General features: G+C 64.2%; 54 protein-coding genes (1 of these 54 running past the window's edge). 20 read left to right on the forward strand and 34 right to left on the reverse strand.

Translation table 11 applies throughout. The annotated features are described in order from the left end of the window. Positions 1–207, forward strand: a 207-nt coding sequence (locus tag LWE61_RS17335) for a transposase (RefSeq protein WP_234151681.1), incomplete at its 5' end; no start/stop codon positions are given. 231 nt (positions 208–438) lie between these two features. On the opposite strand, the gene LWE61_RS17340 is transcribed toward LWE61_RS17335, so the two are convergent. Then, positions 439–2403, reverse strand: a complete 1965-nt coding sequence (locus tag LWE61_RS17340) for a calcium-binding protein (protein ID WP_234151910.1) — start codon at positions 2401–2403, stop codon at positions 439–441. A 769-nt stretch (positions 2404–3172) separates the two neighbouring features. Here LWE61_RS17340 and LWE61_RS17345 point away from each other — a divergent pair. From LWE61_RS17345 to LWE61_RS17355, 3 genes are read left to right on the forward strand one after another with little or no spacing between them, the layout of a single operon-like run. Then, positions 3173–4684, forward strand: a complete 1512-nt coding sequence (locus LWE61_RS17345; RefSeq protein WP_234151911.1) for a B12-binding domain-containing radical SAM protein — start codon at positions 3173–3175, stop codon at positions 4682–4684. Positions 4685–4686: 2 nt separating this feature from the next. Then, entirely contained in the window at positions 4687–5961 is a 1275-nt protein-coding gene (locus LWE61_RS17350; RefSeq protein ID WP_234151912.1) for a nitric oxide synthase oxygenase, read from the forward strand. After that, positions 5958–6875: a glycosyltransferase family 2 protein gene (locus tag LWE61_RS17355; protein ID WP_234151913.1), complete on the forward strand. Its 918-nt coding sequence runs from the start codon at positions 5958–5960 to the stop codon at positions 6873–6875. The genes LWE61_RS17350 and LWE61_RS17355 overlap by 4 nt, the downstream gene beginning before the upstream one ends. Before the next feature lies 1 nt (position 6876). Here LWE61_RS17355 and LWE61_RS17360 read toward each other — a convergent pair whose 3' ends face one another. Beyond that, positions 6877–7386 carry a hypothetical protein gene (locus LWE61_RS17360; protein ID WP_234151914.1) on the reverse strand — a complete coding sequence of 170 codons (510 nt, stop codon included), beginning with the start codon at positions 7384–7386 and terminating at the stop codon, positions 6877–6879. Positions 7387–7641: 255 nt separating this feature from the next. Between LWE61_RS17360 and LWE61_RS17365 the strand changes: the two genes are divergently transcribed. Then, complete coding sequence (locus LWE61_RS17365) at positions 7642–8316, forward strand: PEPxxWA-CTERM sorting domain-containing protein (RefSeq protein WP_234151915.1); 675 nt, start codon at positions 7642–7644, stop codon at positions 8314–8316. A 48-nt stretch (positions 8317–8364) separates the two neighbouring features. Here LWE61_RS17365 and LWE61_RS17370 read toward each other — a convergent pair whose 3' ends face one another. From LWE61_RS17370 to LWE61_RS17395, 6 genes are all read right to left on the reverse strand, one after another. Further along, a complete protein-coding gene (locus LWE61_RS17370) occupies positions 8365–8895 on the reverse strand; it encodes a retropepsin-like aspartic protease family protein (protein ID WP_234151916.1) in 531 nt (176 codons plus the stop codon). Between the two features lie 753 nt (positions 8896–9648). Continuing rightward, complete coding sequence (locus LWE61_RS17375; RefSeq protein ID WP_234151917.1) at positions 9649–10575, reverse strand: hypothetical protein; 927 nt, start codon at positions 10573–10575, stop codon at positions 9649–9651. Positions 10576–11073: 498 nt separating this feature from the next. Then, a complete protein-coding gene (gene epsC, locus LWE61_RS17380; protein WP_267961885.1) occupies positions 11074–12045 on the reverse strand; it encodes a serine O-acetyltransferase EpsC in 972 nt (323 codons plus the stop codon). A 180-nt stretch (positions 12046–12225) separates the two neighbouring features. Then, the gene (locus tag LWE61_RS17385) at positions 12226–12618 is read right to left on the reverse strand and encodes an EthD domain-containing protein (protein ID WP_234151918.1); all 393 of its coding nucleotides are present in this window, start codon (positions 12616–12618) and stop codon (positions 12226–12228) included. Further along, positions 12615–13040 carry a nuclear transport factor 2 family protein gene (locus LWE61_RS17390; RefSeq protein WP_234151919.1) on the reverse strand — a complete coding sequence of 142 codons (426 nt, stop codon included), beginning with the start codon at positions 13038–13040 and terminating at the stop codon, positions 12615–12617. Before LWE61_RS17390 ends, LWE61_RS17385 begins: the two co-directional genes overlap by 4 nt. Positions 13041–13112: 72 nt before the next feature. After that, positions 13113–14111: a zinc-dependent alcohol dehydrogenase family protein gene (locus LWE61_RS17395; RefSeq protein ID WP_326490665.1), complete on the reverse strand. Its 999-nt coding sequence runs from the start codon at positions 14109–14111 to the stop codon at positions 13113–13115. A 382-nt stretch (positions 14112–14493) separates the two neighbouring features. Between LWE61_RS17395 and LWE61_RS17400 the strand changes: the two genes are divergently transcribed. The 6 genes from LWE61_RS17400 to LWE61_RS17425 all read left to right on the forward strand — a co-directional run bounded on the left by LWE61_RS17400 (position 14494) and on the right by LWE61_RS17425 (position 20430). Then, a complete protein-coding gene (locus LWE61_RS17400; RefSeq protein ID WP_234151921.1) occupies positions 14494–14772 on the forward strand; it encodes a hypothetical protein in 279 nt (92 codons plus the stop codon). A gap of 289 nt (positions 14773–15061) precedes the next feature. After that, positions 15062–15772, forward strand: a complete 711-nt coding sequence (locus LWE61_RS17405; RefSeq protein WP_234151922.1) for a response regulator — start codon at positions 15062–15064, stop codon at positions 15770–15772. A 30-nt stretch (positions 15773–15802) separates the two neighbouring features. Then, positions 15803–17116, forward strand: coding sequence for an ATP-binding protein (locus LWE61_RS17410; RefSeq protein ID WP_234151923.1), 1314 nt, complete (start codon positions 15803–15805; stop codon positions 17114–17116). 113 nt (positions 17117–17229) lie between these two features. Then, positions 17230–17925: a carbonic anhydrase gene (locus LWE61_RS17415; protein WP_234151924.1), complete on the forward strand. Its 696-nt coding sequence runs from the start codon at positions 17230–17232 to the stop codon at positions 17923–17925. Further along, positions 17922–19436 (forward strand): SulP family inorganic anion transporter, encoded by a 1515-nt coding sequence (locus LWE61_RS17420; protein WP_234151925.1) that lies wholly within the window; start codon positions 17922–17924, stop codon positions 19434–19436. Before LWE61_RS17415 ends, LWE61_RS17420 begins: the two co-directional genes overlap by 4 nt. Before the next feature lie 178 nt (positions 19437–19614). Continuing rightward, positions 19615–20430, forward strand: a complete 816-nt coding sequence (locus LWE61_RS17425) for a TorF family putative porin (protein ID WP_234151926.1) — start codon at positions 19615–19617, stop codon at positions 20428–20430. A 51-nt stretch (positions 20431–20481) separates the two neighbouring features. On the opposite strand, the gene LWE61_RS17430 is transcribed toward LWE61_RS17425, so the two are convergent. Further along, complete coding sequence (locus LWE61_RS17430) at positions 20482–21945, reverse strand: aminotransferase-like domain-containing protein (protein WP_234151927.1); 1464 nt, start codon at positions 21943–21945, stop codon at positions 20482–20484. A gap of 174 nt (positions 21946–22119) precedes the next feature. Here LWE61_RS17430 and LWE61_RS17435 point away from each other — a divergent pair, with 174 nt between their 5' ends. Together LWE61_RS17435 and LWE61_RS17440 are read left to right on the forward strand one after the other, a co-directional pair. Beyond that, entirely contained in the window at positions 22120–22572 is a 453-nt protein-coding gene (locus tag LWE61_RS17435; RefSeq protein ID WP_234151928.1) for a DUF983 domain-containing protein, read from the forward strand. Positions 22573–22653: 81 nt separating this feature from the next. After that, positions 22654–23163, forward strand: a complete 510-nt coding sequence (locus tag LWE61_RS17440; protein WP_234151929.1) for a hypothetical protein — start codon at positions 22654–22656, stop codon at positions 23161–23163. A 287-nt stretch (positions 23164–23450) separates the two neighbouring features. On the opposite strand, the gene rpmE is transcribed toward LWE61_RS17440, so the two are convergent. The 12 genes from rpmE to rpsB all read right to left on the reverse strand — a co-directional run bounded on the left by rpmE (position 23451) and on the right by rpsB (position 34879). Beyond that, complete coding sequence (gene rpmE / locus LWE61_RS17445) at positions 23451–23681, reverse strand: 50S ribosomal protein L31 (protein WP_234151930.1); 231 nt, start codon at positions 23679–23681, stop codon at positions 23451–23453. Positions 23682–23823: 142 nt separating this feature from the next. After that, a complete protein-coding gene (gene fabZ, locus LWE61_RS17450) occupies positions 23824–24330 on the reverse strand; it encodes a 3-hydroxyacyl-ACP dehydratase FabZ (protein WP_234151931.1) in 507 nt (168 codons plus the stop codon). Between the two features lie 5 nt (positions 24331–24335). After that, on the reverse strand, positions 24336–25001 hold the full coding sequence (locus tag LWE61_RS17455; RefSeq protein WP_234151932.1) for an OmpH family outer membrane protein: 666 nt from the start codon (positions 24999–25001) through the stop codon (positions 24336–24338). Beyond that, entirely contained in the window at positions 25001–27685 is a 2685-nt protein-coding gene (bamA, locus tag LWE61_RS17460; protein ID WP_326490666.1) for an outer membrane protein assembly factor BamA, read from the reverse strand. Before bamA ends, LWE61_RS17455 begins: the two co-directional genes overlap by 1 nt. Positions 27686–27813: 128 nt before the next feature. After that, positions 27814–28947 (reverse strand): RIP metalloprotease RseP, encoded by a 1134-nt coding sequence (gene rseP / locus LWE61_RS17465; RefSeq protein WP_234151934.1) that lies wholly within the window; start codon positions 28945–28947, stop codon positions 27814–27816. Beyond that, positions 28940–30109 carry a 1-deoxy-D-xylulose-5-phosphate reductoisomerase gene (locus LWE61_RS17470; protein ID WP_234151935.1) on the reverse strand — a complete coding sequence of 390 codons (1170 nt, stop codon included), beginning with the start codon at positions 30107–30109 and terminating at the stop codon, positions 28940–28942. The genes rseP and LWE61_RS17470 overlap by 8 nt, the downstream gene beginning before the upstream one ends. Next, the gene (locus LWE61_RS17475) at positions 30106–30834 is read right to left on the reverse strand and encodes a phosphatidate cytidylyltransferase (RefSeq protein ID WP_234151936.1); all 729 of its coding nucleotides are present in this window, start codon (positions 30832–30834) and stop codon (positions 30106–30108) included. Before LWE61_RS17475 ends, LWE61_RS17470 begins: the two co-directional genes overlap by 4 nt. Continuing rightward, positions 30831–31571 carry an isoprenyl transferase gene (locus LWE61_RS17480; protein WP_407696259.1) on the reverse strand — a complete coding sequence of 247 codons (741 nt, stop codon included), beginning with the start codon at positions 31569–31571 and terminating at the stop codon, positions 30831–30833. The genes LWE61_RS17475 and LWE61_RS17480 overlap by 4 nt, the downstream gene beginning before the upstream one ends. Positions 31572–31690: 119 nt before the next feature. After that, positions 31691–32248, reverse strand: coding sequence for a ribosome recycling factor (gene frr / locus LWE61_RS17485; protein ID WP_234151937.1), 558 nt, complete (start codon positions 32246–32248; stop codon positions 31691–31693). A gap of 24 nt (positions 32249–32272) precedes the next feature. Beyond that, positions 32273–32992 carry a UMP kinase gene (pyrH, locus tag LWE61_RS17490; protein ID WP_234151938.1) on the reverse strand — a complete coding sequence of 240 codons (720 nt, stop codon included), beginning with the start codon at positions 32990–32992 and terminating at the stop codon, positions 32273–32275. A gap of 108 nt (positions 32993–33100) precedes the next feature. Then, on the reverse strand, positions 33101–34027 hold the full coding sequence (tsf, locus tag LWE61_RS17495) for a translation elongation factor Ts (RefSeq protein ID WP_234151939.1): 927 nt from the start codon (positions 34025–34027) through the stop codon (positions 33101–33103). A 96-nt stretch (positions 34028–34123) separates the two neighbouring features. Then, complete coding sequence (rpsB, locus tag LWE61_RS17500) at positions 34124–34879, reverse strand: 30S ribosomal protein S2 (protein ID WP_234151940.1); 756 nt, start codon at positions 34877–34879, stop codon at positions 34124–34126. A gap of 225 nt (positions 34880–35104) precedes the next feature. On the opposite strand from rpsB, the gene LWE61_RS17505 reads away from it, so the two are divergent. Beyond that, positions 35105–35353, forward strand: coding sequence for a hypothetical protein (locus LWE61_RS17505; protein WP_234151941.1), 249 nt, complete (start codon positions 35105–35107; stop codon positions 35351–35353). Here LWE61_RS17505 and LWE61_RS17510 read toward each other — a convergent pair. Further along, on the reverse strand, positions 35313–36101 hold the full coding sequence (locus LWE61_RS17510; protein WP_234151942.1) for a CDP-alcohol phosphatidyltransferase family protein: 789 nt from the start codon (positions 36099–36101) through the stop codon (positions 35313–35315). The two genes, LWE61_RS17505 and LWE61_RS17510, sit on opposite strands and share 41 nt — an antisense overlap. Then, positions 36092–36883: a phosphatidylserine decarboxylase gene (locus LWE61_RS17515; protein ID WP_234151943.1), complete on the reverse strand. Its 792-nt coding sequence runs from the start codon at positions 36881–36883 to the stop codon at positions 36092–36094. The genes LWE61_RS17510 and LWE61_RS17515 overlap by 10 nt, the downstream gene beginning before the upstream one ends. Positions 36884–37081: 198 nt before the next feature. Here LWE61_RS17515 and LWE61_RS17520 point away from each other — a divergent pair, with 198 nt between their 5' ends. After that, positions 37082–38302, forward strand: a complete 1221-nt coding sequence (locus LWE61_RS17520) for an NADP-dependent isocitrate dehydrogenase (RefSeq protein WP_234151944.1) — start codon at positions 37082–37084, stop codon at positions 38300–38302. A 156-nt stretch (positions 38303–38458) separates the two neighbouring features. After that, positions 38459–40075, forward strand: coding sequence for a carbon-nitrogen hydrolase family protein (locus tag LWE61_RS17525; RefSeq protein ID WP_234151945.1), 1617 nt, complete (start codon positions 38459–38461; stop codon positions 40073–40075). 15 nt (positions 40076–40090) lie between these two features. Here LWE61_RS17525 and LWE61_RS17530 read toward each other — a convergent pair whose 3' ends face one another. Beyond that, on the reverse strand, positions 40091–40291 hold the full coding sequence (locus tag LWE61_RS17530; RefSeq protein ID WP_234151946.1) for a hypothetical protein: 201 nt from the start codon (positions 40289–40291) through the stop codon (positions 40091–40093). Between the two features lie 230 nt (positions 40292–40521). Continuing rightward, the gene (gene ybaL / locus LWE61_RS17535) at positions 40522–42141 is read right to left on the reverse strand and encodes a YbaL family putative K(+) efflux transporter (protein ID WP_234151947.1); all 1620 of its coding nucleotides are present in this window, start codon (positions 42139–42141) and stop codon (positions 40522–40524) included. A gap of 127 nt (positions 42142–42268) precedes the next feature. Between ybaL and LWE61_RS17540 the strand changes: the two genes are divergently transcribed. Then, positions 42269–44053 carry a cation:proton antiporter domain-containing protein gene (locus LWE61_RS17540; protein ID WP_234151948.1) on the forward strand — a complete coding sequence of 595 codons (1785 nt, stop codon included), beginning with the start codon at positions 42269–42271 and terminating at the stop codon, positions 44051–44053. Positions 44054–44415: 362 nt separating this feature from the next. Here the strand turns inward: LWE61_RS17540 and alaS are convergent, their stop codons facing one another. From alaS to dapA, 7 genes are all read right to left on the reverse strand, one after another. Beyond that, on the reverse strand, positions 44416–47076 hold the full coding sequence (gene alaS, locus LWE61_RS17545; RefSeq protein ID WP_234151949.1) for an alanine--tRNA ligase: 2661 nt from the start codon (positions 47074–47076) through the stop codon (positions 44416–44418). 213 nt (positions 47077–47289) lie between these two features. After that, positions 47290–48366 (reverse strand): recombinase RecA, encoded by a 1077-nt coding sequence (recA, locus tag LWE61_RS17550; protein ID WP_234151950.1) that lies wholly within the window; start codon positions 48364–48366, stop codon positions 47290–47292. 121 nt (positions 48367–48487) lie between these two features. Beyond that, positions 48488–48850 carry a response regulator gene (locus tag LWE61_RS17555; protein WP_234151951.1) on the reverse strand — a complete coding sequence of 121 codons (363 nt, stop codon included), beginning with the start codon at positions 48848–48850 and terminating at the stop codon, positions 48488–48490. Beyond that, positions 48847–51279 (reverse strand): hybrid sensor histidine kinase/response regulator, encoded by a 2433-nt coding sequence (locus LWE61_RS17560; protein ID WP_234151952.1) that lies wholly within the window; start codon positions 51277–51279, stop codon positions 48847–48849. Before LWE61_RS17560 ends, LWE61_RS17555 begins: the two co-directional genes overlap by 4 nt. Positions 51280–51311: 32 nt before the next feature. Then, positions 51312–51929, reverse strand: coding sequence for a DUF2062 domain-containing protein (locus LWE61_RS17565; protein ID WP_407696260.1), 618 nt, complete (start codon positions 51927–51929; stop codon positions 51312–51314). Positions 51930–51948: 19 nt separating this feature from the next. Next, positions 51949–52431, reverse strand: coding sequence for an SsrA-binding protein SmpB (smpB, locus tag LWE61_RS17570; RefSeq protein WP_234151954.1), 483 nt, complete (start codon positions 52429–52431; stop codon positions 51949–51951). Between the two features lie 64 nt (positions 52432–52495). Next, positions 52496–53374 (reverse strand): 4-hydroxy-tetrahydrodipicolinate synthase, encoded by an 879-nt coding sequence (gene dapA / locus LWE61_RS17575; RefSeq protein ID WP_234151955.1) that lies wholly within the window; start codon positions 53372–53374, stop codon positions 52496–52498. 118 nt (positions 53375–53492) lie between these two features. Here dapA and LWE61_RS17580 point away from each other — a divergent pair, with 118 nt between their 5' ends. The 3 genes from LWE61_RS17580 to greB are packed head-to-tail and all read left to right on the forward strand — an operon-like array spanning position 53493 to position 56339. Continuing rightward, on the forward strand, positions 53493–55571 hold the full coding sequence (locus LWE61_RS17580; RefSeq protein ID WP_234151956.1) for a lytic transglycosylase domain-containing protein: 2079 nt from the start codon (positions 53493–53495) through the stop codon (positions 55569–55571). Positions 55572–55608: 37 nt separating this feature from the next. Then, positions 55609–55851 carry a hypothetical protein gene (locus LWE61_RS17585; protein WP_234151957.1) on the forward strand — a complete coding sequence of 81 codons (243 nt, stop codon included), beginning with the start codon at positions 55609–55611 and terminating at the stop codon, positions 55849–55851. Beyond that, complete coding sequence (greB, locus tag LWE61_RS17590) at positions 55851–56339, forward strand: transcription elongation factor GreB (protein WP_234151958.1); 489 nt, start codon at positions 55851–55853, stop codon at positions 56337–56339. The genes LWE61_RS17585 and greB overlap by 1 nt, the downstream gene beginning before the upstream one ends. 40 nt (positions 56340–56379) lie before the next feature. On the opposite strand, the gene LWE61_RS17595 is transcribed toward greB, so the two are convergent. Next, positions 56380–57168 carry a polyphosphate kinase 2 family protein gene (locus tag LWE61_RS17595; RefSeq protein ID WP_234151959.1) on the reverse strand — a complete coding sequence of 263 codons (789 nt, stop codon included), beginning with the start codon at positions 57166–57168 and terminating at the stop codon, positions 56380–56382. A gap of 54 nt (positions 57169–57222) precedes the next feature. Next, a protein-coding gene (gene aspS, locus LWE61_RS17600; RefSeq protein WP_234151960.1) for an aspartate--tRNA ligase crosses the window boundary here: on the reverse strand, positions 57223–57671 show its 3' portion. 1336 nt of this gene lie beyond the right edge of the window; 449 of the gene's 1785 nt are visible here — the last part of the coding sequence; its start codon lies beyond the right edge, outside the window; the stop codon is at positions 57223–57225.

The following is a 57671-nucleotide window of genomic DNA, read 5'->3' on the forward strand; positions in this document are numbered from 1 at the left end:
ATCACGATAGAGATTGTCCGCAAATTCGCCGATCAGACCGGTTTCGTCGTCCATCCCAGACGATGGGTGGTCGAACGGACCTTCGCATGGCTCAACCGCAATCGCCGCCTCGCCAAGGACTTCGAGCAAACCATCAAATCCGCAACTGCGCTACTCTATGCCGCCGCGGCTATCGTTCTCATCAGGCGCGTCGCTCGTTACGCATGAGATCCAAGACAGGCTCTGAGGATGCGGAGGATCATCGCATAGCACCTGCCCGTACAACGCAGCGGACTCGGCTCCATCCGTTCCCACAGACCGAATTCACTGATGCAACAAGCCAGCTTAGCGCAAAGCAATTCGGACCATGAAGCCAAGCCACATGGTCCGAAGAAAATTAGGTCACTTAATCGCTCGACGACGTCTTTCAGAAAGGCAAGATCCGTCAGATTCTGGAATTTAGAGTGCGAAGTCGCTCGCAGTAAGCGTCGTCACACCGCGAGCTGTGATGATGAAATCCGCCACGCCATCGCCATCAACGTCTCCCATGATCGTCGCATTACCATTGGCGACTTCATACCGCAGTTCGCCAGCAACGTTATGGAACGCATTGGTAGCGATGAAGGTAAAGGCCTCATTCGCCGTAGTGGCGATTTTGGCGTCGATCGCATTGAGATCGATCTTGTCCTGGCCGCGGGTGAAATCGGTGATGATATCGACCACCCCCTTCTCCGCGACACGGAAGCGGAAGATGTCGTTACCGGCACCGCCAGTCATAATGTCGCTACCCAGACCGCCTTCGAGCACGTCATTGCCCGCACCACCGATCAGTATGTCGTTGCCCGCACCACCGAGAAGCATGTCGTTCCCATCGCCACCGTCGAGATAGTCGTCGCCATCGTCACCGCGCAGATCGTCATTGCCGTCGCCACCGTAAATCCAGTCGTTGCCTTCACCGCCCTTGATCAGGTCGTTGCCGTCCAAGCCATACAGGATGTCATCGCCAACCGATCCGGTGAGTTTGTTATCCAATTCATTGCCGATACCCGTCAGCCCGCCCGTAGCCATGCGCAGGTTTTCGACATTCGCGGTCAGCGTATAATTGATGTAGCTGACCACAGTGTCGTTGCCGCCATTTTCGGCCTCGATCACATGATCGCCTGTACCGCGAACATAATAGCTGTCGTCGCCTGCACCACCGATCAACCTATGCTCGAACAAACCATTGCCGTTAAGCACATCATTACCGGCACCGCCTTCCAAGCGGCTCGCGCCAATGGAACTGGCATTCAGGCGGTCATCGCCCGCCGTCCCGTTGACGACGATCTCTGCAAAATTACGCCCTACAAGCTGCCCTACGGGAGCGTCATAATAGCCGATCTCGTGATTGAGTTTGCCGACCAGTTCGATGACTTCCTTGACGACTGCGCTTGACGCCGCCGCACCGCTCACCGACGGTAGGATCGACGCTGCCATGGCCTTGCCGATTCTGTCGAGCAGAATATTGCCCTCCCGCACTGCGGTATCGGAATTGATATAGACATAGTCGGTGGCCTGGTTGTTCGACACCGTTGCATTGGTCGCATTCTCAACGCGGATCGTCGACTTCTCATCGCCCAGTGCAATGACCGTATTGTCGCTGAGGGTCAGACCGTTAACACCATCCACCGAAACACCGTTGTTCATGCCACCGATGATCGTGTTCCCGGTGATCGTGACATTCTGATAGGGCAGCGTGTCGAAGGTGTCGCGCATGAAGACGCCCTGCACCTGCTCGCCCTTGCCCTGCACGAACATATTGTCCGAAATGGTGATATTACTGGCCGATGCCGTGGTATTCGTCGTCCAGAACTGGATGGCATCGGGATGATCGCCCGCTTCCGGGTAGAAATCCGTAAAGACATTCTTTGAAATCATGACGTTGGACGTACCGCCACCACGAATACCATCGGTGCGTAAGTCATGGAAGCTATTGCCCGTCAGCGTCATGCCGTCATTGTCGAGGAACGAGATGCCATGCTGAACGTTGGAAAACTCGCTGTTCGTCACAGAGACATTGGTGCTGCCGCGCAGCATGAACGGCGAGACATCACTGATCCCCTTGTCGGTGCCATGGACATTCACATGGTCGAAAGCGACATTGGCGGAGTTCAAAACCAGAAAGTTGGAACTGCCCTGCGCTTCTGACGCGGGCAGGTCCAGATTGCTGAAGACGAGGTTCGTGCTACCCTTAACCGCAATGTTCTTTACGATCGCGGGATCGGATGGGTTGGCCGAAGTGATCGTGACGGCACTGGAATAGTCTTTATTGGTGATAGTGATCTTCGCGTAAGTCCCGCTGGCAAGGAGGATCGTGTCGCCTCCCGTGGCCTTTGCGATTGCTGCGGCAAGCTGCACGTCGTTCGATACCGAGAAAGTCGTCAAGATCGCGATCCTTTGTCGATGCGAGCGGCCCGGCTATTGAGCGCTCCGCATGTTGTCCTTGACGACCTTTTTACCTACCGAGATTTACCCAACGGCGGATGAGTTAGATTAAGCCCGCGGTAGGTATAGAAATACGAAACCTCCTAAAAATGCCGTATTCACTGACGTTTTTACGGCACTGCGGTAGGCACATATCGGCCACTGCCCTAGGATTTTCTGACGAAAAATTAGGTAACCTTAGTTTTTACCAAAATGCCGCAGCCATCGGCAAATTATGGTCAATATTTGTTGTCATCTTATCAGCCAAGACAGTAACCGCATGTAGGCACCCCCATCGACGAAACCCCTGACGGAGGCCATTAACTCGCGCCCCTTTCGTGAAGGTGCCGAAATGAGCGGTACAGAACACGGCCGGAGCATCCCTCGATCAGGAATATCTCTACGTCGGAACTGATGTCCTGCGCTTCAAAAGGAAGGAATTAAAGGCTATCGGTGGGCGCTCCTGCCTAGCTGCACGGCGACACCTCATGTTGCTGGCGCCATCCGACGCATCCCACAAGCCAAATCCCGCATAACTGCACCTTGAATTTCACAAGGCCAACCTCAAACCGGCTGCCCCTCCATCTCAGGCCATCCGTCATCCACCCAACAACAGAATGCAATTCGTCTCACGCCGATACGGCTGATCCAACCTTTCGCCTTCCATTGCGGAAAGCCCATGCTATTATGATAAAGTTCAGCAATATATTGTTACTGGAGTTTTATCCGAATGCTCGTTTCGGAGAACGAAATATATTGCCTCTCCGCCAATCGCGGCCATCGAACCTTATTAGTTGACCTCAACAATTTCGCTTCATTTCCGACATTGGCGGTTGGCATATTGGTGGCCGCCCTTCGCAATGCCGGGCATCGCGTCGACCTGATGGTTCCCTTGGCCTATGATGTCCCAGCCAGCGCACGGGAGAAACCTGACCGATTGCATCACCACATGATGCGCAAGGTGCATTTGTCCACCGCCCCCGGCACCCGTATATTAAGGGACAGACTGCGCTCGCTCTACTACGCACGACAGCGGCGTCCCCATGCGACGGTTATCCGTGAGGTCACCCGTGCGCTGGATCAGAAACCGGACATTTTATTATTGTCCGCCTATCTCCAGCATCATGAAACCGTTGTGGAATTGTGTCGCCTTGCCAAACTACGCAATATCCCCGTGCTGCTGGGCGGCCCTGCGTTCAATCTGAAAGGCACGGTCGAAGCATGGCGCAGCATGCCAGGCCTCACCGCCATCTACGGCGGCGAGGCCGATCTGTCGGTCCCGGATCTGGTCAGCGCCATTGTGGAACGGAAGGACTTGCGAGACATTCCAGGCGTTGTGCTGCCGGATGGTAGTGGCAACAGCTATGCACCGCCATTACGCGAACTCGACAAGTCGCCCGTTCCCGATTTCACGGATTTCCCGTGGGATCGCTATCCGGTTCGAATCATCCCGATCATGACGGGACGAGGGTGCCAATGGGCACGGTGTCTCTTCTGTTCCGATGTCGTATCGGCAAACGGGCGCACGTTCCGTACGCGCAGCCTAGAGATAGTGCTGCATGAAATGCGGGAGCAATCGCACCGCTACGGCACATCGAATTTCCTGTTTCTCGACCTAAAGCTGAACTCCAATCCGCATCTGCTGCGCGGCTTGGTGGAGAATGTGCAGATGGTGGTCCCCGGCGCGCAGTGGATCGGCACGGTCCATGTCGATTTGCGCAAGGACAATGGCCTCACCCGGTCGGAACTGCGCGCTGCCGCCAGTGCTGGGATGCGGCGAGTCAGCTTCGGCCTGGAGTCGGGCAGTCAGCGGATGCTCGACCTGATGGACAAAGGCGCATCGGCCGAGGCCAACGAAACCTTCATCAATCATGCCAGTGAGGCCGGTATCTCCGTCCGCTGCACCATGTTCAAGGGCTTTCCCGGCGAACAGGCGGATGATCTGGAAAGAACCGCCGACTTTCTAGTCCGTAACAGCCGGCATATCGATCGCATTCGCTTCAACGATTTCTCGATCCTGGAAGACACTCCGATCTGGAACAGTATCATGAGCGGAGGGAACGGCTATCCCGACATCCGCATGCTGGGTACGGACGCTGCGCATGCCCGACTGCGCTATGCCCAATCCAGCGGGAAAGGCGCAGCCTATCGCAAGGCCATGAGCCGCGTGCTGTCTGCCGTCTATGCCATCAATCGCCGCCCGCTACGCGACGAAGCCCGCATGTTCGATGGTTTGATGTAATCATGCCCTCCGACCGTTATATTTCTTCTGATCCTGTTCGGAGGCGGCTTCGTCGCCTGTCGCAAGGCGAACGGCGGGAGGAAGCTGTCGCCTTCATCCGCCAATATGCGCGGGAGGTCGGTATGGCCGACGAGCCATTGCGCCTGCGGATAGCGGAAATTTGCGATGCCCTCCGCCGCACCAATCATTATGTCCATACACCGGAGGAACTGTCCTTTGGCGCGCGCATCGCATGGCGTAATCACGCGCGCTGCGTGGGAAGGCTGACCTGGAAGTCGCTTCGCGTTCATGATCATCGCCACATTGCGGCACCTGCAGCAGTACTCGAACAGACAATGGCGGACCTGAAGGCAGCGTTCAATGGTGGGCAGATACGCTCTTCCATCTCCATCTTTGCCCCAGCAACGGACAAAAGCCTCCCCTCCACGTTCGAGAGTTCGCAAATTTTCCGTTATGCTGGTTATGCGACTGCCGACGAAGGCGTCATGGGCGACCGGGCGAATATCGAGTTGACGCATACCGCGCGGCAACTCGGCTGGCAGCCACCGGAAACGCCCGGACCATTTGACCTGCTGCCAGTCATCCTGCGGGACCAGAATGGTGGTCGGCATGCCTTCGCCATTCCACCCAGCACCGCACGGGAAGTCCTGATCGAACATCCGACGCGCCCCGATCTAGCCGCTCTCGGCCTGCGCTGGTACGCCGTACCGATAGTCAGCAATATGGCATTGACTATCGGGGGGATCGATTATCCCTGCGCGCCCTTCAACGGCTATTATCTCGCAACGGAAATCGCGTCCCGCAACCTGGTCGATGCCAAGCGTTACGATCTTCTGGAACCTATCGCTCATGCGCTCGGCCTCGTGACGGACGCGCATGGCCCGGCATTCTGGAAGGACGAGGCTCTGACCGAGTTGAACCGGGCCGTTCTCCACAGCTTCGAAAAGGCGGGGGTACGGATCATGGATCATCATGAAGTCAGCGCCCAATATATGAACTTCATGCAACTGGAGCAGCGCGCTGGTCGCACGGCCTCTGGCGAGTGGTCGTGGATCGTCCCGCCACAGGCCAGCGCTGGCTGCCCGACCTTTCACCTGCCCATGACAAACCTGCATGCGGTCCCCAACTTCTATCATAGCCGCTACATTGATGGCGGGACGCTAAGACTGGATCGCACCCATATGCGGGACGGGAAATGGCGCAGTCGTTATGAACGGCTGAAACGGCGCTGGCGTGACTGGCGCAGGCGGCGAGACCGTATCTGGCAACGATCATGACGGCCACTGTCACCCGACCCGAATACAGCATCGTCATACCCCATCGCGACGATCTGGTCGGCCTGAACCGCACACTGGCCGCACTTACATCTCTGTCGCCCTTGTCGCCCTCTTTCGAAGTCATCGTGGCAGACAATGCCTCCCGACACGGCGGGCATGCAGCCGAACAATGTGCTGCCGCCTATTCCGTGCTGAATGTGCGTGTCATCTCCGTACCGGAGACAGGCGCGGGGCCCGCTCGCAATGGCGGCGCGAGCATCGCACAGGGGAGCCGCCTAGCCTTTCTGGACTGCGATTGCCTGCCATCCGATCAATGGCTAATCGAGGCGGACGTAGCATTGCAACATGCCGATGTTGTGGGTGGTCCCGTAACGGTAACTTTGGGGGAAATCCCTTTAGAGCAAGCGACGCCCGCTGCTCTCTTCGACCTTTTCTATGGATTTGACTCTTATCGCAGCTTCCATCGCGATGGTCTGCTGCTAAGCGGCAATCTTGTCATGCCTCGCGCCCTGTTCGATCAGGTAGGAAGCTTCCGGTCCGGTATTTCGGAAGATCGCGACTGGTGTATCCGTGCCCATGCAATGGGCGCACATCTTTCCTTCTGCCCTGCCCTGAGCATCGAGCATGTCGCCCTCAGCGACCCGGATCTGATACTGCGTCGATGGGCGCGGGTGACACGGGAAACCCGGATTTTTTATGCTGCTCATGGCTTCCACTGGACACGATGGATTGGCTACTGCCTCGCCGTTGCCCTATCGCCTGCCATCCATGGCTGGCGGATTTTTCAGGCAAATCACCTCAAGTCCGCGTCGATGATCCTCAAGATACGCGTTATGCTCCTGCTGATTCAGGTCCGTCTGTCACGTGCCTGGCTTGGAGTGCGGTTGGTTAAAATCGGCAAGCCGAGGTTCTAGCCTATTTCCCGTCGAGGCCTTCCTTAGGATTGGTGAGCAACAGCCATGACATGACCGCGACACCGCAGGCATTCGCAATCGTCAGAGACACTCCGAAGGGGGAGTGATCGAATATGAGTCCCGCAGCGCACTCGACAATCGCACCCAGAATGAATATCGCCTTGGTGGAAATGAACCAACGGGAACCTAGGAAACCATAGTGCCGATTGCGAGGCAGCCAGTCCTCCCAGCTTTCTAGTATGGATTGCCGTTCCTGAAGGGTCAGAAGATAGGATTTTATCTGGGCCTGCCGCGCGCCATGATGACACCATATCGCGGAAATCATCCCGGAGAATAATATGAAGACCAGGCCGATACTGGCAGCGTGACGCCCCAGAACGATCTGTAAGATCGTCGTTCCAAGAAAAACCAGCGCATTCATGATGAGGATCAGATTTTGCACGGCCATTCGGAACAACAGTTCCGAGCGCAGGTAGCGCATGTCTTCCACGTCAAACCATCGCGCACTCATACTGGCAATATACCGCAGACTGCATCGTGCGCCACATCCTAATCGGGACATGGCCGTCCCATTCTGGGGGCACCGTACTGGCCGCATGGAAACCAAATAATTTAGAGAGGCGAACGCAACTTTCCCATCAGTAAGCTATTATGCACTCAGGGCATTTCGTTAAGGCTTCTGGCGTAAATATGCGGGGGCGGGTAGGATCGCAAACGTCACTGGCGATCGCTAACCGGATCGCTGCCGGACATGAGGTACAGACTTTTGCAAACGGCGGGCACCGACCAGACGACTGACGCGCAAGCGCCGCCGAGCCTGAAAGCGGAAGATCGCCGCCGCAAATGGTTGATGCTCACTCTGCTGTCCGGTGTGGTGGTCAGCACCGTGCCATTTATCAACCAGCGATCCCTTTCCACTCCCCTGAAATATGCTGCTGTCAGTAGCCCGATCGCGGCTTCTCCGGCATCGGCTCCCGTGGCGGCGGCTGGCTTCGCGCCGAACGCCGCAAAGCCCACCGGTTCTCGTCCGCCACGGAGCAAAGTGATCGAAGGGATCGGAGACGGGTCTCCGCGCGCCTTTGCAGCCGTGATCCCGCCGGAGGGCGTGCCGGAAGGTTTCGTCGAAAGCGCGCCGTCGGCATTTGCCGTCCCTATTCCGTCGGACGAGGTGTTCAGCGTTCCTGGGGATGGACTGGGGCCGGGAGACCCCTTCGCGCCCGGCCCCAACCCTCCTCCGTCGGAACCGCAAGGCCCCCCGCGGCAGCCGCAGAACAATCCACCTCCCCCCCCGCCCGGACCACCGGATGGAATCGCCGTTCCGGAGGCAGCGACGTGGGTGATGATGCTGTGCGGCTTTGGCGCGATCGGGGCGATCATGCGGCGATCGCGGCGGGGACGGGCGGAGTCCCGGTTTTCAACATTACCAACCAAAAGCGTGTAATCGGTCGGTGGTGGTTGGGATGCCCGTGCCAACGCGATAAGGGAAAACTTATCGTAGGCTGAGGCGGTCCGCGGTGATGGTCACCGAGTCCAGCTTAGCCAACATATTCTGGCCCATGAGCGAGACGCCCAGCCCGTTGCGGACGACGGCCGCGCGGATGTTGCGCACCTCATGCCCCGCGATATGAATCCGCTCGATCGTAGCCCAGGCCATGGGGGCCGCGCCGCCAACGGTATCTACGCTGCGGTTATAATGCTTATCCTCGACCGTCAGGCCGATCGCCCGCGCATCCGCCGCGGTCAGCACCATGACGCTGGCGCCGGTATCGACGAGGAAGCGCACCTGCTGCCCGTTGACGAGGGCGTGGGTGTAGAACAGGCCATCGGCGCTGCGCACGATGTCATGCGCCGGGTTGACCGAAACGCCCGCAGGAGCGCCCGTTTCGGGACTGAGCATCGCCGCATTCGCAACCGGCGACGGCGCGTCGGGCACAGCGTCAAGGCGCGCCTGCGCCGTTCCGCTGAGGATCAGGGCCGAGGCGATCAGGACGCCCGCTGCGATGCTATGCTTTCCAACCATGCGGCCATTGTGCGCCCGACAGAAGAAGGCCGAGTATTCAGCATTAGCTAATCAGATTTTTACCATGGCGGACTTGAGGGGCTGTCGGGAAGACTGGCAGGGCCTGGACACGGACGGTGACGGAGTTGGGCCTTGCAGGCGCCGGCGCATCAGTGGCGGAGTCTAAGGGCCGTGGTGGCAACAGGTTTCGGCGGGCGTGGGTAGCCGGGGCTGAGGCTGAGGCTGAGGCTGAGGCTGAGGGGTTCGATCCTGCACAACCTGTCAAGCAGCCATGGTTGCACGCACAGCGGCGGCGCGACGGCGTATCCCGCCCTTTCGCTACCCGGAATAGGAAATCATAGCGAATTCAGTGATTTGAAAAACGATTCTCTCGGCATTCTGCTATTGTCGTCCCTGAACTGATCCGGCCTCCGCCTTTACGGCTCCGTTCGATGCCTGCTTCAAGAAGCGGAACCCAGGATCAAGTCGGCAATGATGCCGTTCGGACATGCAGGATAGGAAACACCGTTCATCCTGTTCAAGCGAGGCGCGTGACTCGCTTGAATATCGGAGACTGCACTACACTTTTGAAGCCACATTGAAGAGACAAGGACAGTCCTTCAACAAGCTCAGGACGAACGGGAGAGGGTTACATCCTCAAGCGGGATAATTGCCGATCAAGCCCAGGGTGACGATGTTGAGAAGGGGTTCCGTTTGTCCCCTAGCGGCGCGCCCTTCCTTTGCCAGTCGGAGCATCGCCACAAAGCGCCCGAATCAGGCCGCAGGCGCTGCCCCCTGCCCTTTCCGCGTGCCGATCTGGCGCACATGCCGCCGTTGGACCAGCGCCGCGATCAACGCCACCAGCGCGGCGAGGAGCAATTGGCAGGCCGTGATATAATAGGGCCTGCGGAGCGTGTCCGGCGAGACGTATAGCACGTAGAAGGGCGCTTCGACCGCATGGCCCTCCTCCTGATATAATTGTTCGATCGAACCGGGCAGCCCGTTACGGACCAGCACGCCGGACCGTTGGGTAAGCGGCGAAATCACCGCCTGCGGTCCCGTGAGCGGCGCGGACAGCTCGACGAAATATCGGATCGGCGGCGTGTTCTTCTGGCCATCCCTCGGGACCGCCACCACCGGCGCGAAATATTCCGAGCGGGCGCCAATCAGGAAACGGCGCGTATGGGTGGCGGTGAGCGAATGGACGATCTGTCCGTGCAGCACGGCCGGTCCCGTTTGGGGCGGCGCAGCCTGCCCGGCGTCCACGGAAACCGGCGCCGACGGACCGTCGAAACGCGGCAGGGTGAAGGTCCACAGGAACGCCCCCAGAGCCGCGACGGCCAGCGCGAACGAGAGGGCGAACAGCAAGCGGCGCAACTGGTTACCCGCATAGACGGCGGCGGCAGGCCCCGCCTGATCCGCAAGCCCTTCGCGCCGCAGCGCGCGGCGCGCCCGGAAAATCCACGCGGCGGGCAGCCCCAAGACGATGAGCAGCACCATGAAGGTCAGGTTGGGGAGATAATGGCCGAGCCGCGCATATTGCCGCTCCGCCAGCCAGCCATAGAGGCCGCTGTAATGATAGGCCTCCCACAGGAAATACAGCCCGACCACGGCCAGCCAGCCCGACAGAATGAGCGTCACCCACTTCCGGCGGCGATTGCCGGTCGGTGCCGTCGATTCCAGTCCATCGCCATTCGCCATGCCTATGGGGCGCTCCGTTCACTTCAGGGGATAGCCGAGCATCGGCAACCCCGGCCCTATCCCCAATCGTCCAAGGATAACAGCGGGATAACGATTGTCCGTCGTTTCGGTTGCGTCATCGGCGGTGGGATGGGAAATTTCCTCTCGGCGTGCCTGGGGGAGCGAGAGGGTTGAGTTGGCGTGGAGGACGCAGAGGCACGGCATCCGTCTTTCTCCCTCTGCGATCTGTGCGCTATCCCTTTGTCATGGCCGCGGCTCGTCTACCCGCCGCCATGGGCACGTCCTTCGTCACCCCGGACATGATCCGGGGTCCAGCGTCTTCCTCCAGCGGAGGCATCACGGTAAAAAGGCTCCCGGCCCTGATAAGAGCGGGAAGGCGCCACGGGAGCAGGCCAGGCGCTCCCGCAGACGCACACTCGAAAGAAGGCGTACGACAGGGCAGCGCACAGGCACCTGCCGCCGCCGCAGTGGGCGACGATAGGGCGCCGGTTTATAACGTCAGGATTCGTCGGACGCCTGTTTGCGCGTGGCCCGGTGCGGGGCGGACGGCTGGATGCAGGTGATGCTGGTCTGCGCCACCGCCTGACTGACCCGGCTGCCCGCCGGGACGCTGTGCGTCAGCCACACATTGCCGCCGATTTCCGATCCGGGACCGATGATGACACGGCCCAATATGGTGGCCCCGGCATAGATGACCACGTCATCCTCCACGATGGGGTGGCGCGGCTGGTTCTTCAGCAACATGCCATCCTCCCCCACCGGGAAGCTGCGCGCGCCCAGCGTCACGCCCTGATAGAGGCGCACCCGCTGGCCGACGATGGCGGTCTCCCCGATGACGACGCCGGTGCCATGGTCGATGAAGAAGCTTTCCCCGATGGTGGCGCCGGGATGGATGTCGATGCCCGTCTTGCCATGCGCGACCTCCGATATGATGCGCGCGACGAGGGGGGCGCCCAGCCCATAAAGCTTATGGGCGAGGCGATGGTGGATGATGGCGAAGAGCGAGGGATAGCAGATCAGCACCTCGTCCACGCTGCGCGCGGCGGGATCACCGCGAAAGGCGGCCTCCACATCGGTATCCAGCAATTTGCGGATGGCGGGAAGGTCTGCGGCGAAGGCGCCGATGATCGCGCCCGCGCGATGATCGATATCCTCCGGCGGGGATTCGGCCATGGCGTAGATGAGTTCCAGCCGGATCTGGCCATAGAGCCGGGCCAGCGCCGTCTCCAGCGTCTGCACCACATAGGCGTTTTCATTATGCAGGCGGACGAAATCGGGGCCGAGCCGCAGCGGGAAGAGCGCGCCGCACAGCGCCTGCATGATCTTGGACAGGTCGCCGCGCGAGGGGAAACCCTCCGCCCCATATTCGGCATGATGGGCCTGCGCGCCGCGCCAGGCCTGGCGAATGTCGGCCAGTTGCCCGCCTATATCGGCGGCGCTCCAGTAAGCGCCCTGTTCCTGAATGGGCAGAACTGCGGCCAGATCGACGGCGGCACCCTTCAAACTCTCTGTCACCGTTACACTCCGATGCCCCTGATCCTGAGCAAGGATAGCGGGGCGATATTGCAGGTTTTCGTATCTGGACACCATCTCTATCAAAATGATTGAGTTTTCCAGCGACCGATGCTTGGCCGCCCTACAGTTTTCCTTTTACGGCCCCGGCCTGCCCGCCTGGCTCATGTCCGACTCCCGTTCCACCACCGTCGCCATGCGGAATGACGCGCGGTCGAACAGGTTCAGCTCGTCAGCGATAATATCGTCGGGCATGATATTTGTCTTCATATAGTCGAGCGAACCGCTGAATATCCTCTCGTCCTCGAACCAGAGTTCGGTGATGACGTCATAGGGGATGTCGTCCCCCGGCCCGGTTTCCGGGTGCGGCTGGCGGTCGATATAGCGGCGGATGTAGCGCGTGATGCCCGACGAATAGCGCATCGCCAGCGGGGCATGGTGCGTCTCATAATAGTCGCGGAACGCCTCCACCGACAGGCCGGGCTTGCGCGCCATGAACAGGAGGATCTTGTAGATGGTCTTCTCAGTCATGCGTCTCTCTCCAGTTTCCGGGCCGCTGCCGCCATCAGGGGCACCAGTTTTTCCTGCGCGACAAGGGCGTTATAATGTTCCGCAACGGCGGCGATGCGGCCATCGCGGATGCGCAGGACGAACACATAGGTCTGGCGATAGGCCGCGCCGTCGATCAGCCGCCCCTCCGACTCCACTTCCGCCACCACCCGGTCATCCTCGGCGGTCAGCGCGTGGATGGTGAAGCGTAACGGCCCGTCGCACATGGCGGCCAGCAGGCGGATGAGATATTGGTAGCGCGCCTTGTCCATCGTCCCGCCGGTGGTGATCCAGCCGGTCATGTCGGCGGTCATGTCGGCGGTCAGCAGCGCATCGGGCAAGTCGCCCGCCGCCACCGCCGCGAAGAAATCCCGCGCGAGTTGATGATGGGCCTGATGGCTCATGGCGTCCTCTCCTGTTGGGGCGATGACCTAGGCACCGCCCTGTGCTTTCTATCCTGCCCTGCCCTGCGCCCGTCAAAGCTGGATGCAGATCTTGCCGAAAGGACCACCCGCCTGCATGTGGCGAAAAGCATCGCCCAGCCGCTCCAGCGGGAAATGGCTGTCGATCACCGGGCGGATGCCGTTCGCCTCGATCGCGCGGACCATGTCCGTCTGGTCGCGGCGGCTGCCCACCGTCACCGCCTGAAGACGCAGCCGCTTGGCCTGCACGATGGCGAAGGGCAGGGTGTCGATGTCGAACCCGCCCACCGCACCGACGATGGCGATATGGCCGCCGGTGCGCGCCGCGATGCAACTCTGCCCCATGGTGTGCGGCCCACCCACCTCCACGATATGGTCGACGCCCAGCCCGCCGGTCAGCGCAAGGACGGCCTCGCCCCACTTTTCCGTCTCGCGATAATTGATGACATGGTCCGCACCCAATGCCTTGAGCTTGCCGAGTTTTTCGACGCTGGAGGAGGTCGCGATGACCGTTGCCCCCGCCGCCTTCGCAAATTGCAGCGCGAACAGGGAGACGCCGCCCGTGCCCAGCACCAGCACGGTCGCCCCCGGCCGGACCTGCGCGTCCGTCACCAGCGCGCGCCATGCCGTGACCCCGGCGCAGGTCAGCGTGGCGCTCTCCGCATGGCTCAGCCCCCTGGGCGCGCGGGTGAAATGGCTGACCGAACGGGTCGCATGGTCGCAGGCATAGCCATCCGCCGGGCCACCGGGGCTGGCGGTCAGTTCCGACCGTTCGACATGACCATCGGCCCATGTGGGGTGAAAGGTGCTGACCACCGCATCGCCCACCGCAAAGCCGGTGACGCCCGGTCCCACCGCCACCACCTCGCCCGCGCCATCCGACAGCGGGATCAGCCCGTCGCGCGCCGGAAAGACGCCGCCGACCACCAACGCGTCGCGGAAATTCAGCGATGCCGCACGGATGTGGACGCGGATTTCGCCCGGTCCGGGTGGCGGCGCATCCGCCCGGTCCAGATAGAGTCCCTCGACGCTGGCCGGCGTCCTGATGCGCATGGCCCTCATGGGCTATCCTCCCTGTCCGCAGGCGACGATGCCCGCTGTCTGTCCGGGAATATGTGGGGCAGGCCGCCCTCCACGACTTGCCTTTTCCAGACAAAATAGGCGCGCGGCCAACGCCCCGCAAACCGATCGAAACAATGCTGTCCAGCCACAGGAAGACATGAATTCAACCGATTGCCCCTGCCCCCACCGGGCCGCACACCCGCCCGCAAAGGCCCCATATCCGGCACGGAAGCGGCAAAATCGCTTTGTTGGACGTCGCGGGGCGGGACATCATTTGTCACAAATTCGCCCGTCGGCCGAAACAATGGCCTGCCATTTCAACCTCCACAACATTCAGACGGCCATTTCCAGCCGGTTCCCATGGAGGTTACCCTTGACCCATACTGTCCTTCTTCGCAGCCTGATCGTCCCCGCCCTGCTGCTCGGCACGCCCGCCGCGCTGTTTGCCGCGCCGCAGCCGCAGACCCATGAACTGCTGCGCGCCCCCGCCGGCAAGACTGTGATGGCGTGGCGTCAGGTGAACCGCCAGAATTCGGCGGCGATCAAATGCCATCCCGATCCCACCAAGGCTTTCCTGTGCCATGGCCGCGCCGCGTCCGACGCCGATCTGGCCGCCGCACAGCCGCGCACGGAGCAATTGAGCGAGCGTTGATCGCCCGCCCATAGCGGCCCGTCCTGCCCGGTCACAGACCGCGGCAGGACGGGCCTCAACCCGGCAGGCTATGGCGATGCAGGGCCATGGCGATGCAGGTATCGCCTGCGACAGGACACTGTCCCCCCCCGCCCGTCCTTCTGATGCAGTATCGCGGTTATCGCGGCTTGCGCCGGGCATGGAGTCCACACCGCGACGTACATTGTTACGGAACCGTTCAGCGCGCCGATCATTGAGACTTTGCGCTCAATCGCTATCTAGTCCCAACCGCCAACACGAAAAAGAGCCGATGACCGCACAAACGATCGTTTTGGTGGAGGACGATCCCAGCCTCCGCATGCTCACAGCCCGCCTGTTGCAGGAAAATGGCTATAATGTCCGCACGGCCGCAACCGCGCCGGAGTTCTGGATCGCCATGGAGGGCGGACCGGTCGACATGATCGTGCTCGACCTCATGCTGCCCGGCACCAACGGCATCGACCTGTGCCGCCAGATTCGCCGGACCAGCGACGTGCCGATCATCTTCATCAGCGCGCGCGGCAATGACGAGGATCGCGTGCTGGGCCTGGAACTGGGCGCGGACGATTATCTGGCCAAGCCGTTCAACACCCGCGAACTGATCGCCCGCATCCGCGCCGTGCTGCGTCGTGGCCCGATCACCGAGCCGGACGGCACCAACCGCCGCCATGAAGTGCGGTTCGAGGGTTGGTGCGTCAACCTGTCCCGGCGTGAGCTGCGGTCCCCCTCCGGCGCGATCATCGACCTGACGGGCGCGGAGTTCGACCTGCTGGGCACCTTCCTCGACCAGCCGCAGCGCGTCATCGGCCGCGAACGGCTGATCGAACTGTCCCGCACCCGCGTCGGCGACAGCAGCGACCGCAGCATCGACGTGCTGGTCAGCCGCCTGCGCCGCAAGATCACCGCGGCGGGTGGAAAACCCCCTATCGTCACGGTACGCGGCGTTGGCTATATGTTCAATTCGGCGGTAACGCGCACCTGATCCATCCTCTCGCATGAAAAGCGCGCTCCCTTGAAGAAACTGGCGTCCATCGGTTTGCTTGGCCGGATCTTCCTGATCCTGGCCCTTGTCATGGCAACCGAATTTGTCGCCAACACCTATATCTTCGAGCGCGCCAGCCAGTTCGCGCTGCGCGACGACGAGGCGCGGCGCATGGCCGAGCATCTGGTCGTCGCTCGCCGCGTGCTGGACCGCACCCCAGTGGCGGAGCGCAATATGGTGGCGCGCGAACTGAGCACCACCTCTTTTGGCATCCGCTGGGCGCCGCATCTCGATGCCGCCTCCGCCCATTTCGCACTGCGCAACCTCCAGAACCAGATCGTCCATCTGGAGCCGGAGCTGCTGCGTTCCAACCTGCGGCTGCATCTGCGCCCCCTGCGGCAGGGCGGCACCATCGCGGGCAGCATCGAACTGGCCGATCATTCGGTCATGGCCTTCAACAATGTGCAGGGCGAGCAGCTCTGGTCGCTGACCTTCGGCCGCATCCTGACATGGGTCGCGCCGACGCTGGTGCTGGTGGTGCTGGGCGGCCTGATGATCCGGGTGACGTTGCGCCCCTTCCGCCTGCTGATGCGGGCCACCGGGCAGGTCGGCACCGAAACGCCCGTGCCCGTGGCGGAACAGGGACCGGCGGAGATTCGCGCGCTGATCCAGGCGTTCAACCGGATGCAGGAGCGCATCCACCGCCTCATCACCAGCCGCACGCAGGCGCTGGCCGCCGTGGGGCACGACCTGCGCACCCCCCTCGCCCGGCTCCAGTTGCGGCTGGACGGCGCGGGCATCGCCGCCGCCGAGCATCGGGCGATGAGCCAGGACATAGAGGAGATGACAGACCTCCTGCGCTCGCTGCAAATCTACCTCAGCGGTGAGGGCGCATCCCTGCCGCGCGAGCGGATCGACATCGCCAGCATGATCCACACGCTGATCGACGGCGCGCGCGATGCGGGACAGGACGCCTTCTACCTCGGCCCCGACAATCTGGAACTCTGGGCGCGGCCCGTGCCGATCCGCCGATCCCTCTCCAACCTCGTCGACAACGCCCTGCACCATGGCGGCAATGTCCGCGTCTCCATGCAGGACGAGGGCGACACCATTGCCATTGTGGTGGATGACGACGGACCAGGGATCGAGGCCGACCGGCTGGCCGACGTCCTGCAACCCTTCGTCCGGCTGGACAATGCGCGCAGCCGCAACACGCGGGGCATGGGGCTGGGTCTGGCCATCGTCCAGGATGCGGTGCGGGCGGAAGGCGGCACGCTGACGCTGGAAAATCGTGCCGAGGGCGGCCTGCGCGCCATCATCCGCCTGCCCCTGTTGCAGCGGTGATGCTGCACAGCAATATTTTCTTACAAGGCCGTCCACGGCCAGAAAAGCACGTCGTCTAAATCATCGTCCATGCTCGCGGGTCCCTTAAGCCCGCAACATTGGAGGTCATGACGATGAACGAACTGCTCGGTCGCGTTTTCAGTTTCGAGAAGACCGTTTTCCCCGGCAGCAGCGACCTGTACGGCAAGCTCGCCACCCACGGTCAGTTTCCCAAGGCGCTGATGATTTCCTGCGCCGACTCCCGCGTGGTGCCGGAACATATCATGCAGGCACAGCCCGGCGACCTCTTCGTCTGCCGCAACGCCGGCAATATCGTGCCCCCGTTCGCCACGCAGAATGGCGGCGTGTCGTCCACGGTCGAATATGCCGTGATGGCGCTGGGCGTGCGCGACATCATCGTGTGCGGCCATTCCGGTTGCGGCGCGATGAAGGCGGTGGCCGACCCGACCGGCCTTGAAACCATGCCGAACGTCGCCGCATGGCTGCGCCATTCGACGGCGGCGCAGACGGTGGTCAACAGCGTCCACGGCCATCTGGAAGGGGACGAGCGCGTCCGCGCGATCAGCCTTGAGAATATCGTGGCGCAGCTGGCGCACCTGCGCACCCACCCGTCCGTCGCGACGGCGATGGCGCGTGGCGAGATGACGCTGCACGGCTGGTTCGTGGACATTCACGCTGGCCAGATCCTCGGCCTCGATGGCGAGACGGGTCGCTTCGTCACCCTGCGCGACAACCAGCCCCTGCCCGTCGCCGTGCCGCCGCAGGTGCGCCGGGCGGCGCATTTCCCTCAGGCGGAGGCGGCTGAATGAGCAAACTCAAGGGCATGACGAGCCAGATACTGGCGCGGGATTTCACCGCCTCTATCGTCGTCTTCCTCGTCGCGATGCCCCTTTGCATGGGCATCGCGATCGCGTCGGGGGTGCCACCTGAAAAGGGCCTCATCACCGGCATCATCGGCGGCCTCGTCGTCGGCCTGTTCGCAGGCTCCCCCTTGCAGGTCAGCGGCCCCGCCGCTGGCCTTGCCGTCATTGTGTTCGAACTGGTCCGCGACCATGGCCTCAGCGCGCTCGGCCCCATATTGGTGCTGGCGGGCGTGTTGCAGCTTGTCGCGGGCATGCTCCGCATGGGCGGTCTGTTCCGTTCCATCTCCCCGGCCGTGGTGCATGGCATGTTGGCGGGCATCGGCGCGCTGATCGTGATCGGCCAGTTCCATATCCTGTTCGACAGCAAGCCGCTCTCCAGCGGCCTCGCCAACCTCGCCGCCATGCCCGGCCGCGTGCTGGGCCTGTCGACGGACCTGCAACAGACCGAGTTCGCGCTGATCGTCGGCCTCATCACCATCGCCGCGATGCTGGTGTGGGAGAAATTCCGCCCGGCCAGCCTGCGCCTCGTCCCCGGTGCACTGATCGGTGTCGCCATCGCCACCATCATCGCATGGACCACCGCGCTGGACATTGCCCGCGTGGACGTGCCCGCGTCGCTGATCGGCGCGATCGAGCCACCCGGCCCCGGCTTCCTCGCCTCGCTGGGCAGCCCCGCGATCATCGCCACCGCCCTTGCCATCGCCTTCATCGCCAGCGCGGAGACTCTGCTCTCCGCCGCTGCCGTCGACCGTATGCATGACGGCGTCCGCACCGACTATAACAAGGAACTGCGGGCGCAGGGCATCGGCAACCTGCTGTGCGGCTTTGCCGGCGCACTGCCGATGACCGGCGTCATCGTCCGCTCGTCTGCGAACGTGCAGGCGGGCGCGACGACCCGCCTCTCCACCATCCTACACGGCGCCTGGATATTGGGCTTCGTCGCCCTGCTGCCCTGGCTGCTGCGCGAGATTCCGATGGCGGCACTGGGCGGCATCCTGGTCGTCACTGGCTGGCGTCTGGTCAGCGTCACGCACGTCACCCACCTGTTCAACCGCTATGGCGTCCTGCCCGCGGCAACATGGGCGGTCACGTTCCTGCTGGTCGTGTTCACCGACCTGCTGACCGGCGTGCTGGCGGGTCTGGCCCTCTCGCTCCTCGAACTCATCCCCCATCGCAAGTCGCTGCGCCTGCGCGTGGAGGAGGACCATGGTGCGGATGCCAGCCGTGTCCAGTTGCACGGTTCGGCAACATTCGTCAGCCTCTCCAAGCTGACGGACGTGCTGGAAAAGCTGCCTCTGGGCCGCCCCGTCCACCTCGACCTGCACGCGCTCAAGGGCATCGACCACACCAGCGCCGAACGGGTGCGGGAGTGGGCCGCCCTGCGTAAAGGCGCGGGCCAGCCGGTGCAGTTCAGCGGCCCCGCACCCCTGATCGCGAGCCTTGCTGCGGCGCACTGAGGCTTTTGTGCAACAGCGAAATAACGGAAATATTTTGTCGCATAACAGCAAACATGCAGTGAAACAGGCAGACTAACTTCGACAGCAGACACGGGATGGATCGCGGCCCCACAGGGGACAGACGTGAAGCCCGTGCCTCGCTGGACGGAACACGAACTTTAAAAAAAGGGGTGTTTCCATGAAGAAAGAACTGCTCGCCACCGTTGGTCTTCTGCTGGCCTCCGTTGCGACCCCTGCCCTTGCGCAGGAAGAAGCCGGGCCCATCACCGTTTCCGGTTCCGTGGCCTTTGTGACCGACTATCGCTTCCGCGGCGTGTCGCAGACCAACGAAAAGGCAGCGATCCAGGGCGGCATCACCGTTTCCCACGAAACCGGCCTCTATGCAGGCGTCTGGGGTTCGAACCTTGCCGGCTGGGGCCAGTTCGGCGGCTCCAACATGGAACTCGACCTGATCGCAGGCTATAAGCTGCCGGTCGGCGATGCCGTCACCGTCGATGTCGGCGCGACCTGGTACATGTATCCGGGCGGTTCGAACGAAACCGATTTCATCGAACCCTATGTCAAGGTCAGCGGCACCTTCGGCCCCGCCGCGCTGACCGCGGGCGTCGCCTATGCCCCCGCGCAGGAAGCCCTGGGCAACTGGTCCGCGCACCCGCAGAGCCGCATCGGCGACAAGGAAGACAATCTGTACCTGTGGGGCGACGTGTCCGGCGGTATTCCGAGCACGCCCGTCACTGTAAAGGCGCATCTGGGCTATTCGGACGGTAACCCCGGCCTTGGCCCCAACGGCACCAGCATCGCCCCCACCGGCACCTATTTCGACTGGATGCTGGGCGCGGACCTGGCGCTGGGCAAGGTGACGCTGGGCGTCGCCTATGTCGACACCAGCATCAAGCGCGCCGAGCGGCTGGCCCTGCCCGGCTTCTCCAACACGCTGGACGGATCGTCGATCTCCAGCGGTCGCATCGTCGGGTCGATCAGCGCATCCTTCTGATCCCGTCCCACCGGACGACCGGATAAGGACATCAGCACGGCGCGGCGGGCATCATGCCTGTCGCGCCGTCGCCTTGTCGCCCTTCCCGCGAAGTCCACCTCCCCGCGCAGTTCCCTCCTCCCCGCGCAGCGACGCTGCCAGCCAGGCGAAGGCGCGGTCCAGTTGCCCATGGTCCATGGCGCCGCCGATGGACAAGCGCACCGCCCGCGCCGGATCGCGGGGATCGCTGGCGAAGGCCTGACCCGCGACGATGGACAGGCCGACCGGCCCGACCCGCCCGGCCAGCATAACCGGATCGACCCCGCGGGGCATCGCCAGCCAGAGATGATAGCCCTCCGCATGGGCCGCCGCGTCGAAGCCCGCCAGATGCCGCGCGGCGATTCGCTGCCGCGCCACCCCCTCCGCCCGCACCGCCGCGACCAGCCGCTCGAAGCTACCGTCGCGCAGCCATGACGTCACCAGCGCGGCATTGATCGGCGGCGGCATCACCGCCGTCTCCTGCGTCGCGCGGGCCAGCGGACCGGGGTCCACGCCATCCGGCACGCGGACATGGGCGACGCGCAACACGGGCGAGATGATCTTCGCCACGCTGGCGATATGCCATGTCCGTTCGGGCGCGAGCGCGGCCAGCGGCGGCAGCGGCCGGGCGGGCAGCAGGCCATAGGCGTCATCCTCGATCAGCAGCATGTCATAGCGCCGGGCGATGGCGACCAGCGCGTGCCGCCGCTCCACATCCAGCGTGGCGGTCGTGGGATTGTCGTTGGTGGGCACGACATAGAGCGCCCGTGCCCCCGCCTCCGCCGCGGCACGGACAGCGTCCGGGTCGATGCCGCCCGCGTCCTGACCAAGCGGTACGAGGCGTAGCCCCTGCCGCCGCGCCGTGGACAACATACCGGGATAGGCCGACCGGCCAAGGCAGAGCCGGTCGCCCCGCGCCAGCACCGTCGCCACGATCCCCTGCAGGCCATTCTGCCCGCCCGCCGTCAGCACCACCTGATCCGGCCCGGTGGGCAGCCCGCGCGCGGTGAAGGCCATGGCCGCCTGCCGCCGGTCCTGAACGCTGCCCTCCGCCGGTTGATATTGCAGCAGCGGCGACCCGCCGCCCGCGCGCAGCAGCCGGGTCAGGCCAGTCCGCATCGCCTCGCCCAGCAGGCCGAAAGCGGGCTGCGGGGGCACGATCATCCCACTCTCCTCCGTCGCCGCGCCCATGGCGTGGCCTGCGCTGTTGCGCACGAAACTGCCCAGCTTGCCCACCCCCTCGATCAGGCCACCGTCACGGGCCAGCCCATAGGCGCGCGTCACCGTGGTCAGGTCGATGCCGAGGTGGCGGGCGAGGTCGCGCTGCGTCGGCAGTCGTTCGCCCGGACGCAGGACGCCGGTGCGGATCGCCTGTTCCAGCGCCTCCACGATCGCCAGATACCGGGGGCCGCCGGTGGTGGAGAGATCGGGCATCCAGCCCGGCGCAATGTCCGACGCTATACCCGACGCGGTGCCCGGTTCCACAGGCGGTTTCATGAGCCTTGCCATGCGCTTTTCTCCGTCCGCTGGACCTGCCCCGTTTCGACATGACCACCGGAGCGGGGTTCTTCGATTGCTCTTCTGTAGGGCCTGATGGGCATTTATGTATGGTTTTAATATACATACAAAAAGCCTATGTACAATCCAACAGCCGCAATCTGGATCTCTGCCATGACCGCCGCCCTGCCCGATACGCCCGCCCGCGAATGGCCGCACTGCCCGCCCGTCAGGACCGGCCTGCGGGGCCGCTGCCCGCGCTGCGGCGAGGGACGGCTGTTCGACGGATTCCTGACGTTGCGTGAGGGGTGCGACCAGTGCGGGCTGAGCTATGGCTTTGCCGACCCGGCGGACGGCCCCGCCTTCTTCGTCATCTGTTTCGGCTGCATCCCCGCCGTCACTGTTGCCCTGCTGCTCCAGATTTATGCGGAGCCGCCCTTCTGGGTGCATCTGGTGACGTCGCTGCCCTTTCTGGTCGTCACCTGCGTCCTGCCGTTGCGCCCGCTCAAGGGATGGCTGGTGTGCAGCCAGTTCTTCTTCAAGGCGCGCGAGGGACGGCTCAAGGTCGCATGGCGGCCTTTCGGGGAGAATGGTCCGGTGATAGAACCGCGCAGTCACCCCTGGTAGGACGGAACGGGCGCGATCCGGCACGCCCCGGAAATCCCCGCTGCCTCATGCGTTGGAGGGGTGGAGACAGGGAGTATCGCCGTGAAGCCATCGCATTTCCTCATCATCGCCATCCTGCTGCTCGCCGCCTGCGACAAGCCCGCCGAGCGTCAGGGCAATGACGCCGATGCGATGGCCGGAAACGAGCTGCGCGACAAAGCCCCCACCCCAGCGCCGGCCCCCGCCAACGACTTCTCCCCCGAAAAGGTCGCCAATAATGCGGACGGCCTGACCGCAGCCGAAAAGGCGATCCCCGCCGGCTATCAGGGCCGATGGGGGCTGGTGCCGGGCGATTGCGGGCCGGATGCCTCCATCGCCAAGGGCTTGATGGTCGTGGATGGCCAGCAACTACGCTTCTACGAATCGGTCGGCAAGCCCGCCGTCGTGACCAACCCGACGCCCAACCGCATGGAAGGCCGCTTCAGCTTCACCGGCGAAGGCATGGAATGGTCCAAGGACATGGTGCTGACGCTGGAAGGCAATGGCGACAGGCTGGTGCGGACGGAGAGCGACCCCAGCGCGCGCTATGCGTATCGGCGCTGCGCGGGGTAGGCTTTGGGGTTTGTGACTTGCGGCAGGGACTTCTCGGCCCTGCTGTTCTGGGCCGTTCTGGCGAGCTTTGAAGCCGGAGCGATGAAGGGAAATCGCGCAGAGATGGTAAGCGATGGCCCTTAGCGCCGTTTGCGATTCAGCCGATGATGCCATCTGCTTCGAAAATGCTCTAGCCGCCATGACGCCCAGACCCTGCGCGAATCGCAGGCATGAAAAAGGGCGCCCGAAGCGCCCTTTCCCTTCCCGATGTTCGTCGATCGGCCACCCCAAGAGTCGGGCCGGACGGTTCAGCCCTTCTTGAGGGTGAGGCCGCCGAAACGCTTGTTGAACTGGGCAACGCGGCCGCCCTGATCGAGCAGCGTGGACTTGCCGCCGGTCCAGGCGGGGTGCACCGTGTTGTCGATATCGAGAACCAGCGTGTCGCCTTCCTTGCCGTAGGTGGAGCGCGTCTGGAACGTGCTGCCGTCGGTCAGTTGGACGGTGATGAGATGATAGTCGGGATGCGTGTTGGTCTTCATGTCAAATGCTCCGAAAATGGCTGGTTTCCGACCAGCCGGAGAAATGCGAAGCGCGGCCCATAGCGGACCGGCGCGATATTGGCAAGACGGCGGGACAGGAGGGATGCCCAATGGCTCCACCCCTGCCCCGCCGTCCTCACTCTCAATCCTTGGGCGCGTCGGCCACCATGGCGGTGAAGCTCGCCTCGGCATGCAGCTTGCCGTCGATCAGGGCGCGGCCCGCGAACTTCGACACCGCACCGCGCGTCTTCGTCACCTCGATATGGAAATCGAGGAGCACGCCCGGTTCCACGGGGGCGCGGAACTTCGCGTCCTCGATCCCCATGAAATAGACGAGCTTGCCGGAGCCGACGAGGCCGAGCGATTCGAAGGCAAGCAGACCCGCCGCCTGCGCCATCGCCTCGACGATCAGCACGCCGGGCATGATGGGACGGCCGGGGAAATGCCCCTGGAAGAACGGCTCGTTGATGCTGACCGCCTTGATCGCATGGATGCGCTGGTTGGGGACGATCGACACGACCCGGTCGACCAGCAGCATCGGATAGCGATGGGGCAGGGCCGCCATGATCCGCCGGATGTCCAGCGGACCAAGGACAGCCTGCCCCTCGCCGACGTCCCCTTCACCGACGCTCTTATCCTCAACCGTCATCGCGATCAGCGGCCCGTGGGCTTTGCAGCCGGGCTGGCAGGCGCGGCGGCGGCCGGTGCGGCGGCGGACTGGCCACCGGGACGCCAGCCGGCGGGCGGCACGATGCTGGCCGAGGGGACGAGCGTGTCGAGCTGCGCCTTCACCTGCGCGGTGATGTCCACGCTGGGCTGGAAGGAGACGGCCGAGTCAGGCTTGAGCACCAGATCCACCTTGGCGGCGGTCATCGCGCCCTTGAGCGCATCGTTCAGCTTGGCAGCGATCTGCTCCTCGACATAGGCCTGCGCCAGCGCGACGGGCTGGCCGATACGCTGAAGTTCCGCCTGCGCGTTCTGCTGCGCGGTCTGGAGCGCCTCATACTGGCCCTGAAGCTGGGTGCGAACGGCGGGGGTCGGCGAGGTGCCGGCCGCCTTGGCGGCGGCGTTCAGCGCGTCCTGCTTGGTCTTCAGGTCGGTCTCCAGCGCGGCCTTGCGCGCGTTGAACTGGTCGATCTGCGCCTTGTAGGTCGTGTTCATCTGCCCACGCGCGACGGTGTAAGCGTTGGAGTTGGCGACGGCGGCCTCCACATCGGCGACGGCAATGCCCAGCTTGGACTGCGCCATGGCAGGAGCGGCAACCATCATGGCTGCACCAATCGGCAGAGCCAGAGCAATATGCTTGAAGCTATTACGCATCAGAACTGAGTCCCTATGTTGAAAGTAATCGTCTTGGTGTCGTCGCCCGGCTCCTTCAGCAGAACCTTGGCGATGTCGATACGGAAGGGGCCGAAGGGCGAGTTCCAGTTGACGCCGAAGCCGACCGAAAGGCGCGGCTTGAGGCTGTCGCCCAGATAGGTTTCCTGGAAGCCGTTACCATTATAGACGGCCGTCATGGTCGTGGTGTCCGACACGGGCTTGCACTTGCCGGGCGTCAAAGCAGCGGCCTGTTCGCTCGTGCTTGACGTGGTGCCGCCCACGGTCGTCGTCGTCGTGACGGTGCAGGTTCCGTTATAGACCCCGCTACCGCCATAGAGACGCGGCCGACGCAGGCTGCCCACCGCACCTGCATCCATGAAGATCGACGGACGCAGACCCAGTTCCCGCGCGCCTGCACCCAGCGGAATCTCGATCTCCGCATGAGTGAGATAATAGAGCTTGCCGCCCAGCGCGTCGTCAGAATTGGAATCGGCGGCGGTCAGATTGCCGTCGGAGTCGAAATATTGCCGACGGATACGGGGACCGACACCGCGAATGTCGAAACCGCGCATCTGCGGTTCGCCCAGATAGAAGCGATCGGTCAGACGAACCTTCTCGATTTCCGAACCCGACGAGTCATACCGGGTCTTCTCGAACGAGAAGATATGGCCCGCCTCCCCACGCAGCGAGAAGATGAAGCCACCGCCGAGCGGATAATATTGGCCGCCTTCCAGACGGGTGCGGACATAGCGCACGTCGCCGCCCAGACCCGCCACATCCTGGCTGAGGTTGGCGAAGAAGCCGCGCTGCGGCCGGATGCGGTTGTCGCGGCGATCATAGATCAGCGAATAGCCGATGGAGGAGGTCGTCCGCTTGCCGATCGCATCGCACAGGTAGCGGCCAGCCTTCAGCTCGTCGCACTGGTTGACGCCGTTGATAACCGAATAATAGGTCGCCTGATCCAGCGTCACATTGGCCAGCGACAGGCCATAGCGCAGGCCCAGCGACAGATATTCGGTGACGGGGACGCCCGCGCGCAACTGGAAGCCGGTGGTGACTTCCTGATAGGTGGTGTTGCGGGTGTTGTCGGACAGATAGTTGAAGCTGTTGAGGTCGCGGCGGAAGATGTCGCCGCCCAGCGCGATATTCCTGTCGAGGAAATAGGGTTCGGTGAAGCCCACCTCGACCGATTTCGAATAGCTGGAATAGTTGACGCTGGTGCGCAGTTCCTGACCCATGCCGCGGAAGTTGCGCTGCTTGATCGACGCGGAGACGATGAACTTCTCCAGGCTGGAGAAGCCCGCCGAAAGCTGAAGCTCACCCGTCGATTTTTCCTCGACATTGGTTTCCAGCACGATGCGGTCCGGCGCGCTGCCGGGCTTCTGCTCGACGGTCAGCTTCTCCTGGAAGAAACCGAGCGAGTTGATCCGGTCCTGCGACCGCTTGACGAGGAAGCTGTTGAACGCATCGCCTTCCGCCAGGCGGAATTCGCGGCGGATAACCTTGTCCTTGGTCAGCGTGTTCCCGTTGATGTCCACCCGCTCGACATAGACGCGGGGCGCCGTGCCGATGCGGAAGGTGATGCCCATCGACAGGCTGTCCTTGTCCCGGTTGAAGTCGGGACTGACATCCGCAAAGGCATAGCCGAACAGGCCCGCCGTCTCGTTGATGCGGTCGACGGTGTCCTCGACCAGCTTGGCGTTGTACCAGTCGCCCTTCTTCATCGGCAGGGTGCGGTTGAGCGCGTCGCTGTTGAGGTCGCGGATCTCGCTCTGCACGGCCACGTCGCCGAATTTATAGCGCGAGCCTTCCTCCACCACATAGGTGATGATGAAGTCCTGCTTGTCCGGCGTCAGTTCCGCAACCGCGGACACGACGCGGAAATCGGCATAGCCTTGCGTCAGGTAGAACTGGCGCAGCTTCTGCTGGTCATAGGCCAGACGGTCCGGGTCGTATGTGGTGCCGGACGAGAAAATACGGAACGAGCGCGCCTGCTTCGTCGCCATCTCGCTGCGCAGGCGACCATCGGAAAACTCATCGTTGCCGATGATGTTGATCTGGCGGACCTTGGATTTCGGTCCCTCCGAAATTTCGTACACGATGTCGACGCGGTTCTGGTCCAGCTTGACCAGCTTGGGATCGACGACGGCGGCGAAGCGGCCCTGACGGCGGTACAGCTCGATGATGCGGGCGACGTCCGCGCGCACCTTCGACCGGGTGTAGATCTGGCGGGGGGCCATCTTGATCTCGGGGAGAATCTTCTCCTCCTTGATCCGCTTGTTCCCCTCCAGCACGATGCGGTTGATGACCGGATTCTCGACAATCTCGATCGAGAGGGCGCCCTTGTCATCGCGGATCTTCACGTCCGCGAACAATTCGGTCGCGAACAGATCCTTCAGCGCGGCGTCGAGCGTTTCCTGCGTGTAGGACTCGCCCGTGCGCAGCTTGGTATAGGACAGCACCGTGTCCCGCTCGATCCGCTGGTTGCCGGTCACGACGACCGATTTGATCGTGCCCGTCGCCAGCGAGGGCAGCGGGGTCGCGGGTGTAGCCGCAGGCGACGCGGCGGGGCGACGCGCGGCCGGCTTTGGCGCGGGCTTGGTGGAAGGCTTTGCGGGGGACGCGGGCGTCTGCGCCATCGCCACGCCGGTCAGCGCCATGCCGCCCAATGCGGTGCCGGCCATGAAGAGAGGCATGGCGCCACGCCACAAGGTCCTGCTGCTCGTCGCTGTCACGCGGTCCACCTCTGCTTCATTACGTTGGGGTTGTATCTAAAGATTGCCCATGGGCAGCACTCCCTGCCCGATGCGGCTCAGCCGATCAAGCCGGACAGCCCCTTCCAGAGCCCGAAAGATGTTAAATCGTTGAACGTCACCATCACCATGACCGCCAGCAGCAGGGCGAGGCCCGACCGATAGGCCAGTTCCTGGATACGGGGACTGACGGGTTTGCGCTGCAATGCTTCAATTCCCTGGAACAGCAGATGACCCCCGTCGAGCATCGGAATTGGCAAGAGGTTGATGAACCCCAAGTTAATCGAGATGAGCGCGATGAAGAATATGAAGTCCGCGGGGCCACGCGCCGCCTGTTCACCGGAGATTTGCGCGATCTTCAGCGGACCGCCCAGTTCGTCCACGGAGCGGCGCCCGGTGATGACCTGCCCCAGCCCGTCGACCATCATGGTGACGATGGCCCCCACCTGCCGCACGGCGATGACCGGTGCGGCGAGCGGCGAGACGGGGCGCACCTCCGTCCGGCGGCTGGTGACGCCGAGCTGGCCGAAGCGATACGCGTTGCCGAAGCGGTCCCGCTCGATCCGGGTGCCGATGGTCACGCCCAGCGCCAGCGGCCGACCGCGTCGCTCCACGGTCAGGGCGATGGTCTCGCCAGGGCGGCCGACGACCGCGCGGCTGAGTTGCTCGAAACGGTCGATGGCGGCACCGTCGATGGCGATGATGCGGTCGCCGGTCAGGACGCCCGCCGCCGCCGCCGCGCCGTCCGGGCGGACACCGCCGACCTCGGCAGAGGTGACATTCTCGCCATAGGCCATGGCGAAACCGGCCAGGATCAGGATGGCGAAGAGGAAATTGGTGAGCGGACCGGCCAGCACGACGAGGGCGCGCTGCCACACCGGCTTGCTCTGGAAAGTACGGGCGCGCTCCTCCGCCGGCAGGGCGAGCCATTCCGGGTCGCTCTGGCTGGCGGCGTTCATGTCGCCCGCAAATTTCACATAGCCGCCCAGCGGCAAGGCGGCGAGACGCCAGCGCGTGCCGCGCTTGTCATGCCAATGGGCGATTTCCTTGCCGAAGCCCATGGAGAAGGTTTCCGCATGGATGCCGAACAGGCGGGCCATGAGATAATGGCCCATCTCATGCACGAACACCAACGGGCCGATCACGGCGGCGAAGGAAAGAAGGGTCAACAGCAATCCGGGACTTTCAGTCAATGCGTACACTTTCAGCTCGACTGATCGCATGGCCCCTTGCTTCGCGATCGATCGCCCCGATCTCTTCGATGCTTGTGGGCGCGGCCGGGCTATAGCGCCTCAGCGTCTCTTCCACAATCGCGGCGATGTCGAGGAAGCCGATGCGGCCCTTCAGGAAGGCGGCGACGGCGACCTCGTTGGCGGCGTTGAGGATGGCGGGCCGCGCGCCCCCCGCCTCTATCGCCGCACGGGCCAGCGCCAGCGCGGGGAAGCGGACGGGATCGGGCGCCTCGAAATCCAGACGCCCGATGGTGGCGAGGTCGAGCGGCTGGCAGGGCGAGGCCATGCGGGCGGGCCATGCCAGCGCATGGGCGATGGGCACGCGCATGTCCGGGCTGCCCAATTGCGCCAGCGTCGAACGGTCGCGATATTCGACCATGGAATGGATGACCGACTGCGGATGGACGATGATCTCCAGCCGGTCCAGCCCGACAGGGAAAAGATGATGCGCTTCAATGAGTTCGAGGCCCTTGTTCATCATCGTTGCGCTGTCGACGCTGATCTTTGCCCCCATCGACCAATTAGGGTGCTTCACCGCCTGCGCCGGGGTGACGGCGCGCATACGGTCAAGCGTCGCGGTGCGGAACGGCCCGCCGCTGGCGGTCAGAATGATGCGTGCGACATCCTCCACACGACCGCCCGCAAGGCATTGGAATATCGCATTATGCTCACTGTCCACGGGGAGCAGGGTCGCGCCCGATGCGGCCACCGCGTCCATCATCAGCGCCCCCGCCGAGACGAGCGATTCCTTGTTCGCCAGCGCAACCGTCCTGCCCTGCCGGATCGCGGCGAGCGTGGGGGCCAGCCCCGCGATGCCGACGATGGCGGCCATGGTCCAGTCCGCGCCCAGCGCCGCCGCGTCGATGAGCGCCTGCGGCCCGGCGGCGGCCTCTACCCCCGTCCCGGCCAATGCGGCCTTCAGGTCGGCAAGGCGGCTGCCGTCGCCGATCACGGCGAGACGGGCATGATGGGCGATGGCGATTTTGGCGAGGCCCGCGACATCGCTCTGCGCGGTCACGGCCTGCACTGCGAACTGGTCCGGCGAACGCGCGATCAGGTCGAGCGTGGACTGGCCGACCGATCCGGTCGCGCCGAAGATGGTGACGGTGCGCGGGGTCGTCACAGCCAGCCGACCAGACCCGACAGCGCAAGCAGGAAGGCGATGGGCAGCAGCCCGTCCACCCGGTCGAACAGGCCGCCATGACCGGGGATGAGGGTTCCGCTGTCCTTCACCCCTGCCCGCCGCTTCATCCAGCTTTCGAAGAAATCGCCGCCCTGCGCGAAGATCGCGATGATCGCGCCGATCAGGATGGTGGTGAGGGTCATGGCGGACGACCAGTGTATCTCCGCCAATGCCGGTGCGTCGCCGTCGAGACCGCTGAGCATATAGGCCATGGTGTAGAGGAAGAGGAACAGGGTCAGCGACGCGCCGAGGATGCCGCCGCCCAGCCCGGCCCATGTCTTCGACGGGCTGATCGATGGCGCGATCTTTGGCCCGCCGATGGCGCGCCCCGCGAAATAGGCGCCGGTGTCCGTGGCGACGACGCTAGCCACCGCCAGCCAGCGCATACCGGGCGGCGCGGCGAGCAGGCCGAGCGCCGCGCCAAAGGCATAGACGATCAGCCCCGCCATCCACAGAGTGCGGCTTGCAGGCGACGGGGTGATCCGCTGCACCAGCCCCCATGCCTCCCACAAGACGCCCAGCGTGATGACCGCGACGAAAAGGGTCAATATCCGCCCGCCCGACCAGAAGGCGATGGCGGCGATGGCGACCATGACGATGCCCGATACGACGCGCACGCCAAGGTCGGCGTTCTTCCTCACCGGCGGCGACGTGTCAGTGGTCACAGACCACCATAGCGCCGTTGCCGCCCGGCAAAGGCCGTGCAGGCCGTCGCCAGCGCATCGGCGTCGAAATCGGGCCAGAACAGGTCGGTGAAATAGAGTTCGGCATAGGCCACCTGCCACAGCAGGAAGTTGGACAGGCGCTGTTCCCCCGACGTGCGGATGAGCAGGTCGAGCGGCGGCAGGTCGGCGGTGTCCAGCTCGGCGGCCAGCGTCTCCCCGGTGATGGCGTCGGCGGACAATTCCCCCGCCTCCACCCGGCGGGCCACGGCCTGCGCGGCGCGGGTCAGCTCATTCTGCGAGCCATAGTTGAGCGCGATCACCAGAGTCGCCCCTGTGTTGGCCGCGGTGCGCTCCAGCGCCTCTTCCACCATGGTCACGGCGGACGCGTCGAACGCGCGATAGTCGCCGATCACCCGCAGGCGGACATTATTGGCGTGAAATTCGTCAAGGTCGTTCTGGATGAAATGCTTGAGCAGGGCGGTGAGGTCCGCAATCTCCTGCTCCGGCCGCTTCCAGTTCTCCGACGAGAAGGCATAGAGGGTGAGGCAGTCGATGCCCATTTCGCGCGCCGCGCGGACGGTGCGGCGCACGGCGTCCGCCCCCGCCTTGTGCCCGGCGATGCGGGGCAGCTTGCGCCGGGATGCCCAGCGCCCGTTGCCGTCCATGATGATCGCGACATGGCGTGGCACATCCTGCGGCGCAGGGACGGTCGGCGCGGGCGCGGCCTTCGCGCGCAGCCGGGACAGGATCATGCCGCCACCGCCACGCAGGCGGCGCGCCGGACCCCATATCCCTGATCGAGCCTGTTATCGGGCATCTTCAACCGCAAGACCGTTCCCCATCATCGCCCACAGACTTACTGGCCCATGATTTCCTTTTCCTTCGCCGCGGCCACGGCGTCCAGATCCGCGATGGTGGCGTCGGTCAGCTTCTGGACCTCCGTCTCCTTGCGCTTGCGCTCGTCCTCGCTGATCTCGCCCTTCTTCTCGTCCGCCTTGAGATGGTCCATGCCATCGCGGCGGACGTTGCGGACGGCGACACGCGCCCCTTCCGCATATTTGCTGGCGAGCTTGGCCAGTTCCTTGCGGCGATCCTCCGTCAGGTCGGGGATCGGCAGGCGCAGGGTCGTGCCGTCGGTGACGGGGTTAAGGCCCAGACCGGCGGAACGGATCGCCTTCTCAACCGGGCCGACATTGGTCTTGTCCCACACCTGCACCGAGATCATCCGCGGTTCGGGCACCGAGACGGTGGCAACCTGGTTGAGCGGCATGCTGGCGCCATAGACGGTCACGACGACCGGATCGAGCAGCGCGGTGTTCGCGCGCCCGGTGCGCAGGCCGGACAGATCGCCCCTGAGAGCCTCGACGGCGCCGGCCATGCGGCGTTCCAGATCGGCCTTGTCATATTGGGCCATGGCGGTGTTCCTTCCCTAAAATTCTTATGCCGACCGGACAGTCGTCGCGACGCCGTCGCCGCGCAGGACATGAGCAAGATTGCCTTGCTCCCGGATATTGAAAACGATGATCGGGATGTTGTTTTCCCGGCACAGCGCCACCGCGCTGGCGTCCATGACCTTCAGATTTTCGGCCAGGACCGTGTCATAGCTGACGGTGTCGAAACGGTTGGCGTCCGGCACCTTCTTGGGGTCCGCATCATAGATGCCGTCCACGCTGGTGCCCTTGAACAGGGCGTCGCAGTTCATCTCCGCCGCGCGCAGGGCCGCTCCGCTGTCCGTCGTGAAGAAGGGATTGCCAGTGCCCGCCGCGAAGATGACGATCCGTCCCTTCTCCAGATGGCGCACGGCCCGGCGACGAATATAGGGTTCGCACACCGTATCCATGGGAATGGCGGACTGCACGCGCGTCTCCACGCCCAGCTTCTCCAGCGCATTCTGCATGGCCAGCGCGTTCATGATGGTGGCGAGCATGCCCATATAGTCGCCGGTCGTGCGGTCGAGACCACGCGCCGCGCCCGCGATGCCGCGAAAGATATTGCCGCCGCCGATGACGAGGCACAGCTCATAGCCGGCGTCCTTCGCCTGCTTCACTTCCTCCGCCACGCGGCTGACGGTTTCGGGGTCGATGCCGAACTGGCCCGATCCCATCAGAACCTCGCCCGACAGTTTCAGAAGCAGGCGTTTATAGCGGGGATTCGACATGAAGCGCGGGTTTTCCGATAGCAGACAGAGTAACGGCGCGGACCTTAGTCGGGCCGCGCCGTCATGCCAAGCGTTCCATCAGGGGAACGCCCATATCCATTACAAGGCTTAAAGGCCGGCAGCAGCCGCGACTTCCGCCGCGAAATCGCTCGTTTCCTTCTCAATGCCTTCGCCCAGCTGGAAACGGACATAGTTGACCAGCGTGATCGACTTGCCGGCTTCCTTCGCCGCCTTTGCCACGACGTCCGCGATGGGCGTCTTGTTGTCCATCACGAACAGCTGGCTGAGGAGCGCATTTTCCTTGGCGAACTTGGCGACCGCGCCGTCGAGCATCTTGGCGATGATCTCGGCGGGCTTGCCCGATTCGGCGGCCTTCTCGGCGGCAACCTTGCGCTCACGCTCCAGCACGTCGGCCGGAATGTCGCTGGCGGCCAGCGCGATCGGGAAAGCGGCCGCGATGTGCATCGCGATCTGCTTGCCGAGCGGCGCCAGAACCTCTTCGCCCGCATCGCCTTCGAGAGCGACGAGAACGCCGATCTTGCCGAGGCCGGGAGCGGCAGCGTTATGGACATAGTCGACGACCAGGCCCTGCTTCACGCTGACCTGCGCCACGCGGCGGAGCGTCTGGTTCTCGCCGATGGTGGCGATGTTGTTGACCAGCTTCTCGCCGATGGTGCCGCCCGCCGGATGCGCCGTGGCGCCCAGCGCCTCCGCATCGGCGATGCCACCGTCCAGCGCGACCTTGGCGGCCGTGCGGACGAAATCCTGGAACTGCTCGTTCTTCGCAACGAAGTCCGTCTCGCTGTTCACCTCGACGGCAACGCCCTTGGTGCCCGCGACGGCAACGCCGACCAGACCCTCGGCTGCGGTGCGGCTCGACTTCTTCTGCGCGGCGGCAAGGCCCTTCGCACGCAGCCAGTCGATCGCGGCTTCGGCATCGCCATTGGCTTCGGAGAGCGCCTTCTTGCAGTCCATCATGCCGGCGCCGGAACGCTCGCGCAGTTCCTTCACAGCGGCTGCGGTAATCTCTGCCATATGCTTGGCTCCTGTATTTCTAGAATTGCAGTCCGTTAAGCGGGGCGGATGACAGCTTTGCGTCACCCTGCCCCGCCCGACAGATGGGGAAACCGATCAGGCTTCCACGGCTTCCTCAGCCGGGGGCACGTCCAGCGCGCCGAGATCGACGCCCGACGCCTGCTGCGCACCACGGTTGCCCTTGGTCGCGGCCGCGGCAATCGCGTCGCAGTAGAGACGGATCGCACGGCTGGCGTCGTCGTTCGCCGGAACCGGGAACGCAATGCCGTCGGGCGAGACGTTGGAGTCGAGGATCGCGACGACCGGAATGCCGAGCGTGTTCGCTTCCTTGATCGCCAGCTCTTCCTTGTTCGCGTCGATCACGAACATCACGTCGGGGATGCCGCCCAGATCGCGGATACCGCCCAGCGACAGTTCCAGCTTGTCGCGCTCACGCGTCATCTGGAGCACTTCCTTCTTGGTGAAGCCGTGCGTATCGCCCGACAGCTTCTCCTCAAGGGTCTTCAGACGCTTGATCGAACCCGAAATCGTCTTCCAGTTGGTGAGCATGCCGCCCAGCCAGCGATGGTTGACGAAATGCTGACCCGACTGGCGCGCGGCTTCCGCGATCGGCTCAGCGGCCTGGCGCTTGGTGCCGACAAAGAGAACCTTGCCGCCCGCAGCGACGGTCGACGACACGAAGTCGAGCGCGCGGCTGAACAGCGGCACAGTCTGCGACAGGTCGAGGATGTGGATGCCGTTGCGCTCGCCGAAGATGTACGGCTTCATGCGCGGGTTCCAGCGGTGAGTCTGGTGGCCAAAATGTGCGCCCGCCTCGATGAGCTGGTGCATGGTGACGACAGGTGCCGCCATAGGTCTTTCTCCTTCCGGTTGTGCCTCTGGGGTCCAGTGATCCGTGAAACGGACACCGGGATATTTTGCGGACCCCATGTGGTGTGAGCGCGCGCCCTTACCGCCCCTGCGTTTCGAACGCAAGAGTTGACAGTCGGATATTTATGGAACAAAACAGGAACAGAGGGAACTCGATCCGATTCGAATGTATTTTACGTATCGGTCAGCGAAAAGAAAGGTCAGTCCATGTTCGCTTTCATCGGAGCATTCACATTCTGCGGCGCTGCATTTTTCGCGATCCTGGTGATGACGCAGATGGTGCGCGGCTATTGGCCTCTCATCATCGCCGCGCTGAACCATCAGCCCCTGCCGCGCACCGTCGCCCCCACTCCGGCCAGCGTCACGCGCCGTCGGGGTCCGGCCCAGGCTCTCCCAGCGCACATGTCCCCGGCGTTTACGCCGCGCCGTCTCGAACGCGCGCGCGCTGCCGCCTGATCCGGGCGTAGCTGACCCAGGCGATGGGGATGAGCGCCAGATAAACGAGCGCAAGGGCCAGCAGCACCGGCCAGGGCGCGGTCAGCAACAAGGCGGCGATGATGCCCGCAGCGCCGATGGCGAACAGTCGCAGCGACGGCGGGACACGGAAGCGCTTCCATCCCATCGTCGGCAGGTCTGACACCATCAGGAAGGCGACGACCAGCGTCCAGGGCAGCACCAGCCGCCAGTCGCGCGCCATATCCCATCCGGTCGAGAACCAGAAGAAGATGGGCAGGAGGGCAAGGCCCGCGCCGCCGGGCGCCGGAACGCCCATGTTAAAGCCCGCCAGCTTCAACGGCTGGTCCGCCACATCGATCTGCGCGTTGAACCGCGCGAGGCGCAGCGCGCAGCACAGGGCAAAACCCAGCGCGCCGATCCAGCCGAAGCGTGGCATGGCCTGCAAGGACCAGAGATAGAGGATGATGGCGGGCGACACGCCAAAGGCGATTACATCCGACAGCGAGTCCAGTTCCGCGCCGAATCGGCTTTCGCCATGCAGCATGCGCGCGATACGGCCGTCGATACCGTCGAGGACCGCGGCCAGCACGACCGCAACGACCGCCCTCTCCCACTCCATGGACATGGCGTAGCGCATGCCGGTGAGGCCGAAGCACAGCGCCATGGCGGTGACGGCGTTGGGCGCGACCTGCCGCAGGGTGATGCCGCGGCCACGACCGACGAAGCGGGTGGGACGCCTCAGTGACACAGGCCGCTCGCCGCCAGAGGATCGCCGATTCGGCCAAGGACGGTTTCCCCGGCGATGGTATGCTGGCCCAACGTCACCCGTGGCGCGGTTCCGGCGGGCAGATAGACATCCACCCGGCTGCCGAATCGGATCAGGCCGATGCGCTGCCCCGCCGCGACAATATCCCCCGGCTTGACGAAGGGCAGGATGCGGCGCGCGACCAGACCGGCGATCTGGGTAAAACCGATACGCAGACCGTCCGCCCGCTCCACCAATATATGCTGGCGCTCATTATCCTCGCTGGCCTTGTCGAGGTCGGCGTTGACGAACTTGCCGCGAATATAGGTCACGGACTTCACCTGCCCGGCAATAGGCGTGCGATTGATATGCACGTCGAACACACTCATGAAGATGGACACGCGGGTCAGGGGTCCGTCGCCCAGCCCCTCCGCCCCGGACAGGCCCGGCGGGGGGCTGACCCGCTGGATCAGCGTGACCAGACCGTCGGCGGGCGCGAGAATCGCGGCATCGTCCTGTGGCACCGCGCGAATGGGATCGCGAAAGAAGGCGAAGACCCAGAGCGAGACGCCCACCAGCAGCCAAGCCAGAATCGACCAGCCCAGCAGCGCGACGATCAGAGTGACGCCGACCGCGATCGCGCCGAACTTGCGCCCTTCGGGATGAATGGAGGGGAACCGCCATTTAACCGGCAGATGGCCAGCCCCGCCCTGCGGAATCGGCGGCACACCGCCCCCCGATGGACTGTTCGGATCGGGCGACAGGGGAAGCGGATGTTGAACCATCGCCACACGCTAGGCGAGTGGGGGCGAACGTACAATGTCTGACGCACTCGCCCCATCATTTGATTATAGTTCGCATTATCACATTACCGGCGTCGGAATGATGCATAACGTCCCGTTCCCCGCGCGAAGCGGTTGAACATCGCCACCGCTTTGCTAAAGGGTCTGCACCAAATCTCAGACCAGAAAGCGGACCCGAACATGGCAAAGATCAGCGTCAAGAACCCGGTTATCGAACTAGACGGCGACGAAATGACGCGGATCATATGGGAATGGATCCGCGAGAAGCTGATCAAGCCCTATCTGGATATCGACCTGCATTATTACGATCTGGGCATGGAAGAGCGTGACCGCACCGACGACCAGGTGACGATCGATTCCGCCAACGCCATCCAGAAATATGGCGTCGGCGTGAAGTGCGCCACCATCACCCCCGACGAACAGCGCGTCGAGGAATTCAAGCTGAAGAAGATGTGGAAGTCGCCCAACGGCACGATCCGCAACATCCTGGGCGGCGTGGTCTTCCGCGAGCCGATCGTCATCAAGAACGTCCCCCGCCTCGTCCCCGGCTGGACCGACCCCATCGTGATCGGTCGTCACGCCTTCGGTGACCAGTATCGCGCCACCGACACGCTGATCCCCGGCCCCGGGAAGCTGCGCCTGGTGTTCGACGGCGCCGACGGCCAGTCGCTCGACCTCAACGTGTTCGACTTCCCCTCGTCGGGCGTCGCCATGGCGATGTACAACCTCGACGATTCGATCCGCGACTTCGCCCGCGCGTCGATGAACTATTCGCTCAACCTCAAATGGCCGCTGTACCTGTCGACCAAGAACACGATCATGAAGGCCTATGACGGCCGCTTCAAGGATCTGTTCGAGGAAGTTTTCCAGAAGGAATTCAAGGCACAGTTCGACGCGGCAGGCATCAGCTATGAGCATCGCCTGATCGACGACATGGTCGCTTCCGCCCTGAAGTGGAGCGGCAAGTTCGTGTGGGCGTGCAAGAATTATGACGGCGACGTGCAGTCGGATACGGTGGCGCAGGGCTTCGGCTCGCTGGGCCTCATGACCTCCGTTCTGCTCTCCCCCGATGGCAAGACCGTCGAGGCCGAAGCCGCGCATGGCACCGTCACCCGCCACTATCGCCAGCATCAGCAGGGCAAGGCCACGTCGACCAACCCGATCGCGTCGATCTTCGCCTGGACCCGCGGCCTGATCTATCGCGGCAAGTTCGACGATACGCCGCTGGTGACGAAGTTCGCCGAGACGCTGGAGCGCGTGTGCATCGAGACCGTCGAGAAGGGCGCGATGACCAAGGATCTGGCGCTGCTGGTCGGCCCCGATCAGGCCTGGATGACCACAGAACAGTTCTTCGAGGCGATTCGCGTCAACCTCGAAGCCGAAATGGCGACCTGGGCCTGATTGCCCGGAACCACGGCGATGGGCCGGTCGTTGCGCTTGCGTGAATGACCGCCATCACCGACGAAAGCGACACGCGGACGGGCGGCACGACATCAGTCGTTGCCGCCCGTTTTGCGTTCCTGTCGCAGTGACGGCACCGACGACAGGGGAACGGCGATGACGACCACGGGCAAGAAGCGGCTGGACCTGCGCAATGCGGAGCCGACGGACGTTCCCGCCATCCTGCGCCTGATCCGGCGCGTCTATCCCGACATGCCCAATTATGCGCCTGCCATGGTGCGCGGGCAGATCAACAATTTCCCGCAAGGGGTCTTCGTCGCCCTCTATGACAACAAGGTGGTCGGTTACTGCGCGACGATGCGGGTGACGAAGGACATGGCCTTCAACCAGCATGACTGGGAGGAGATCACCGCCAACGGATTCGGTACGCGCCATACGCCGGTGGGCGAGTGGCTCTATGGCTATGAACTGGCGGTCGATCCGCGCCTGCGGGGCCTGCGCATCGGGCAGCGCATCTATGACGCGCGCAAGGCGCTGGCCGAGGAACTGGACCTGCACGGCATCGTGATCGCGGGCCGGATGCCCGGCTTTGCGCGGTCACGGCGCAAGGTGGAGGGGCCGGACGACTATATCGCCAAGGTGCAGGCCGGAAAGCTGTCCGACCAAGTGCTGTCCTTCCAGCTCAAGAACGGGTTCGAGCCGGTCGGCGTGCTGAAACACTATCTGCCGGAGGACAAGGCGTCGGCGGGCTTTGCCGCGCATCTGGTGTGGCGCAACCCCTATGTCGATCCCGACGAGGCGCCAGAGATGCGGGTGCCGCGCGGGGTGGAAAGCGTCCGCCTCGCCGCCTGCCAGATGCAAGCGCGTGCAGTGGAGAGTTTCGAGGAGTTCATCAAGAATGTCGAATATTTCGTCGATGTCGCAGCGGATTATCGCTGCGACTTCATCCTCTTTCCCGAACTGTTCACCCTCCCTCTCCTCTCGTCGGAGAAGGCCGCGCTGAAACCGACCGAGGCGATCGACAAGCTGACCGGCTATACCCCGCGCGTGACCAAGGAACTGGCGCGCATGGCGCTGGAATATAATATCAACATCATCGGCGGCTCCCACCCGACCCGAACCGACGATGGCGAGATCCAGAATGTCGCCTATGTCGCCCTGCGCGACGGGTCGGTGCACGCGCAGGAGAAGATCCACCCGACCCCCAACGAGGCTTTCTGGTGGAACATCAAGGGCGGGGACAGTCTGGACGTGATCCAGACCGACTGCGGCCCGATCGGCGTCCTCATCTGCTATGACAGCGAATTTCCGGAACTGGCGCGGCGGCTGGTCGATCAGGGCGCGCGGATGATCTTCGTGCCCTTCTGCACCGACACCCGCACCGGCTACATGCGGGTGCGCTACTGCTCACAGGCGCGCGCCATCGAGAACCAGTGCTTCATGGTGCTGGCGGGCAATGTCGGCAATCTGCCGGGCGTGGACAATATGGACATCCAATATGCCCAAAGCTGCATCCTGACGCCGTGCGACCTGCCCTTCGCCCGCGACGGCATCGCGGCGGAGGCCAGCGAGAATGTCGAGACGCTGACCATGTCGGACGTCAATCTGGCCGACCTGAGCTGGGCGCGGGCGGAGGGCACGGTGCGCAACCTGCGCGACCGGCGGTTCGACCTCTATCATATCGAATGGGATGCCCAGCATGAGGGCCGGCCCCACCTGCCCCCCGGCGGCGCGATCCCGGCGGGCGGGCATAATGCGCCGGGTGGCGGCTGATCCTACCCCTCGGCCCTATCCCTCGACAACGTCCGGTGCCGGGACTGTGCGGTAACGGACGACATTCTCCGCGCCATAGGCGTTGTAGAGATCATGGCTCCAGCAGAATGACCCCGCCGGACCGGTGTGATGGCCGGCGTAGCGAAGCTGCACCTCCACCAGCGTGGCGGGCGCGACGGGACAGGCGCCGCCAATCCATAATGTCCAGTCGTCCATCGCTATTCCCTGTTGACCCACCGTCCCGTTTGGAATGCCGCGGCAGCGTGCCCCGGTGGCCGATCCTGTGTCCATCGGAGAAATAGGGCATGATGCCTTTTCCCTGCATCGTCATCACGCTCTCATCGCAGGGAGGAGGTGACGGTCCGAGGGCGCCGCCCGGCCGCCATAGCCTTTTGCCTGAGCGCGTTTTTCGGGCTGCCAGATGATCCCATCTGCCTTGAAAAGACTCACCCCCGCCGCAGCGCCAGTTCCGCCATGCGGGTCGCAATCTCCCGCTCCGCCATGATGGCGAGGTTGGCGCCCAACCCCTCCAGATGGGCGGCATCGCCCTCGCTATGGGCGCGGGCGACGATGCGCAGGTCGGGGTTGCGCCGCCGCGCCTGATCCACCACCTGCCCGGCCTCGAACACATTCGGAATGGCGACGAGGAGCAGCCGCGCCTCGCCCAGTCGCGCCTTGGCCAGCACTTCGGGGCGGGCCGCGTTGCCGGTCACGATGGTCAGGCCCGCCGCGGGCTTGAGGTCGACCACATCCGGTTCCGTGTCGATCACCACCAGTTCGCCCGATGTCGCCAGCCGCTCCCGCACGATGCGCCCGACGCGGCCATGGCCGACCAGCACGACATGGCCGCGCACCACGGGACCGGCGGCGGCCTCCTCCGCCTCCTTCTCCGCCCGCGCGGCGCGGGCGGTCAATTTGTCGATGACGATGAACAGCAGCGGATTGACCATGATGGAAATGATCGCCCCCGCCAGGATCAGGTCGCGCGCATCGGCGGGGAAAAGCTGGAGCGAGGTGCCGAGCGAGGCGAGGATAAAGGAAAATTCGCCGATCTGCGCCAGGCTGGCCGCGATGGTCAGCGCGACCATGTTGGAGCGGCCGAACAGGCGCACGATGGCGAAGGCGGCGACCGATTTGCCGACGATGATGATCGCGACCGTCGCCAGCAGGGGTAGCGGCTCCTCGATCAGCACCGCCGGGTTGAACAACATGCCGACGGACACGAAGAACAGCACCGCGAACGCATCGCGCAGCGGCAGCGTCTCCTCCGTCGCGCGCTGGCTGAGCGGCGATTCCGCGAGGATCATGCCCGCAAAGAAAGCGCCCAGTGCAAAGGAAACGCCGAACAGCTTTGCCGCGCCGAACGCGATGCCCAGCGCGATGGCGAGGACCGCGAGGCGGAACAGTTCCCGAGAGCCGGTATGGGCGACGCCGTGGAGGAGCCAGGGGATGGCGCGGCGGCCCACCACCAGCATCAGGATGATGAACACCGCCACCTTGACCATCGTGGCGAGGAGAGTGAGACCCAGCGCCGCACCGCCATCCGCCCCCGCCAGCGCGGGCAGCATGACCAGCGCCAGCACCATCACAAGATCCTCAACGATCAGCCAGCCGACCGCGATGCGGCCCCGTTCGGTATCGACGATCCGCCGCTCCTGAAGCGCGCGCAGCAGCACCACCGTACTGGCTACCGACAGGGCAAGACCGAACACCAGACCGCCCAGATAGGGCCAGCCCAGCATGGCCGACAGGCCGAAACCCATGGCGATGGCGACCAGTATCTGCACGATCGCGCCCGGTATCGCGATGGTCCGCACCGCCATCAGGTCGCGCAGGGAGAAATGCAGGCCCACCCCGAACATCAACAAGATGATGCCCAGTTCCGCCAGTTCGTTCGCCAGTCCCTGGTCCGCGACATAGCCGGGGGTGAAAGGTCCGACCAGAACACCGGCCAGCAAATAGCCGATCAACGGCGACAGGCGCAGGCGAAAGGCCAGCCCGCCAAAGATGAACGCCAGCACGATCCCCGCGACGATGGTGGCAATCAGCGGGGTTTCATGGGGCATCCTGCATCCTCTTGTCGTTGCCGTCGCACAGAGCATAGGGAACGACGGCGCGTTTTTCGACCCCAAGGCCCCAGATAATTTGGCCGAAATGCTGGCTATTCAAGGCGCGACTCGCAATGATGTCCCCATGGCAGTTTCACTCGACACCGAAGGTTTTCGCGATTCGCTGGTGATATTGGGCGCGGCGGGGGTCGTGATCCCGGCCTTCGCCCGCTTTCGCATCAGCCCCGTCATCGGATTCATCCTGGTCGGGCTGGCGGTGGGTCCAGCGGGGCTGGGCGCGTTGGTGGAAAGCTATCCCTGGCTCTATCACATCACCATTTCCGACCGGGAGGCGATCGCGCCCTTTGCGGAACTGGGCATCATCCTGCTGCTCTTCTCCATCGGGCTGGAACTGAGCTTCAAGCGACTATGGACGATGCGGACCGATGTGTTCGGCGTGGGCGCGGCCGAACTGATCGGGTCGGGCGCGATCATCGCGGCGGCGCTGTATGTGATGGGCCAGTCGACGGGCGGTGCCATCGGGCTGGGCCTGGCGCTGGCCTTGTCTTCCACCGCGCTGGTGCTGCCGATGGTCGGCACGCAGGGACCGGTGGGACGCGCGGCCTTCTCCATGCTGTTGTTCGAGGATCTGGCGCTGGTCCCGATCATCTTCATGCTGGGCGCGCTGGCGCCGAGCGTGGGGGCGGAGGGCGGCCTGGGCAACATGGCCTCCACATTGATGAAGGGTGGCATCACCGTCGCGCTGATGCTGATCCTCGGCCGGTTCGCCCTGCCCCATCTGTTCCGGCAGGCGGCGCGGACGAAAAGCCCGGAGGTGTTTCTGGCCGCCAGCCTGCTGGTGGTGATCGTATCCAGCCTGGCCACCGCGCTGGTCGGCCTCTCTCCCATCGTCGGCGCGCTGCTGGCGGGCATATTGATCGCCGAAACCGAATATCATGGCGAGGTCGAAGTGATGACCGCGCCGTTCAAGGGCCTCGCGCTCGGCGTCTTCCTCATCACCGTCGGCATGAGCCTGGACCTGCGCGTCATCATCGCCAACTGGGCCACCCTGCTGGCGGCGGTGATGGGCGTCATCATCGTCAAGACCATCGTGACCGTCGCCCTGCTGCGCCTGCGCGGCGCGCGGCGCGGGGTGGCGCTGGAGGTGGGCGTGCTGATGTCCAGCCCGTCCGAGACGACGCTGATCGTGCTGACGGCGGCGGCGGCGGCGGGTCTGATCCTCCCTGAAACAGCCGCCTTCTGGCAGATCGTCACCGCCATCGGCCTGACCATCACGCCGCTGCTCGCCCGCGTCGGCCATGACATCGCCCGGCGCATCGAGATGGGCAGCAGCGAGGAGCCGCAGCCGCTGGGCGAGGATGGCGCCCCGCCTGCCGCCGTCGTCATCGGCTATGGCCGCGTGGGCCGCATGGTGTGCGACATGCTGGCCATGCACAACCAGCCCTTCCTGGTCGTGGAGTCCGATGCGGACGTGGTGGCGGACGCCCGGCGCGACGGATACCCCATCCTGTTCGGCGATGTCGCCCGCGCGGAAATGTTGGACAAGCTGCGGCTGGGCCATGCCCGTGCTCTCATCCTGACCATGGACGACCCCGTCCTGTCCGTGCGCGTGACCAAGCGGGTGCGCGGCTGGGTGCCCGACCTGCCCATCATCGTGCGCGCCCGCGACACGGACCATGCCGCCGAACTCTATCGCGCCGGGGCCAGCGACGTGGTGCCGGAGGCGCTGGAAAGCTCCCTGCAACTGGCGGAGACGGCGCTGGTCGACCTGGGCATCGCCATGGGTCCGGTCATCGCCTCCATCCACCAGCGCCGCGAGGAATTGCGCGAGGCGATCAAAAACGCCGGCGACCTCGATCACGCCCCACGCTTGCGCCGGATGCGCGCGGATGAGGCCGGCGCGGTTTGAGGGTACGGATGGGGGAAGTGGTCGCTTAGAGATGGGCGACGGATAATGATCGGTAGCAGAGTGGTGGTTTTTGCGCCTTCCCCATCTCCCGTTCGTCATCCCAGCGAAGGCTGTGATCTCGTGCCTTCTGCCGCACTCTATCGAAAGGGACTCCAGCCTTCGCTGGGGTGACGAAAAATGGAGCCGCCACAATTGGCGCGTCCTACCTTACACGACACCCTCATCCTGCAATCGCACAGGCTCTTTCCATCGTCAGTCGCGAGGCCAGTCACCTATTTTCAACGCGCACACGGGAGAAGTTCGGGAAATTTCGGCGCGGAGCAGCACCTGTCACCGCTCCCCACCCCATCTATCGCCGGCGTTCAATCCGCCAGCAACACCTTGATCGCCTCGACCGCCGCACCCGCCTTCGCGCCATCGGGACCACCGCCCTGCGCCATGTCGGGACGGCCACCGCCGCCCTTGCCGCCAACGGCCTCGACACCCGCGCGGACGAGGTCCACCGCGCTATACTGGCCAACCAGATCGTCGGTTACGCCCGCCGCAATGGTTGCGCGGCCATCGCTGACCGCGACCAGCACGGCGACACCGCTGCCGATCTGGCCTTTGGCCTCATCGACGAGACCGCGCAGGGCCTTGGGGTCCAGCCCCTCGATCACACGACCGAGGAAGGTGACGGAACCGATGGTTTCCGGCTGGCCTGCCCCCGCGCCCGCATCGCTGCCCGAACCGCTGCCCGCCATGGCAAGCGCGCGCTTGGCATCGGCCAGTTCCCGCTCCAGCTTGCGATTCTGTTCGAACAGGGTCGCGACCCGGCCCGGCAGTTCGTCCGGCGTGGTGCGCAGCGTCTGAGCGGCGGTGCGCAGTTTCTCGTCGCGATCCACCAGCCAGAGGCGGGCGGCCTCGCCGGTCAGCGCCTCGATCCGACGCACACCGCTGGCGACCGCGCCTTCCGACACGATCTTGAACAGGGCGATGTCACCGAGCGCGCGGACATGGGTGCCGCCGCACAGTTCGACCGAATAATGCTTCTCGTCGGAAAGGCCCATGGAGAGGACGCGGACCTCCTCGCCATATTTCTCGCCGAACAGCGCCATCGCGCCCGCTTCGATCGCATCGTCGGGCGACATGAGGCGGGTGGTGACTTCGTCATTATGGCGAATATGGGCGTTCACCTCCGCCTCGACGGCGGCGACCTGCGCCGGGGTCAGCGGGTCGGGATGGGAAAAGTCGAAGCGAAAACGGTCCGCCGCGACAAGGCTGCCCTTTTGCGTGACATGCGCGCCCAGATGGTTGCGCAGCGCCGCATGGAGGAGATGGGTGGCGCTGTGGTTCGCGCGAATCTGGCCGCGCCGTTCCAGGTCGATGGCGAGATGGACGGTGTCGCCGACGGCGATGCTGCCCGCCTCGACAACCGCCTGATGCGCGTGGAGGCGACCGAGCGGCTTGACCGTATCGGTGACGCGGGCGGACAGGCCGCCGGGCGTGATGACGCGGCCCGCATCGCCGGACTGACCGCCGCTTTCGCCATAGAAGGGCGTCTGGTTGACGAGGATGGTCACGCTCTCGCCCGTGGTTGCACGCTCGACACGCGCGCCGTCACGGACCAGCGCGACGACCTGCGCCTCGCCCTGATCGGCGGTGTAGCCGATGAATTCGGTGCTGCCCTGCTCCTCGGCAATGTCGAACCAGATGGTTTCGGACGCCTTTTCGCCGGACCCTTTCCACGCGGCGCGGGCGGCGGCCTTTTGCGCGGCCATGGCGGTGTCGAAACCGGCCTTGTCGACGGACAGGCCCTGCGCGCGCAGGGCATCCTCGGTCAGGTCGAGCGGGAAACCATAGGTGTCGTAAAGACGGAAGGCGGTTTCACCGGCCAGGGTATCCCCCTCGCTCATGCCGGCGGTCGCCTCCTCCAGCAGGCGCAGGCCCTTTTCGAGGGTCTGGCGGAAGCGGGTTTCCTCGCGCAGCAGCGTTTCCTCGATCAGCGCACGGGCGCGGCCAAGTTCGGGATAGGCCGCGCCCATTTCCTGCACCAGACCGGCGACGAGACGGTGCATCAGCGGATCGGCGGCACCGAGCAGATGCGCGTGGCGCATGGCGCGGCGCATGATGCGGCGCAGGACATAGCCGCGCCCCTCATTGGCGGGCAACACGCCGTCCGCGATCAGGAAGCAGGTGGAGCGCAGATGGTCGGCGATCACGCGGTGGCTGGCGCGATTTTCGCCTTCCGCCGCGACGCCGGTGAGGCTGACCGACTGGGCGATCAACGCCTTGAACGTGTCGGTGTCATAATTGTCGTGGACGCCCTGAAGGACGGCGGCGACCCGTTCCAGTCCCATGCCCGTGTCGATGCTGGGTTTGGGCAGCGGCGTGCGGGTGCCATCCTCCGCCTGGTCGAACTGCATGAAGACCAGGTTCCATATCTCGACGAAACGGTCGCCATCCTCGTTCGGGCTGCCGGGAGGGCCGCCGAAGATATGGTCGCCATGGTCGAAGAAGATTTCGGAACAGGGGCCGCAGGGACCGGTGTCGCCCATCGACCAGAAATTATCGTTGGTGGCGATGCGGATGATGCGCTCTTCGGGCAGGCCCGCGATACGACGCCAAAGGTCGAACGCCTCGTCATCGGTGTGGTAGACGGTGACGGTCAGGCGGCCGGGGTCGATGCCCCAGACCTTGGTCAGCAAGGTCCAGGCGTGGGTGATCGCCTGTTCCTTGAAATAATCGCCGAAACTGAAATTGCCCAGCATCTCGAAGAAAGTGTGGTGCCGGGCGGTATAGCCGACATTGTCGAGGTCATTATGCTTGCCACCGGCCCGCACGCACTTCTGCGACGAGGTCGCGGTGCTGTAGGCGCGGCTTTCGCGACCCGTGAAAACATTCTTGAACGGCACCATGCCCGCGTTCACGAACATGAGCGTAGGATCATTGTTCGGCACCAGCGGCGCCGAGGTGACGGGTTCATGGCCTGCGCCTGCGAAATAATCGAGGAAGGAGCGGCGAATGTCGTTGGTCGAGGTCATGCCACAAGCGCTTAAGGGAAGCACGGCCCAGCGACAAGATGGGAGTCGCCCCTACCCCAGCCCTTCCCTGCCGTATCAGGGGTATTTCTGGCATATTTCGGAGTCGCGCTTCACAAAACGCATGGCGCTGCCCCCTGTACAAGCCCGCCCCTGAACGACAACGCCCGCTGGCGGGAGACCAGCGGGCGCGTGCCATGGCAATGGAGACGTCTTTTATTCGCCGTCGTCGTCGCTGTCCGGGCCGGTCATCATGCCTTCGGCGACCGCTTCGGTCTTGCCCCGGATCGCCTTTTCCAGCTTATCCATCATCTCCGGGTTTTCCTTGAGGAAAGTCTTGGAATTCTCCCGTCCCTGCCCGATGCGAACCGAATCATAAGAGAACCAGGCGCCCGATTTCTCTACGATGCCCGCCTTGACACCCAGGTCGAGAATCTCGCCGACCTTGGAGATGCCCTCGCCATACATGATGTCGAATTCGACCTGCTTGAACGGCGGGGCGACCTTGTTCTTGACCACCTTCACCTTGGTCGCGTTACCGACGATATCGTCGCGATCCTTGATCTGGCCGGTGCGGCGAATGTCGAGACGGACCGACGCGTAGAATTTCAGCGCATTGCCGCCGGTCGTCGTCTCCGGGTTACCGTACATCACGCCGATCTTCATGCGGAGTTGGTTGATGAAGATCACCATGCAGCGCGAACGGCTGATCGAGCCGGTCAACTTGCGCAGTGACTGGGACATGAGGCGCGCCTGAAGGCCGACATGGCTGTCGCCCATCTCACCCTCAATTTCCGCGCGGGGAACGAGCGCAGCAACCGAATCGACGACCAGAACGTCGATGGCGTTGGACCGCACCAGCGTATCGACGATCTCCAGCGCTTGCTCACCCGTGTCGGGCTGCGACACGATCAGTTCGTCGATGTTGACGCCCAGCTTCTTGGCATAGACGGGATCGAGCGCATGTTCGGCATCGACAAAGGCTGCCGTGCCACCGGTCTTCTGCGCCTCTGCAATGACGTGCAGCGCCAGCGTGGTCTTGCCGGAGCTTTCCGGGCCATACACCTCGATCACGCGGCCGCGCGGCAGGCCACCGACGCCAAGCGCGATGTCGAGACCGAGCGAACCGGTCGAGATCGCCTCCACCTGCATCGTCTCCTTCGAGCCGAGCCTCATCGCAGAACCCTTGCCGAACGCACGGTCGATCTGCGCGAGCGCTGCTTCCAAAGCCTTTTGTCTGTCCATGGTCCCCGTCTTCTTATCGCTGTCGATCAGCTTCAGCTGTGCGCTCATCAGTCGTCCCCATGCGGTGAAAGGTCAATCGGGAAAGGGCGGCGATTCCGCCGGATGCTCACGATGTACCGCATATGTTCTGTTGGAACAAGAGGAGAACGAATTCGTCCCGTAAAATTCCTCAGCCCTCGAACAGGCCCGCCAGCGAGCGTTCGAGCGCGTCGATCAGATAGGGCTTGCCGAGAACCGGTGCGCCCTTGAGGTCCGGGGGCACGCCATGGCCGCCGTCGCCGCTAGCGAACAGGAAGGGCACGCCCTGATCCTGAAGCCGCCGCGCGATCGTCCAGACCGGTCCATCACCGAGGTTGCAGTCGAGCAGCGCCGCATCCACCTCCTGCCCTGAATCGAGCAGGGTCTGGCACTGCGCCCCGGTCATGCAGACGCCCGCGACATGATAACCGAGCTGATCCAGAAAATCCTCGACCATCATGCTGATCATCGCTTCATCCTCGGCGATGAGTATCCGTCGTGCGGGCGCTGTCATGATGGAACCACCGTCTCCTGTACTGTCTGCGTCTCCGCGCGACTCGCCGCCAGCGTGTCACGGGCCGCCTCCGCAATCTGGGCGACCGAAAAAGGCTTTGGCAGGAAGCTGACATTGGGAATGTCGATCGACTTGCGAAGCTGTTCCTCCGCATAGCCGGACATGAACAGGACGGGCAAGTCGGGACGCGCCTTGCGCGCTTCGCGAACCATCGCGGGGCCGTCCATGCCCGGCATGACGACGTCCGAAATCAACAGGTCGACATGGCTCATCTCCGCCAGGCGGGCGAGGCCCTGCTCCCCGTCGGGCGCGACGGTGACGCTGTAGCCCTGCCGGGTCAGCGCCCGTTCCGCGACGTTGCGGACCATATCCTCATCCTCCACCAGCAGGATGGTGCCGGTGCCCCAGGTATCGGGCAGGACCACCTTGCGCTGCACGGGGCGGACGGCGACTTCGCCCGGTTCCGCCGCATGGACAGGGAGATAGATTTTGAACTCCGTCCCTTTGCCCAGTTCCGAATCGGCAAAGATGAAGCCGCCCGACTGCTTGACGATGCCATAGACGGTGGAGAGGCCGAGGCCGGTGCCCTTGCCGACTTCCTTGGTGGTGAAGAAAGGCTCGAAAATCTTGTTCAGCACGTCCGGCTGGATGCCGGTGCCCGAATCGCTGACGCTGAGGCCGGTATAATCGGTCGCGGGCATGATCTCGCTGCGGATCGTGCGGACATCCTTGGCGGGCAGCGCAAAGGTGCGGATGGTGACGGTTCCGCCATTGGGCATGGCGTCGCGGGCATTGACGACGAGGTTGACGATCACCTGTTCGAGCTGGCCGGGATCGGCGCGCACGGGGCCAAGGCCACGGCCATGGCTGACCGACAGGGTGATATTCTCACCCAGCAGCCGTTTCAGCAGGGCCGAAACCTCCGACACCACGTCGGGCAATTGCAGCACCTGCGGGCGCAGCGTCTGCTGGCGGGAGAAGGCGAGGAGCTGGCGCGTCAGGCTGGCGGCGCGATTGCTGTTCGACTTGATCTGCTGAATATCGTCATAGTCGCTGTCGCCCGGCGTATGACGCATCAGCATCAGGTCGCAATGGCCGATGATCGCGGTCAGTACATTGTTGAAGTCATGCGCGACACCGCCCGCGAGCTGGCCCACGGCCTGCATTTTCGTCTGCTGCGCCACCTGCCGCTTGAGCCGCGTCTCCTCCGTATTATCGCGAAGGGACAGGAGGACGGACGCCTCGCCAAGGCCGCGCACGCCCGCGATGGAAAGGGAGACAGGCTCCTCCTGCGAGCGCAGGCGCACCGCGATGTCGCCTGCGACCTGCGACCCCACGGCATAGCGACGGATCGCCTCCGCCACAGCCGCCTGATCCTCCGCGATGACGAGGTCGCCGGGATAGCTGGGCCGCTGGGTGGGCGTAATTCCCGCCGCACGGGCAAAGGCGTTGTTGAAGAAGAGCAGCCGCCCGTCCCGGTCCGCCATGGCGAGGCCGAACGGCAGCAGGGACAGCAAAGTCTCGACATAGGCGAGGCTGGAGGGAGCGTCGGCGCCCACCATATTGTCGTCGAGCAACAGGAGCAGCATCGGCCCCGACGGGTCGTTGGCGCGGATCGGCACCTGCACGATGCGGATGGGAACGGCGCGCTGCTCTTCCCGCGCGAAGAAGATGCGCCCCTTGGCATCGACGCGCATATAGGCGGCGAGATCGCGACCCGCGATATTACCATCGAGCCGCCCGGTGGCGCGCAACAGAAAGGCGGGATTGGCGGCGCGCACGCGGCCCTCCGCCCCGATCATGGCGGTCATGACCCCTGCTTCGGCCATATGCTCACCCGCCTGGCCGGAGATGATCCGCATGCAGTCGTCCATGACGTTGGCCTGCTGCACCGGCTGGAAACGCCAGAGGAGATAATCATCCGACCGGCCCGTACGCACGATGTCGGCGTCGAGGAGCAGGACGCCACGCGCGATCCCCTCCACCCGCGCCTCGCCATCGCGCCAGGCGGCGCGTCCGGCGGCGGTCAGCCGGTCGATGTCCGGCCCGGCCACCTTGAGCTGTGGTGGGGTAGGATAGCCGGGGAACCATTCACCGAACTGGTCGCTGGCGCAGATCAGGCGGCCGTTGCGGTCGGTGATCGCGATGGCGCTGCCGGTCGCCTGCGCGGCGGCGCGCGCCACGGTCCAGTCGGTCGCGACCGTCTGGTTCGCGCCGTCGCTTTCCGGGAACAGGCGGCGGGCGTACCAGATGAGGAATACGCCCGCGAGGATGGTGGCCGCGAACCCACCCGCCAGCGCAGGCTCACGCACCGCCGCATAAAGGATGCCCGCACTGAACAAGGCGACAAGGCCGAGCAGCGGCAGAAGATGACGCGCCGAGGGACGACCGGTGATGTCCAGCAGGTCGTCGCGATGGGACGAAGCCATCGCCTATCGCTCCCGCAAGAGAAGAGAGGCCATCATAGAGGCGCGGCCTGCACCGGGGCCGGTTCCTCCGCCACCGCGGCGACGGGGGGAGTCCGGCGATCGGCACGTTCCTGCGCGCGTGCCTTCCACTTCGCGCCAATGCGCGCGCGCCACGCGAAGCTGGCGATCAGATAGCCGATGGCGGCGGACACGACCGACACCACGAACAGGCCCACCAGCAGCGCGGGGGCGGCGTCGGACAGCAGCCAACTGGTCCATTCGCCCACGCTCGCATGATTTTCGATGAGGGCATAGAAACGCGAAATATCCGCCGACCGTCCGAGCAGATTATTGCCAATGTAGAGCGACAGGCCGACGAGGAACGGCGTTGTCGCGGGGTTGGAGAGGAAGGTCATGGCCGCCGCAATGGGCACATTAGCCCGGCATGGCAGAGCCAGCAACGCGGCACCGGCGATCTGGAGACCGGGGATCAGCAGGAAAATGCCGACCAGCGTGCCCAGCGCGACTCCACGCGGCACCGACCGGCGGGTGAAGCGCCACAGTTCGGGCGCAAGGACGCGGTGCGCCACCGGACGGATGAAGCGATTCTGCTCCAGGCTTTCCCGGCTGGGCACATTGTCCCTGTAGATGCGGGCAATATGCCGCTTCACCATCAGCCCCGATCCCTCATCAACCCTTGTCCCGCATGATGCGGCTCTGCTCGCGCTTCCAGTCGCGATCCTTGACCGTCTCGCGCTTGTCCTGGACATTTTTGCCCTTGGCGATGGCCAGTTCCATCTTGGCCCGGCCCTGGCTGTTGAAATAAACGGTCAGGGGAACCAGCGTCATGCCCTTGCGCGCGACGGCGCCGTGCATCTTCTCGATTTCGCGCTCCCGCAGCAGCAGTTTGCGGACCCGCTTCGGCTCATGATTGTAGCGGTTGCCATGGCTGAACTCCGGGATGTTGCTGTTGACCAGCCACACCTGCCCGTCCTTCACCTCAGCATAGCTTTCCACGATGGAGCCTTGCCCACCGCGCAGGGACTTCACCTCCGTCCCGGTCAGCGCGATGCCCGCCTCATAGACGTCCTCGATAAAAAACTCGAACCGTGCGCGCCGGTTCTCGGCGACGGTCTTTACCTTGTCGAATTCTGCGGGGCGTGGACGGGCCATGGTGCCTTAATGGTTAAGAGGTATGTGAGGATAGGCGCGCCCAGATGTAGGTGAGATGGACCGCCTACACCAGACCCGCAATTTCAAGAGCACGATCAATCGTCGCACGGGCGGGGCCGGACGGCGGCGTGATGGGCAGGCGCACCTCGTCCGGCATGTCCGGCCGCACACGGGTCAGCGCATATTTCACCGGGCCCGGCGACGTGTCGCAGAACATCGCGTCGTGCAGCGGATAGAGCCGGTCCTGCAACGCCAGCGCCAGTTCCCAGTCGCCGTTCAGCGTCGCCGCCTGAAACTCCGCGACGAGGCGCGGCGCGACATTGGCGGTGACGGAAATGCAACCGACGCCGCCCATGGCGTTGAAGCCCAGCGCCGTCTCGTCATTGCCCGACATCTGGCAGAAATCCTCACCCGCCGCGAGGCGCTGCGCCGTCACCCGGCCCAGATTGCCGGTCGCATCCTTGATACCGACGATGGTGTCATATTCCTCCACCAGCCGCTGGATCACCGGAACGCCGATGTCGGTAATGGTGCGGCTGGGCACGTTATAGAGGATGATGGGCAGATCGCACCGCTTCGCCAGCCAGGCGAAATGCTGATACACACCCTCCTGATTGGGCTTGTTATAGTAAGGCGCGACGACCAGTGCCGCATCGGCGCCGGCGGCCTGCGCGGCGACCATATGCTCCAGCGCGATGCGCGTGTCGTTGGAACCGCAGCCCGCGATCACCGGCACGCGGCCCGCCGCCTGCTCCACGCACAGGGCGATGACGCGATTATGCTCCTCAATGGTCATGGTGGCGCTTTCGCCGGTCGTGCCGCAGGGGACGAGGCCGGTCGACCCCTCCTCTATCTGCCAGTCCACAAGGGCGCGGAATGCTTTCTCATCCACCGCGCCATCGCGAAAAGGCGTCAGCAGCGCGGGGATAGAACCGGAAAACATTCATAAACTCCTTCAAATCACGCGACCACGGGGCCATACTGACATGACACGCAGCCGTTCACCGCCGGATCAGGATCGCATTGCCATAATGTCCATCATGGGAAAAGCCCCCCGGATCATGCTTCCATCAGGGATTGCCGCCGTCGCCCTGATCGCGGCCTACAGCTTTGCGGACGCGCAGGTGGCGATACCCGGCTGGGCGCAGGCCGGTGGCGCAGCGGCCCCCGCCAGCCAACCGGCCCTGACGGTGCAGCCGATACCTGGCCAGACCGGTGCCGCGACGGTGCAGGACTGGCGCAGCGCGACGACGCAACTGGTCCAGCCCGTCTCCCCCGCCGACCAGAGCATCGACGCCACCATCGCCGAATGGCGTCGCCTGCAACAGAACGACGTGCTGGGCTTTTCCGCCTATGCTGGCTTCCTGCTCACCAATCCCGGCTGGCCGAGCGAGGACCGGATGCGGCGGCTGGCGGAAGCGCAGGCGGACCCGTCGGGCTATAACAGCACGCAGACCATAGCCTTCTTCTCCCGCTTTCCGCCGACCACCGCGACGGGCGAGGCGCGCTATGCCTTTGCGCTGGCCTCCGCGAACCGGGCGAATGAGGCACGCGACGCCGCGCGGCGGGCGTGGGTCGGCGGCACGCTGAATGTGGTGGACGAACAACGGCTGATGTCGCTGTTCGCCGGGGCCTTCACGCCGGAGGATCATGCGCGCCGGGCCGACATATTGCTGTGGGTCGGCGACCGGCCGGGGGCGCAGCGCGTCTCCGCATGGCTGTCCCCTGCCCGCCGCACCGTCGTCGACGCGCGTATCGCGATGCAGAGCAAATGGCCCGACGCAGCGCAGCGGATCGCGGCGGCCGATGCCTATGGCCTCTCCGACGGCGGCTATCTCGCCGACAAGTCGAAATGGCTGCGCGACAGCAATGACTGGGGCGGCGCGCGGACGATATTGGCCGACCGCCAGACGCTCGCCACGCCGGTCGCCGCGCCGGAAAAATGGTATGAGACGCTGCTGACCGCCGCACGCGCGGCGGGTAACGATACCAACTGGACGACCGCCTATGCCATCGCGTCCAAGGTGGACGACGCCTTTCCGGCGGGCACCGACGTCAGCGACAAGGCGATCGGGGTGCGCGACGATTATACCAGCCTGACCTGGCTGGCGGGCACGGCGGCACTTAACCGGCTAGGCCGCCCCGCCGACGCCATCGGCATGTTCACCCGATACGCGGGGGGCGCACGCTCGCCGCAGACAATCTCCAAAGGCTATTATTGGGCCGGGCGCGCCGCCAGCGCCGCCGGACGCGAGCGGGAGGCGCAGGAACATTTCCGCCGTGCCTCTATCTATCCCGACCAATATTATGGGCAGTTGTCGCTGGAGCGGCTGGGGCAGCCCGTGCCCCTGCCCGCCGGAGCCAATCGCACCGCCGTGGTGAGCGACGCCGAACGGCAGGCCTTCGCCAACCGGACCGTCGTGCGCGCCGCGCGGCGGCTGGGCGCGACGGGCAACTGGCAGGACCAGAGCCGCTTTCTGCGCGCCATCGCCAATGGCGCAGCGACGGAGCAGGAGCATATCCTGATCGGGGAGCTGGCCCAGTCGCTGGCCCGGCCCGACCTGGGCGTCATGGCCGGGCGACGGGCGCTGTCCAGCGGCCTGTCAGGCCAGACCAACAGCAGCTTCCCCCGCGTGTCCGTGCCGGAGGAACATGGCGACAACTGGACGATGATCCATGCCATCGCCCGGCAGGAAAGCCAGTTCGACCGGCAGATCGTGTCCAGCGCCGGGGCGCGCGGCCTGATGCAGTTGATGCCCGGCACAGCGCGGGAAACGGCGGGCAAGCTGGGCATGGGCTATGACATCAGCTCACTCAACGAGCCAGGCTATAACATCCGCCTTGGCAGCACCTATTTCCAGCGGATGATGATCTATTATAACGGCAGCTATCCGCTGGCGGTTGCGGCCTATAATGCCGGGCCGGGCAATGTGAACAAATGGCTGCGCGCCAATGGCGACCCGCGCCAGGGCGGCGACATCGTGCAGTGGATCGAGGATATTCCCATTTTCGAGACACGAAATTATGTCCAGCGCGTTCTGGAGAATGCGGTGGTCTATGACCAGCTCAACCCCCGCACGGGCGGCCTGCGGACGGCGACGCCGCTCAGCCGCTATCTCGGCAAGAACCGGCCGGGTTGAGGCGGATTATCCCGATAACAATGACGAACAGGATGCCATGACAGAGAATAAAGCGAATCCCGCAGCCGAAGCCGAAACCGATGCGGCAACCGCCAAGGCCCCCGACCATGAGAAAGGCAACGGCATCGCTGCGGACGCACCGTCGCATGACAAGGGCAATGGCGTCACCGCCAGCGAAAAGGGCAACGGCGTGTCGTCCAAAGTCTGGATGGGCACCGCCGTCGGCGTCGGCTCCGCCGCGCTGGTCGCCGCACTAATGTACGCCAAGCGCCGCAAATAATGAGTGCGGCGGGGGCGCCCAATTATATCACGCCCGCAGGCTATTCGGCGCTGCGGGCGGAATATGACAATCTGCTGGGCGTCGAGCGTCCGGCCATTGTGGAGGTCGTCAGCTGGGCCGCCGGAAACGGCGACCGCAGCGAGAATGGCGACTATCTCTATGGCCGCAAACGGATGCGCGAGATCGACCGCCGCCTAAAATTCCTCGCCACCCGGATGAAGAGCGCCAGGGTGGTCGACCCGATGGAGCAACCGGACAAGAGCCGCGCCTTTTTCGGCGCGACCGTGACCATCGCGGACGAGGACGATAACCAGCGCACCGTCACGCTGATCGGCGATGACGAAGCGGAGGCGGACAAGGGCCGCATCGGCTGGAACAGCCCCCTTGCCCGCGCGCTGCGCGGCGCCGTGGTGGGCGACCTGCGCCGCGTCACCCTGCCCGGCGGGGTCAAGGAATGGGAAGTGGTGGAGATACTCTACCACGGCTGACCGAGGGGGTCGGCCATTCCAATCGGGTTACGCGCCCGCCTCAGCCCTTCCCCGGCGCATAGCCGAACGCATCCTGCGCCAGCTTCACGACCGCCGGGTCGATTCCCGGCGGCTTCATCGGCACATGCTTCTCTAGCGCGTGGGCGATGGCGGTCAGCGCGGCGATGCGCGCAGCCTTACGGTTGTTGCCATCGATCACCGTCCAGGGCGCGGACTTGCTGTCCGTCTTGCGGAACATGTCGTCCATCGCCTTGAGATATTCCTCGCGATGGGCGCGGTTGCGATAATCCTCCTCGCCCGTCTTCCACCGCTTCCACGGATCATCGAGCCGCCCGGCAAATTGCCTGTCCTGCGTGTCCTGTGTGATGTGGAGGAACAGCTTGATGATGGCGGTGCCGCTGTCGACCTGTTGCGCCTCGAACGCGTTGATCTCGTCATAGCCGCGCTTCCATTCCTTCTTGGACGCAAAGCCCTCCACCCGTTCCACCAGCACGCGGCCATACCAACTGCGGTCGAAGATCGCGATTTCCCGGTCGCCGGGAACGCGCGTCCAGAAGCGCCAGAGGAAATGGCGGGTCCGCTCCGCCTCCGTCGGCGCGCTGATCGGCCAGACATGATAATAGCGCGGGTCCATCCGCGCGGTCAGCCGCTTTATGACGCCGCCCTTGCCGGCCGCGTCCCAGCCCTCCAGCATCACGATGCTGCGCTTGCCATGGATGATGTGCGCGGTCTGCACCCGCTCGATGCGCTGCTGAAGCTGCTTCAGCGCCTCATCATAGTCGCCGTCGAAACCGGCGCCCTTCTCATAATCGGATAGGTCGATCGCCATGGCTACTCCTGTCATCGGTCAACGTACAGGAGAAGCCATGGCGGGCAAGAAGGTTCACGCCGTCTTCTGCGGCTCCACCACGCGGACGTTGAGTTCGCGAAGCTGCTTGAACTCCGCCGGGCTGGGAGCACCCATCAGGAGATCCTCGGCCTTCTGGTTCATCGGGAACAGCGTGATCTCGCGCAGGTTCTGCGCGCCGCACAGCAGCATCACGATGCGATCGACGCCAGCGGCCATGCCACCATGCGGCGGCGCGCCATACTGGAACGCGCGATAGAGGCCGCCAAAGCGATCCTCCACGTCCTGCTGGCTGAGACCCACCAGTTCGAACGCTTTCACCATCAGTTCCGGCGACTGGTTGCGGATTGAGCCGGACGCGATCTCATAACCGTTGCACACCATGTCGTACTGATAGGCGTTGATGGTCAGCGGATCCTGACCGTTCAGCGCCTCCAGACCGCCCTGCGGCATGGAGAAGGGATTATGGGCGAAGTCGATGGACT

Source organism: Sphingobium sufflavum, from assembly GCF_021403115.1.
Classification (GTDB): Bacteria; Pseudomonadota; Alphaproteobacteria; order Sphingomonadales; family Sphingomonadaceae; genus Sphingobium; species Sphingobium sufflavum.

Coding starts and splice junctions, on each gene's coding strand:
- LWE61_RS17405 (WP_234151922.1), top strand. CDS start 15,062: ATGACCGCACAAACGATCGTTTTGGTGGAGGACGATCCCAGCCTCCGC.
- frr (WP_234151937.1), bottom strand. CDS start 32,248: ATGGCCCAATATGACAAGGCCGATCTGGAACGCCGCATGGCCGGCGCC.
- rpmE (WP_234151930.1), bottom strand. CDS start 23,681: ATGAAGACCAACACGCATCCCGACTATCATCTCATCACCGTCCAACTG.
- LWE61_RS17455 (WP_234151932.1), bottom strand. CDS start 25,001: ATGCGTAATAGCTTCAAGCATATTGCTCTGGCTCTGCCGATTGGTGCA.
- LWE61_RS17360 (WP_234151914.1), bottom strand. CDS start 7,386: ATGAGTGCGCGATGGTTTGACGTGGAAGACATGCGCTACCTGCGCTCG.
- tsf (WP_234151939.1), bottom strand. CDS start 34,027: ATGGCAGAGATTACCGCAGCCGCTGTGAAGGAACTGCGCGAGCGTTCC.
- LWE61_RS17425 (WP_234151926.1), top strand. CDS start 19,615: ATGAAGAAAGAACTGCTCGCCACCGTTGGTCTTCTGCTGGCCTCCGTT.
- dapA (WP_234151955.1), bottom strand. CDS start 53,374: ATGTTTTCCGGTTCTATCCCCGCGCTGCTGACGCCTTTTCGCGATGGC.
- bamA (WP_326490666.1), bottom strand. CDS start 27,685: ATGGCCGGCACCGCATTGGGCGGCATGGCGCTGACCGGCGTGGCGATG.
- LWE61_RS17355 (WP_234151913.1), top strand. CDS start 5,958: ATGACGGCCACTGTCACCCGACCCGAATACAGCATCGTCATACCCCAT.
- LWE61_RS17505 (WP_234151941.1), top strand. CDS start 35,105: ATGTTCGCTTTCATCGGAGCATTCACATTCTGCGGCGCTGCATTTTTC.
- LWE61_RS17580 (WP_234151956.1), top strand. CDS start 53,493: ATGCTTCCATCAGGGATTGCCGCCGTCGCCCTGATCGCGGCCTACAGC.
- LWE61_RS17560 (WP_234151952.1), bottom strand. CDS start 51,279: ATGGCTTCGTCCCATCGCGACGACCTGCTGGACATCACCGGTCGTCCC.
- LWE61_RS17520 (WP_234151944.1), top strand. CDS start 37,082: ATGGCAAAGATCAGCGTCAAGAACCCGGTTATCGAACTAGACGGCGAC.
- LWE61_RS17375 (WP_234151917.1), bottom strand. CDS start 10,575: ATGGCGAATGGCGATGGACTGGAATCGACGGCACCGACCGGCAATCGC.
- pyrH (WP_234151938.1), bottom strand. CDS start 32,992: ATGTCGAATCCCCGCTATAAACGCCTGCTTCTGAAACTGTCGGGCGAG.
- LWE61_RS17350 (WP_234151912.1), top strand. CDS start 4,687: ATGCCCTCCGACCGTTATATTTCTTCTGATCCTGTTCGGAGGCGGCTT.
- LWE61_RS17345 (WP_234151911.1), top strand. CDS start 3,173: ATGCTCGTTTCGGAGAACGAAATATATTGCCTCTCCGCCAATCGCGGC.
- smpB (WP_234151954.1), bottom strand. CDS start 52,431: ATGGCCCGTCCACGCCCCGCAGAATTCGACAAGGTAAAGACCGTCGCC.
- LWE61_RS17525 (WP_234151945.1), top strand. CDS start 38,459: ATGACGACCACGGGCAAGAAGCGGCTGGACCTGCGCAATGCGGAGCCG.
- fabZ (WP_234151931.1), bottom strand. CDS start 24,330: ATGACGGTTGAGGATAAGAGCGTCGGTGAAGGGGACGTCGGCGAGGGG.
- LWE61_RS17515 (WP_234151943.1), bottom strand. CDS start 36,883: ATGGTTCAACATCCGCTTCCCCTGTCGCCCGATCCGAACAGTCCATCG.
- LWE61_RS17395 (WP_326490665.1), bottom strand. CDS start 14,111: ATGCGCATCAGGACGCCGGCCAGCGTCGAGGGACTCTATCTGGACCGG.
- LWE61_RS17420 (WP_234151925.1), top strand. CDS start 17,922: ATGAGCAAACTCAAGGGCATGACGAGCCAGATACTGGCGCGGGATTTC.
- LWE61_RS17555 (WP_234151951.1), bottom strand. CDS start 48,850: ATGACAGCGCCCGCACGACGGATACTCATCGCCGAGGATGAAGCGATG.
- LWE61_RS17430 (WP_234151927.1), bottom strand. CDS start 21,945: ATGAAACCGCCTGTGGAACCGGGCACCGCGTCGGGTATAGCGTCGGAC.
- alaS (WP_234151949.1), bottom strand. CDS start 47,076: ATGACCTCGACCAACGACATTCGCCGCTCCTTCCTCGATTATTTCGCA.
- rpsB (WP_234151940.1), bottom strand. CDS start 34,879: ATGGCGGCACCTGTCGTCACCATGCACCAGCTCATCGAGGCGGGCGCA.
- greB (WP_234151958.1), top strand. CDS start 55,851: ATGAGTGCGGCGGGGGCGCCCAATTATATCACGCCCGCAGGCTATTCG.
- LWE61_RS17530 (WP_234151946.1), bottom strand. CDS start 40,291: ATGGACGACTGGACATTATGGATTGGCGGCGCCTGTCCCGTCGCGCCC.
- LWE61_RS17540 (WP_234151948.1), top strand. CDS start 42,269: ATGGCAGTTTCACTCGACACCGAAGGTTTTCGCGATTCGCTGGTGATA.
- LWE61_RS17415 (WP_234151924.1), top strand. CDS start 17,230: ATGAACGAACTGCTCGGTCGCGTTTTCAGTTTCGAGAAGACCGTTTTC.
- LWE61_RS17585 (WP_234151957.1), top strand. CDS start 55,609: ATGACAGAGAATAAAGCGAATCCCGCAGCCGAAGCCGAAACCGATGCG.
- recA (WP_234151950.1), bottom strand. CDS start 48,366: ATGAGCGCACAGCTGAAGCTGATCGACAGCGATAAGAAGACGGGGACC.
- LWE61_RS17390 (WP_234151919.1), bottom strand. CDS start 13,040: ATGAGCCATCAGGCCCATCATCAACTCGCGCGGGATTTCTTCGCGGCG.
- LWE61_RS17370 (WP_234151916.1), bottom strand. CDS start 8,895: ATGGTTGGAAAGCATAGCATCGCAGCGGGCGTCCTGATCGCCTCGGCC.
- LWE61_RS17385 (WP_234151918.1), bottom strand. CDS start 12,618: ATGACTGAGAAGACCATCTACAAGATCCTCCTGTTCATGGCGCGCAAG.
- ybaL (WP_234151947.1), bottom strand. CDS start 42,141: ATGCCCCATGAAACCCCGCTGATTGCCACCATCGTCGCGGGGATCGTG.
- LWE61_RS17435 (WP_234151928.1), top strand. CDS start 22,120: ATGACCGCCGCCCTGCCCGATACGCCCGCCCGCGAATGGCCGCACTGC.
- LWE61_RS17595 (WP_234151959.1), bottom strand. CDS start 57,168: ATGGCGATCGACCTATCCGATTATGAGAAGGGCGCCGGTTTCGACGGC.